The sequence below is a fragment of the Frateuria hangzhouensis genome, from assembly GCF_026410505.1.
Taxonomy (GTDB): Bacteria; Pseudomonadota; Gammaproteobacteria; order Xanthomonadales; family Rhodanobacteraceae; genus Frateuria_A; species Frateuria_A hangzhouensis.
The window spans coordinates 169,395-224,865 of the sequence record NZ_JAPMIU010000004.1; the positions used below are offsets into that span (position 1 = coordinate 169,395).

Annotated in this window: 55 protein-coding genes (2 of these 55 only partly in view); 37 read left to right on the forward strand and 18 right to left on the reverse strand. The window is 68.5% G+C overall.

The window, feature by feature from the left end; translation table 11 throughout:
* Together OSC30_RS06080 and OSC30_RS06085 are read right to left on the reverse strand one after the other, a co-directional pair.
* A protein-coding gene (locus tag OSC30_RS06080; protein ID WP_267170954.1) for a cation:proton antiporter domain-containing protein crosses the window boundary here: on the reverse strand, positions 1–160 show its 5' portion. Its footprint begins 1,199 nt before the window's first position; only the first 160 of its 1,359 coding nucleotides appear in the window; its start codon is at positions 158–160; its stop codon lies beyond the left edge, outside the window.
* Between the two features lie 157 nt (positions 161–317).
* Positions 318–2,375, reverse strand: coding sequence for a M3 family metallopeptidase (locus OSC30_RS06085; protein WP_267170955.1), 2,058 nt, complete (start codon positions 2,373–2,375; stop codon positions 318–320).
* 99 nt (positions 2,376–2,474) lie between these two features.
* Here OSC30_RS06085 and OSC30_RS06090 point away from each other — a divergent pair, with 99 nt between their 5' ends.
* Entirely contained in the window at positions 2,475–3,005 is a 531-nt protein-coding gene (locus OSC30_RS06090) for a gamma carbonic anhydrase family protein (protein WP_267170956.1), read from the forward strand.
* Between the two features lie 148 nt (positions 3,006–3,153).
* Here the strand turns inward: OSC30_RS06090 and aroE are convergent, their stop codons facing one another.
* A complete protein-coding gene (gene aroE, locus OSC30_RS06095; RefSeq protein WP_267170957.1) occupies positions 3,154–3,990 on the reverse strand; it encodes a shikimate dehydrogenase in 837 nt (278 codons plus the stop codon).
* 157 nt (positions 3,991–4,147) lie between these two features.
* Between aroE and OSC30_RS06100 the strand changes: the two genes are divergently transcribed.
* Together OSC30_RS06100 and OSC30_RS06105 are read left to right on the forward strand one after the other, a co-directional pair.
* Positions 4,148–4,363 carry a hypothetical protein gene (locus tag OSC30_RS06100; RefSeq protein WP_267170958.1) on the forward strand — a complete coding sequence of 72 codons (216 nt, stop codon included), beginning with the start codon at positions 4,148–4,150 and terminating at the stop codon, positions 4,361–4,363.
* Between the two features lie 118 nt (positions 4,364–4,481).
* Positions 4,482–6,563 (forward strand): putative bifunctional diguanylate cyclase/phosphodiesterase, encoded by a 2,082-nt coding sequence (locus OSC30_RS06105; protein ID WP_267170959.1) that lies wholly within the window; start codon positions 4,482–4,484, stop codon positions 6,561–6,563.
* 93 nt (positions 6,564–6,656) lie between these two features.
* Here the strand turns inward: OSC30_RS06105 and OSC30_RS06110 are convergent, their stop codons facing one another.
* A complete protein-coding gene (locus OSC30_RS06110; protein ID WP_267170960.1) occupies positions 6,657–8,141 on the reverse strand; it encodes a RimK family protein in 1,485 nt (494 codons plus the stop codon).
* Between the two features lie 212 nt (positions 8,142–8,353).
* Between OSC30_RS06110 and OSC30_RS06115 the strand changes: the two genes are divergently transcribed.
* Positions 8,354–8,827, forward strand: coding sequence for a GNAT family N-acetyltransferase (locus tag OSC30_RS06115; RefSeq protein ID WP_267170961.1), 474 nt, complete (start codon positions 8,354–8,356; stop codon positions 8,825–8,827).
* Between the two features lie 124 nt (positions 8,828–8,951).
* Here OSC30_RS06115 and OSC30_RS06120 read toward each other — a convergent pair whose 3' ends face one another.
* Positions 8,952–9,635 (reverse strand): hypothetical protein, encoded by a 684-nt coding sequence (locus OSC30_RS06120; RefSeq protein WP_267170962.1) that lies wholly within the window; start codon positions 9,633–9,635, stop codon positions 8,952–8,954.
* A gap of 64 nt (positions 9,636–9,699) precedes the next feature.
* On the opposite strand from OSC30_RS06120, the gene lptM reads away from it, so the two are divergent.
* From lptM to rbsK, 8 genes are all read left to right on the forward strand, one after another.
* A complete protein-coding gene (gene lptM, locus OSC30_RS06125) occupies positions 9,700–9,864 on the forward strand; it encodes an LPS translocon maturation chaperone LptM (protein ID WP_267170963.1) in 165 nt (54 codons plus the stop codon).
* Between the two features lie 5 nt (positions 9,865–9,869).
* Entirely contained in the window at positions 9,870–10,706 is an 837-nt protein-coding gene (dapF, locus tag OSC30_RS06130) for a diaminopimelate epimerase (protein WP_267170964.1), read from the forward strand.
* 138 nt (positions 10,707–10,844) lie between these two features.
* On the forward strand, positions 10,845–11,531 hold the full coding sequence (locus OSC30_RS06135; protein WP_267170965.1) for a DUF484 family protein: 687 nt from the start codon (positions 10,845–10,847) through the stop codon (positions 11,529–11,531).
* Positions 11,528–12,427 (forward strand): tyrosine recombinase XerC, encoded by a 900-nt coding sequence (gene xerC / locus OSC30_RS06140; RefSeq protein ID WP_267171059.1) that lies wholly within the window; start codon positions 11,528–11,530, stop codon positions 12,425–12,427. The genes OSC30_RS06135 and xerC overlap by 4 nt, the downstream gene beginning before the upstream one ends.
* A gap of 194 nt (positions 12,428–12,621) precedes the next feature.
* Positions 12,622–13,194 carry an ATP-dependent protease subunit HslV gene (hslV, locus tag OSC30_RS06145; RefSeq protein WP_267170966.1) on the forward strand — a complete coding sequence of 191 codons (573 nt, stop codon included), beginning with the start codon at positions 12,622–12,624 and terminating at the stop codon, positions 13,192–13,194.
* Between the two features lie 80 nt (positions 13,195–13,274).
* Positions 13,275–14,612, forward strand: coding sequence for an ATP-dependent protease ATPase subunit HslU (gene hslU, locus OSC30_RS06150; protein ID WP_267170967.1), 1,338 nt, complete (start codon positions 13,275–13,277; stop codon positions 14,610–14,612).
* Positions 14,613–14,648: 36 nt separating this feature from the next.
* On the forward strand, positions 14,649–15,263 hold the full coding sequence (locus OSC30_RS06155) for a hypothetical protein (protein ID WP_267170968.1): 615 nt from the start codon (positions 14,649–14,651) through the stop codon (positions 15,261–15,263).
* A 185-nt stretch (positions 15,264–15,448) separates the two neighbouring features.
* Complete coding sequence (gene rbsK, locus OSC30_RS06160; RefSeq protein ID WP_267170969.1) at positions 15,449–16,357, forward strand: ribokinase; 909 nt, start codon at positions 15,449–15,451, stop codon at positions 16,355–16,357.
* A 107-nt stretch (positions 16,358–16,464) separates the two neighbouring features.
* On the opposite strand, the gene mnmE is transcribed toward rbsK, so the two are convergent.
* From mnmE to rpmH, 4 genes are all read right to left on the reverse strand, one after another.
* A complete protein-coding gene (gene mnmE / locus OSC30_RS06165) occupies positions 16,465–17,802 on the reverse strand; it encodes a tRNA uridine-5-carboxymethylaminomethyl(34) synthesis GTPase MnmE (RefSeq protein WP_267170970.1) in 1,338 nt (445 codons plus the stop codon).
* A 116-nt stretch (positions 17,803–17,918) separates the two neighbouring features.
* The gene (gene yidC / locus OSC30_RS06170; RefSeq protein ID WP_267170971.1) at positions 17,919–19,613 is read right to left on the reverse strand and encodes a membrane protein insertase YidC; all 1,695 of its coding nucleotides are present in this window, start codon (positions 19,611–19,613) and stop codon (positions 17,919–17,921) included.
* Positions 19,614–19,674: 61 nt separating this feature from the next.
* Positions 19,675–20,055, reverse strand: coding sequence for a ribonuclease P protein component (rnpA, locus tag OSC30_RS06175; protein WP_267170972.1), 381 nt, complete (start codon positions 20,053–20,055; stop codon positions 19,675–19,677).
* Positions 20,056–20,069: 14 nt separating this feature from the next.
* Positions 20,070–20,204 carry a 50S ribosomal protein L34 gene (rpmH, locus tag OSC30_RS06180; RefSeq protein ID WP_007082494.1) on the reverse strand — a complete coding sequence of 45 codons (135 nt, stop codon included), beginning with the start codon at positions 20,202–20,204 and terminating at the stop codon, positions 20,070–20,072.
* A 204-nt stretch (positions 20,205–20,408) separates the two neighbouring features.
* Between rpmH and dnaA the strand changes: the two genes are divergently transcribed.
* From dnaA to OSC30_RS06225, 9 genes are all read left to right on the forward strand, one after another.
* Positions 20,409–21,740, forward strand: coding sequence for a chromosomal replication initiator protein DnaA (gene dnaA / locus OSC30_RS06185; RefSeq protein WP_267170973.1), 1,332 nt, complete (start codon positions 20,409–20,411; stop codon positions 21,738–21,740).
* A 239-nt stretch (positions 21,741–21,979) separates the two neighbouring features.
* Positions 21,980–23,080, forward strand: coding sequence for a DNA polymerase III subunit beta (gene dnaN / locus OSC30_RS06190; RefSeq protein ID WP_267170974.1), 1,101 nt, complete (start codon positions 21,980–21,982; stop codon positions 23,078–23,080).
* Between the two features lie 87 nt (positions 23,081–23,167).
* Positions 23,168–24,244, forward strand: coding sequence for a DNA replication/repair protein RecF (gene recF, locus OSC30_RS06195; RefSeq protein ID WP_267170975.1), 1,077 nt, complete (start codon positions 23,168–23,170; stop codon positions 24,242–24,244).
* 65 nt (positions 24,245–24,309) lie between these two features.
* Positions 24,310–26,724, forward strand: coding sequence for a DNA topoisomerase (ATP-hydrolyzing) subunit B (gene gyrB, locus OSC30_RS06200; RefSeq protein ID WP_267170976.1), 2,415 nt, complete (start codon positions 24,310–24,312; stop codon positions 26,722–26,724).
* A gap of 302 nt (positions 26,725–27,026) precedes the next feature.
* Entirely contained in the window at positions 27,027–28,328 is a 1,302-nt protein-coding gene (locus tag OSC30_RS06205; RefSeq protein WP_267170977.1) for a tetratricopeptide repeat protein, read from the forward strand.
* A 205-nt stretch (positions 28,329–28,533) separates the two neighbouring features.
* Positions 28,534–29,193 (forward strand): energy transducer TonB, encoded by a 660-nt coding sequence (locus tag OSC30_RS06210; RefSeq protein WP_267170978.1) that lies wholly within the window; start codon positions 28,534–28,536, stop codon positions 29,191–29,193.
* Between the two features lie 55 nt (positions 29,194–29,248).
* Positions 29,249–30,013 carry a MotA/TolQ/ExbB proton channel family protein gene (locus OSC30_RS06215; protein WP_267171060.1) on the forward strand — a complete coding sequence of 255 codons (765 nt, stop codon included), beginning with the start codon at positions 29,249–29,251 and terminating at the stop codon, positions 30,011–30,013.
* An 11-nt stretch (positions 30,014–30,024) separates the two neighbouring features.
* On the forward strand, positions 30,025–30,438 hold the full coding sequence (locus OSC30_RS06220; RefSeq protein ID WP_267170979.1) for an ExbD/TolR family protein: 414 nt from the start codon (positions 30,025–30,027) through the stop codon (positions 30,436–30,438).
* Positions 30,439–30,442: 4 nt separating this feature from the next.
* The gene (locus tag OSC30_RS06225) at positions 30,443–30,850 is read left to right on the forward strand and encodes an ExbD/TolR family protein (protein ID WP_267170980.1); all 408 of its coding nucleotides are present in this window, start codon (positions 30,443–30,445) and stop codon (positions 30,848–30,850) included.
* Between the two features lie 179 nt (positions 30,851–31,029).
* On the opposite strand, the gene OSC30_RS06230 is transcribed toward OSC30_RS06225, so the two are convergent.
* The 3 genes from OSC30_RS06230 to acs all read right to left on the reverse strand — a co-directional run bounded on the left by OSC30_RS06230 (position 31,030) and on the right by acs (position 34,534).
* Positions 31,030–31,773: a pyridoxine 5'-phosphate synthase gene (locus OSC30_RS06230; RefSeq protein ID WP_267170981.1), complete on the reverse strand. Its 744-nt coding sequence runs from the start codon at positions 31,771–31,773 to the stop codon at positions 31,030–31,032.
* A 42-nt stretch (positions 31,774–31,815) separates the two neighbouring features.
* Positions 31,816–32,457, reverse strand: coding sequence for a 4'-phosphopantetheinyl transferase family protein (locus OSC30_RS06235; protein WP_267170982.1), 642 nt, complete (start codon positions 32,455–32,457; stop codon positions 31,816–31,818).
* A gap of 136 nt (positions 32,458–32,593) precedes the next feature.
* Positions 32,594–34,534: an acetate--CoA ligase gene (gene acs / locus OSC30_RS06240; protein WP_267170983.1), complete on the reverse strand. Its 1,941-nt coding sequence runs from the start codon at positions 34,532–34,534 to the stop codon at positions 32,594–32,596.
* Between the two features lie 109 nt (positions 34,535–34,643).
* Between acs and OSC30_RS06245 the strand changes: the two genes are divergently transcribed.
* On the forward strand, positions 34,644–35,729 hold the full coding sequence (locus tag OSC30_RS06245; RefSeq protein WP_267170984.1) for a PA0069 family radical SAM protein: 1,086 nt from the start codon (positions 34,644–34,646) through the stop codon (positions 35,727–35,729).
* Between the two features lie 126 nt (positions 35,730–35,855).
* Here OSC30_RS06245 and OSC30_RS06250 read toward each other — a convergent pair whose 3' ends face one another.
* Positions 35,856–37,541 carry an ABC1 kinase family protein gene (locus OSC30_RS06250; protein WP_267170985.1) on the reverse strand — a complete coding sequence of 562 codons (1,686 nt, stop codon included), beginning with the start codon at positions 37,539–37,541 and terminating at the stop codon, positions 35,856–35,858.
* 270 nt (positions 37,542–37,811) lie between these two features.
* Between OSC30_RS06250 and OSC30_RS06255 the strand changes: the two genes are divergently transcribed.
* The gene (locus tag OSC30_RS06255; protein WP_267170986.1) at positions 37,812–37,988 is read left to right on the forward strand and encodes a hypothetical protein; all 177 of its coding nucleotides are present in this window, start codon (positions 37,812–37,814) and stop codon (positions 37,986–37,988) included.
* A 27-nt stretch (positions 37,989–38,015) separates the two neighbouring features.
* Here OSC30_RS06255 and OSC30_RS06260 read toward each other — a convergent pair whose 3' ends face one another.
* Positions 38,016–38,912: a patatin-like phospholipase family protein gene (locus OSC30_RS06260; RefSeq protein WP_267170987.1), complete on the reverse strand. Its 897-nt coding sequence runs from the start codon at positions 38,910–38,912 to the stop codon at positions 38,016–38,018.
* Positions 38,913–39,019: 107 nt separating this feature from the next.
* Positions 39,020–40,036 (reverse strand): class 1 fructose-bisphosphatase, encoded by a 1,017-nt coding sequence (locus OSC30_RS06265; RefSeq protein WP_267170988.1) that lies wholly within the window; start codon positions 40,034–40,036, stop codon positions 39,020–39,022.
* Between the two features lie 221 nt (positions 40,037–40,257).
* Here OSC30_RS06265 and OSC30_RS06270 point away from each other — a divergent pair, with 221 nt between their 5' ends.
* The 9 genes from OSC30_RS06270 (at position 40,258) to OSC30_RS06310 (ending at position 47,718) form a co-directional block, all read left to right on the forward strand.
* Complete coding sequence (locus OSC30_RS06270) at positions 40,258–40,866, forward strand: DJ-1/PfpI family protein (protein ID WP_267170989.1); 609 nt, start codon at positions 40,258–40,260, stop codon at positions 40,864–40,866.
* A gap of 166 nt (positions 40,867–41,032) precedes the next feature.
* Complete coding sequence (locus OSC30_RS06275; protein ID WP_267170990.1) at positions 41,033–41,770, forward strand: NIPSNAP family protein; 738 nt, start codon at positions 41,033–41,035, stop codon at positions 41,768–41,770.
* Positions 41,767–42,171 (forward strand): GFA family protein, encoded by a 405-nt coding sequence (locus OSC30_RS06280; RefSeq protein WP_267170991.1) that lies wholly within the window; start codon positions 41,767–41,769, stop codon positions 42,169–42,171. Before OSC30_RS06275 ends, OSC30_RS06280 begins: the two co-directional genes overlap by 4 nt.
* Before the next feature lie 12 nt (positions 42,172–42,183).
* Positions 42,184–42,810 carry a glutathione S-transferase family protein gene (locus OSC30_RS06285; RefSeq protein ID WP_267170992.1) on the forward strand — a complete coding sequence of 209 codons (627 nt, stop codon included), beginning with the start codon at positions 42,184–42,186 and terminating at the stop codon, positions 42,808–42,810.
* A 126-nt stretch (positions 42,811–42,936) separates the two neighbouring features.
* Entirely contained in the window at positions 42,937–43,638 is a 702-nt protein-coding gene (locus OSC30_RS06290; RefSeq protein ID WP_267170993.1) for a helix-turn-helix transcriptional regulator, read from the forward strand.
* Between the two features lie 113 nt (positions 43,639–43,751).
* The gene (locus tag OSC30_RS06295; RefSeq protein ID WP_267170994.1) at positions 43,752–45,509 is read left to right on the forward strand and encodes a DUF885 domain-containing protein; all 1,758 of its coding nucleotides are present in this window, start codon (positions 43,752–43,754) and stop codon (positions 45,507–45,509) included.
* Between the two features lie 208 nt (positions 45,510–45,717).
* Positions 45,718–46,110, forward strand: a complete 393-nt coding sequence (locus OSC30_RS06300; protein WP_267170995.1) for an MbcA/ParS/Xre antitoxin family protein — start codon at positions 45,718–45,720, stop codon at positions 46,108–46,110.
* Positions 46,111–46,310: 200 nt separating this feature from the next.
* Positions 46,311–46,997 (forward strand): RES family NAD+ phosphorylase, encoded by a 687-nt coding sequence (locus OSC30_RS06305; protein ID WP_267170996.1) that lies wholly within the window; start codon positions 46,311–46,313, stop codon positions 46,995–46,997.
* 76 nt (positions 46,998–47,073) lie between these two features.
* Positions 47,074–47,718: a GDSL-type esterase/lipase family protein gene (locus OSC30_RS06310; protein ID WP_267170997.1), complete on the forward strand. Its 645-nt coding sequence runs from the start codon at positions 47,074–47,076 to the stop codon at positions 47,716–47,718.
* A gap of 228 nt (positions 47,719–47,946) precedes the next feature.
* On the opposite strand, the gene phhA is transcribed toward OSC30_RS06310, so the two are convergent.
* Positions 47,947–48,840 carry a phenylalanine 4-monooxygenase gene (gene phhA, locus OSC30_RS06315; protein WP_267170998.1) on the reverse strand — a complete coding sequence of 298 codons (894 nt, stop codon included), beginning with the start codon at positions 48,838–48,840 and terminating at the stop codon, positions 47,947–47,949.
* A 148-nt stretch (positions 48,841–48,988) separates the two neighbouring features.
* Here phhA and OSC30_RS06320 point away from each other — a divergent pair, with 148 nt between their 5' ends.
* The 4 genes from OSC30_RS06320 to OSC30_RS06335 all read left to right on the forward strand — a co-directional run bounded on the left by OSC30_RS06320 (position 48,989) and on the right by OSC30_RS06335 (position 52,313).
* Positions 48,989–49,465 carry an Lrp/AsnC family transcriptional regulator gene (locus tag OSC30_RS06320; protein ID WP_267170999.1) on the forward strand — a complete coding sequence of 159 codons (477 nt, stop codon included), beginning with the start codon at positions 48,989–48,991 and terminating at the stop codon, positions 49,463–49,465.
* 53 nt (positions 49,466–49,518) lie between these two features.
* The gene (locus OSC30_RS06325) at positions 49,519–50,313 is read left to right on the forward strand and encodes a lysophospholipid acyltransferase family protein (protein ID WP_267171000.1); all 795 of its coding nucleotides are present in this window, start codon (positions 49,519–49,521) and stop codon (positions 50,311–50,313) included.
* Complete coding sequence (locus OSC30_RS06330; protein ID WP_267171001.1) at positions 50,310–51,347, forward strand: YheT family hydrolase; 1,038 nt, start codon at positions 50,310–50,312, stop codon at positions 51,345–51,347. Before OSC30_RS06325 ends, OSC30_RS06330 begins: the two co-directional genes overlap by 4 nt.
* 189 nt (positions 51,348–51,536) lie before the next feature.
* Positions 51,537–52,313 carry a ZIP family metal transporter gene (locus OSC30_RS06335; RefSeq protein WP_267171002.1) on the forward strand — a complete coding sequence of 259 codons (777 nt, stop codon included), beginning with the start codon at positions 51,537–51,539 and terminating at the stop codon, positions 52,311–52,313.
* 77 nt (positions 52,314–52,390) lie between these two features.
* Here the strand turns inward: OSC30_RS06335 and OSC30_RS06340 are convergent, their stop codons facing one another.
* Positions 52,391–53,284 (reverse strand): manganese catalase family protein, encoded by an 894-nt coding sequence (locus OSC30_RS06340; protein WP_267171003.1) that lies wholly within the window; start codon positions 53,282–53,284, stop codon positions 52,391–52,393.
* Between the two features lie 246 nt (positions 53,285–53,530).
* A complete protein-coding gene (locus OSC30_RS06345; protein WP_267171004.1) occupies positions 53,531–55,003 on the reverse strand; it encodes an AAA family ATPase in 1,473 nt (490 codons plus the stop codon).
* Positions 55,004–55,311: 308 nt separating this feature from the next.
* Between OSC30_RS06345 and OSC30_RS06350 the strand changes: the two genes are divergently transcribed.
* Positions 55,312–55,471: the start of a PQQ-dependent sugar dehydrogenase gene (locus tag OSC30_RS06350; protein ID WP_267171005.1), read on the forward strand. The gene runs 929 nt beyond the window's last position; only the first 160 of its 1,089 coding nucleotides appear in the window; the start codon lies at positions 55,312–55,314; its stop codon lies beyond the right edge, outside the window.

Sequence of the window (55,471 nt, forward strand, 5' to 3'; positions counted from 1 at the left end):
AGTCGATATCCAGCAGATGCAGGCCCCACGGCCCCACCGCCACGCCAACCACCAGGTAGAGCGCGAATTGCGTCAGCGGCAGCGGGCGGATCCAGCCGGCCGCCAGCGACATGCCCACCAGCAGCACGCCGATCGCCGCCATCCATCCAAGAAAGCCCATGTCGGTTTCCGTCGACCGAACCGACCCCTAGAGTCACGATCGCGGCATCGACGCCAGATGAACGGCGGTCCGCATCCTTGCAGATGGCGCACGCGCGATGCCTGCGGGCGATCCGCGGGCATCGCCCCCATGTGGAAGCCTCCAGCGGAGGCGTTCCTCAGCTCAGCCCATGGCTGCGCAGCAGCGCCTCCGGCTCGGGCTTGCGGCCGCGGAAGGCGACGAAGCTTTCCAGCGCCGGGCGGCTGGCGCCGACGGCGAGGATCTCGCGGCGGAAGCGTTCGCCGGTGGCCTGGTCGATCGCGCTGCCGCCGTGCTCGGTGAGCTCCTCGAAGGCGCCGAACGCGTCGGCGCTGAGCAGTTCCGCCCACAGGTAGCTGTAGTAGCCGGCCGCGTAGCCGCCGGCGAAGATGTGCGTGAACGCGTGCGGAAAGCGCTGCCACGCCGGCGGGTGCAGCACCGCGACCTGGCTGCGCACGTGCTCGAGCACTTCCATCGTGCGCGCGCCGCGCGCCGGGTCGTACTCCAAGTGCATCAGGAAATCGAACAGCGCGAACTCGAGCTGGCGCACCAGGAACAGGCCGGCGTGGTAGTGCCGCGCGGCCAGCATCCTCTGGTAGAGCTCCTCCGGCAGCGGCTCGCCGGTTTGCCAGTGGCGTGCGAACAGGTCCAGCGCCTCGCGGTTCCAGCCGAAGTTCTCCATGAACTGGCTGGGCAGTTCCACCGCATCCCATTCCACCCCGTCGATGCCGCCGATCGAGGGCAGCGCGATCTCGGTGAGCAGGTGGTGCAGGCCGTGGCCGAACTCGTGGAACAGGGTCAGCACGTCGTCGTGCTTGAGCAGCGCCGGCCTGCCCTCGGTGGGCGGGGCGAAGTTGCAGGTGAGGAAGGCGATCGGCAGCTGGTGTTGCGCGGCATCGTCGAAGCGCGCGCGGCAAACGTCCATCCAGGCGCCGCCACGCTTGCCGTTGCGCGCGTACAGGTCGACGTAGGCACCGGCAAACACGCGGCCGTCGGCGTCGCGGACGTCGTAGTAGCGCACGTCCGGATGCCATACGTCGACGTCGTCGCGCTGGCTGAGCGTGATGCCGTAGAGCCGGCCGGTGAGTCCGAACAGGCCCTCGATCACCGCCGGCAGCGGGAAGTACGGCTTGAGCTGTTCCTCGTCCAGGGCGTAGCGCTGCTGGCGCAGTTTTTCCGCGACGTAGGCGACGTCCCACGGCTCGAGGTTGTCCAGCTCCAGCTCGGCCTGGGCCCAGGCGCGCAATTCGTCCAGTTCGCGCTGGGCGACGGGGCGGGCGCGCTCGGCCAGGTCGTGCAGGAATTCCATCACTTCGGTAGGCGAGGCGGCCATCTTGGTGGCCAGCGATTCCTCCGCCGCGTTGGCGAAGCCCAGCAGCTGCGCCACTTCATGGCGCAGCTTCATGATCTGCTCGATGCGCCCGCTGTTGTCGAACCGGCCCGCGTCGGGACCCTCGTCGGAGGCGCGGGTCTGGTAGGCCCAGTAGACGCGCTCGCGCAGGCTGCGGTTGTCGGCGTAGGTGAGTACCGCCTGCACGCTGGGCTGCTTGAGCGTGACCAGGAAGCCGTCCAGCTCCTGCGCGGCGGCGTACTGGCGCAGCACCGCGCGGCCGGACTCGGGCACGCCGGCCAGGTCGCGCTCGTCGGTGATGTGCTCGTGCCAGGATTCGCTGGCGTCCAGCACCGCGTTGGCGAATTCGGTGGACAGGCGCGACAGCGTCACGCCGATGTCGCGGTAGCGCGAGCGCGCCGGCTCCTCCAGCGCCACGCCGGAGAGCCTGAAGTCGCGCAATGCATGTTCGACGAGCGCGCGCTCGGCGCGCGGCAGGTCGGCGAAATCCAGTGCATCGGCCAGCGCCTGCACGGCCGCGTACAGCGCCCGGTTCTGGCCCAGTTCGATGGCGTGCTCGGTCAGCTTTTCCTCGGCCGGCCCGTACACCGCGCGCAGCGCTTCGCTGTCGGCCACCGCATGCAGGTGCCCGACCGGCGCCCAGGCGTGCGCCAGGCGTTGCTCCAGTCGCTCCTGAGTGAGCATCACCGTGTCGAAGTCCTTTGGCGTATCGGGTGCGGTCAGCAGATCGATGCCGGCACGGTAGTCGGCCAGGATGGTGTCGAGCGCCGGCGTCACGTGTTCGGGCCTGATCTGCGAAAAGGCGGGCAGCGGGCTGTCGGCGAGCAACGGGTTGGTCGGGTCCATGAAACGCTCCTTGGGATCACTCCAGCGTGGCGACCGGCCTGGACGAATTCAAGGCGCGCGCTTATCGCCGCCGGCCTGCACTCACTTACAATCCGGCGGATGAACAATCTGCGTATCTACAGGGGCATCGCCCCCACCCTGGGCCCGCGCGTATACGTCGACCCGGCCGCCAGCGTGATCGGCGATGTGGTGCTGGGCGAGGACGTTTCGGTGTGGCCGGGCGTGGTGTTGCGCGGCGACGTGCATTACATCCGCGTCGGTGCGCGCACCAATATCCAGGACGGCACGATCGTGCACGTCAGCCATGAAGGTCCCTACGGCCCGGGCTTTCCCTGCCTGATCGGCGAGGGCGTGACGATCGGCCATGCCGCGGTCGTGCACGCCTGCACGCTCGAGGATTACTGCCTGATCGGCATGCAAGCGACCGTGCTCGACGGCGCGATGGTGAAGAAACACGGTTTCGTCGGCGCCGGCGCGGTGGTGCCGCCGGGCAAGGTGGTGGGCGAGCGCGAACTGTGGCTGGGCAACCCGGCCAAGTGCGTGCGCCTGCTCAGCGACAAACAGGTCGAACAGCTGCACTACTCGGCCGAACATTACATGCGGCTGAAGGACGCCTACCTGGCACCCTGAGCTCGGCCACCTTGCGCACCCCTGTAGGAGCGCACCCTGTGCGCGACCGCCCGACCTTCCGGTCCCGCGCAGTTGCACCTTTGCACAGATGTTCGCCGCTTCGCCCTGGACGAATGACCCAAACGCGGCCTATCCCGCCGCGTAGCCGTTATTGCTCCGCGCGCAGTCGGGCATACACCGGATCGGTCGCCGGACGGCGACCGTGCCACAGCGCGAATGCGTCGGCGGCCTGCTCCACCAGCATGCCCAGCCCGTCACAGGCGGCCCTGGCGCCGGCTGCGCGCGCCCAGCGCAGGAAACTCTGCGCGCCGTGGCCATAGGAAAGGTCGTAGCCGACCGTCTGCGCATCGGCCAGTCCATGCGGCAGCGGCAGCGGCTGGCCCAGCACCCCGGCGGAGGTGGCGTGCACGATCAGGTCGAAGCTGCCCAGCTCGGCCAGATCCTGCCAGTAGCGTGCACGCGCCCGCGTCACGCCCAGCGCACCGACCAGCGCGGCCGCGGTGTCAGCGGTGCGGTTGACGATGGTCAGTTCCGCCACGCCGGCATCGAGCAGCTCCCAGGCCACGCCGCGGGCGGCACCGCCGGCGCCCAGCAGCAACACGCGGCAACCCTGCAGGGGGCACTGCTGGCGTTCGGTGAGGTCGCGCACCAGTCCGCTGCCGTCGGTATTGTCCGCGGCCAGTCGGCCGTCGGGCCGGCGGGTCAGCACGTTGGCGCTGCCGGCACGGATCGCCGCGGCGCTGCGTTCGTCGGCCAGGGCGAAGGCCGCCGCCTTGTGCGGCAGGCTGACGTTGGCCCCGTGGGCATCGGCCAGGAAGCGTCGCGCGTCGGCCTCGAACGAGACCGGCGGGGCGTCGATCGCCACGTATTCCAGCGCGATGCCGCACTGCGCGCCGAACAGCCGGTGGATCGCCGGCGACAGGGAATGGCTGATCGGGTGGCCGAACACGGCGTAGCGCGCGGGAAGGTCGGTGCCGTGCGGCATGGGCGGTCCTGTGGCGGTTCGTGCGCGCATTCTAGGGGCCGGCGCGGCAGAAGCCAGCCGGCTCGCAGACCGTGCCGCGCCATCGCACGCGGCCGGTCGCAACCGGTGAGATGGTCGCCGCGCAGGCTGCTGTCATCGTCGCCCTGCGGAGTCCGCCATGCCGCTTTCCCGTACCCGTGCTTTCACCTTCCAGCTGGCCGCCGGCGCCGGCCTGTGGCTGCTGTTCGGCGGCTTCCTGCTGGCATTGACGCCGCTGCCGGCGCATACCGAAGCACTGGGCTGGGCGCCGCTGTACTGGCTGTTGCTGGCACCGCTGTGCGTACTGGCCGGGTTGCGTTTGCGGCGGCTGGCGCTGGCGCTGCCGATCGGCTGAGCGTTCGCGCACGGCCATCCGCCCGCCGCAGTGGCCGTGGTTGTGCTACAAGGCGCGATTGTTATTTCGCGACGCGCTGGCGTCCCGGCGGGGGGCCGGCAACCCAAGCATGATGGCGGTGAGTTACAACCCGTGGCTGGTGGCGCTGTCGCTGGCGCTGGCCGCGCTGGATGCGTATGTCGCCTTCAGCGTGGTGGGCCGCATTGCCCGTTCGCGCGGGCCGGCGGCGGTGTTGTGGACCGCCTTCGGCGCGCTGGCGATGGGTTCGGGCGTGTGGGCGATGCATTTCATCGGCATGCTCGCCCTGGAGGTGCCGGTGACGCTCGGCTACGACAGCCGGCAGACCGCGCTGTCGGCGGTGCCGGTGGTGCTGGCGACCGGCGCCACGCTGTGGCTGCTGGGCCGGCGCGGCACCCGTGCCAGCGCCGTCATGGCCGGCTGCATCCTCGGCCTTGGCATGGCGGCGATGCACTACCTGGGCGTGCATGCGCTGCACATGCGTCCGGCGGTCGCCTGGAGCCTGCCGTGGGCCGCCGCCTCGCTGCTGCTGGCGCTGGCCGGTTCGACCGCCGCGATCAGCCTGCACAGCATCATCTGGCGGCGCGAGCGGCGCCATCGCTGGTGGCTGCGGCTGCTGGCCGCGCTGCTGCTCGGCGGCACCGCCACCGGCGTGCACTACCTGGGCATGGTGGCGCTGCGTTTTGCGCCGGACGCGGTCAGCCTGGAGGCGCAGACCGGCCTGCGCGGGCTCGGCCTGGGCCTGGCGATCAGCCTGGTCTCGGGCCTGTTGTTGTTGCTGACGCTGGGCGTGAGCCTGGCGCACCGGCAACTGCAGCGGCACACGGCCGCAATCGCGCGCGAGCTGGGCCAGGCGCGCGACGCGCTGAGCTGGCTGGCCTACCACGATGAGCTGACCGCGCTGCCCAACCGCGCCAACGTGCTCGACCTGCTTGACCGGCTGCTGCCGCTGGCCCGCGACGAGCGCTTCGAGGTGGCGGTGATGTTCGTCGACCTTGACGGCTTCAAGTCGATCAACGACACGCTCGGGCACGAGGTGGGCGACGAGTTCCTGCGCTCGGTGGCCGACGCGCTGTGTGCCAGCGTGCGCAGCCGCGACACGGTGGCGCGCTTCGGCGGCGACGAGTTCGTGGTGGTGCTGGAGCGTTTTCGCAGCGAGGACAACCTCAGCGCCATCTGCCAGAAGATCCTCAGCCTGGTCAGCCGCCCGGTGACGGTCGCCGGGCACGGCGTGAGCGCCACGCCCAGCATCGGCGTGGCGATGTTCCCGCGCGACGGCGAGGATTCGGCCAGCCTGCTGCGCCACGCCGACCTGGCGATGTACAGCGCCAAGGAACACGGCAAGGCCGGCTACTGCTTCTACCAGCCGCGCATGCGCGAGCAGGCGCGCGACCGGCTGCTGCTGTCGGCCGAACTGCGCGAGGCGCTGCAACGCGACGAGATCACCGTCCATTACCAGCCGAAGGTCGAGCTCGACGGCCGGCGCGTGGTCGGGCTGGAGGCGCTGGCACGCTGGCAGCATCCCGAACGCGGCCTGTTGCTGCCGAACAGCTTCGTGCCGCTGGCCGAGGCCAGTGGGCTGATCGCCCAGCTGGGCCAGGTGGTGCTGCGCCAGGTGGCGCGCCAGCTGGCGCAATGGCGCGCGCGCGGGTTGCCGCTGGTACCGGTGGCGATCAACGTGTCGCTGCAGGAAATCCAGAACGACCAGTTCGTCGCCGGGTTGGTGGCCGCGCTGCGCGAGTTCGGCCTGCATCCGAACCTGTTCGAGCTGGAGATCACCGAATCGGCGGCGATGAAGAACGCCGAGCACACCTTGCGCCAGCTGCGCCAGCTCGAAGTGCTGGGCTTCCAGATGGCGATCGACGACTTCGGCACCGGCTTTTCCAGCCTGAGCCACCTGCGCCAGTTGCCCACCCAGACGATCAAGATCGACCAGAGCTTCGTGCAGGGCGCCGGTCGCAACCCGGCCGACCGTGACATTACCGAGGCGATCATCGCGCTGGCGCACAAGCTGCGGCTGACGACCGTCGCCGAGGGCATCGAAACCGAGGCACAGGCGGCGTGGCTGCTTGAGGCCGGCTGCGGGATCGGCCAGGGTTTCCTGTTCGTGCCGCCGTTGCCGGCCGAGCAGGTGCCGGCACTGCTGCTGGCCGAACGCACGCCGCTCGCCAACGCCTTGTAGGAGCGCCCTTGGGCGCGACCGTCATGCCGGCGGTACGGCAAGTGTGGAACCCGCGGTCGCGCCCAAGGGCGCTCCTGCAGGGGACAGCGCCGGTTAGCGGCCGATGCCCAGGCGCTTGTGTTCCATCCGCCGGAGGAACTCCTGCATGATCCGACGGTACAGGTCCACGCCCAGGTAGGCGTCTTCCACGCCGGCGTCGATCGACGGGTTGTCGTTGACCTCGATCACCACCGGCCTGCTGCCGACCTGCTTGAGGTCGACGCCATACAAGCCGTCGCCGACCGCCTGGGTGGCCTTCAGCGCCAGTTTGACGATCTCGGCCGGCGCATCGCGCACGGGCACCGTCTCGAAGCCGCCGGACTTGGCCGTGCCCTTGGCGCCGTGGTTGTAGATCTGCCAGTGCCCGCGCGACATGTAGTACTTGCAGGCGTACAGCGGCGTGCGGTTGAGCACGCCGATGCGCCAGTCGAACTCGGTGTAGACGAATTCCTGCGCCAGCAGCAGCGCGCTGTGCGAGAACAGTTCGCCGGCGGCCTTCTCTAGTGCCTCGGCGCTCTCGACCTTGACCACCCCGCGCGAGAACGAGCCGTCGGGGATCTTCAACACCAGCGGAAAGCCGAGCTTGGCCGCGGTGTCCTTCCAGGTCTTCGCGCTGTCGCGGTAGAGGATCTCGGTATGCGGGACGGCCAGCTTGCGCGACACCATCAGGTCGTTGAGGAAGATCTTGTTGGTGCAGCGCAGGATCGAGGTGGGGTCGTCCATCACCACCATGCCTTCCTTCTCGGCGCGGTGGGCGAAGCGGTAGGTGTGGTTGTCCGAGGCGGTGGTCTCGCGGATGAACAGGCCGTCGTACTCGGCCAGCCGCGGGTAGTCGTTCTTGCCGATCGGATCGACCTCGATGCCCAGCTCCTTGCCGGCGGCGATGAAGCTCTTGAGCGCCTTCCTGTTCGACGGCGGCATCGCCTCGTTCGGGTCCACCAGCATGGCGATGTCGTAGCGGTACAGCTTGCGCGTGCGCGGCTTGCGCCAGAGCTTGCGCGAGAAGCGGTCCAGTTCCGCGGCGAAGGCATCCTCCTGCGCGTCGTCCAGCGTGTGCAGGCCGACCGGCTTGATCGAGGCGACCTGCCACACGCGCTCGCGCTCGAACTCGATGCGCAGCAGCGGGCAGGGAAACATCTCGAACACCTGTCGCGCCAGGTCCTGCAGGGCGGGATAGGCGGTCTCGCCGAAGTAGACCAGGATGCCGAAGTCGGTGGTGTCGCGCCCGCCGGCGGGCAGGAAGTGGGTCAGCTTGCTGTTGAGGTCCTCGATGTCCAGGCCGTACAGCGAGCGCCGGCGCAGGTCGTTGATCGTGCGCACCGAAGGCATCACCTTGTGCCCGCGCGCCTCGCCCAACAGCGACACGTAGTAGCCGGTGCCCAGGTACTTGTAGCTGCGGCACAGGTTGATCACGTGGGTGCGCTCGTCGTCGCCGCCGACCGGCTTGCGCAGGTATTCCATCGCGCTCATCACGTCCACGGACGGGTAATAGGCACCCCAGTCGGAGGCCTTCTCGACGACGATCACCAGGCGGGTCATGGCACCTCGCTACACGCAAAAGGGATGCCCTCGCGCGGCGGAACGAGGCGGCAGGGGCGCAAGGCGGAAAGTGTGGCATAGGCGCGGCGGCTCGCAATGGTGCCGCGCGAGGGCATTCAGCGTGGCGTACGCGTGGACGGGCCTGGGCCCGGCCATTGCCAGCCGCAGGGTTCAAGCCCAACCTACGGGATGCACGCCCATTGGAGCATCGCTTGGCCTCGAATCCGCCCTGCACGTTCGTGCGCGCCGCCACGTCGGCCGACCTCGATGCCCTGGTGGCACTGGAGCTGCAGGCCTTCAGCGGCGACCGCATGAGCCGCGCGCAATACCGCCGGCATCTGGCCAGCCTGGGCGCCGCCGTGCTCATCGCCGAGGCCCCCGACGATGGCTTGCTCGGCAGCGCGCTGGTGTTTTTCCGGCGCGGCAGCTCGCTGGCGCGGCTGTACTCGATCGCCACCGCGCCGGCAGGCCGTGGTCGCGGCATCGGCGCGAGTCTGCTGGCCGCCGCCGAAGCTGCCGCCCGCGCGCGGGGTTGCCGTGCGCTGCGGCTGGAAGTGCGCGTGGACAACGTGGCCGCGATGGGGCTGTACGAGCGCGCCGGCTATCGACGCATTGGTGGCTACCCGGGCTACTACGAGGACGGCGCCGACGCCTGGCGCTACGAGAAGGGCCTGGCCGCTTCCTGAAGGCTGCCGCGTCCGTGCGGGACCCTTCGACTTCGACGCTTCGCGCCTACGCTCGGGGCGAACGAGTCCAGGGAAAACTCCGTTCGTGCGAGCGCAGGCCGCAGGCCGCCGCCGCGGCACCGCCTCAAAGGGGATGCGCGATCTCTTCGGCCGTCTGTTCGTCCGGGCGCGCCACCAGCGCGCCGGTGCGCATCAGGTTCACCGTGTAGTGACCGCCATCGACCAGCGGCAGGAATGTGCCGCTGCCATAGACGGTGTCGACCATCGGCAGCCAGCCGGGATGCTCGCGCGCCAGCGTCACCAGGTCGAACCCGCCGCCGGGGCGCAGGTCGATCACCGTGCGCAGGGCATGCATTTCATCGGCTGGATCGTCGTAGCGGCCGGACAGGCGGTCGAGGCGATACAGCGGCGGCAGTCCGGCGAGCAGGGCAGGCAGTTTCCATTTCAGCACCACCGCCTCGATCCGCCAGGCATCGCCGGCCAGGCCCACGTCGCGGCGCTGGCCATCGGGCCAGGTCAGCGTGAGCGCCCAGCGCTGCGGAGACAGGATCCGCACATCGAGCGTGGCCACCGGCGCCTCCTCGCCAAGCAAACGGTAGCCGCGCAGGCTCCAGCCGGCGCCGGCCAGCAGCAGCGTGAGGCCCAGCCCGACCAGCAGGAACAGCGTGCGCAGGATCGCCGCGAACGGCCGGCGCGTGCGCAGCCGGCGGCCCAGCGCCACCAGTTGCACCAGCGCGAACAGCAAGGCCAGCGCGGCGAGGATCCACAACAGGGTGCTCGGCAATTGCAGCAACGTGGCCCAATCCATCGAAGGGAAGTCCGCGACGTTATGATGCGTTCCATCATAGCCGCCGCCCTGTCGAGGAAACCCGATGCGCCGATCCATCCTGTGCACCGCCCTGCTGCTGGCCACCGGCCTGCTCGCCGGTTGCGGCAACAAGGGCCCGCTGGTGCTGCCGCCGGCACACCCGGGCGATACGGTGGCGCCGGCCGCCTCCGCTCCGGCGCCGGCCACGAGCGTCGACCTGCCCGGCTGAGCGCCATGCGTTTTTCCAAGATGCACGGCATCGGCAACGACTTCGTGCTGATCGATGCGCGACAGGCACCGCTGGCGCTGGCGCCGGACCGGATCCGCGCGCTGGCCGACCGCCACACCGGCATCGGCTGCGACCAGCTGCTGAGCGTGGAGGCGCCGCGCGATCCTTCCTGCGCGTTCTACTACGGCATCTGGAACGCCGACGGCAGCCCTTCGGGCCAGTGCGGCAACGGCGTGCGCTGCGTGGCGGCCTGGCTGCATCGCGCCGGCGCTCTGGCACGGGATGCACCCGTGCGCATCGAAAGCCCCTCCGGCCCGGTTGGCGTGCGCGTGCTTGATCCGCAGCGGGTGACCGTGGACATGGGCGAGCCGGTTTTCGAACCCGCGCGCATTCCCTTCGTTGTCGCGACCGCGGTCGAGGCCCACCCGCTCGTACTTGGCGATGACGCCGTGCAGATCGGCGCGGTGTCGATGGGCAACCCGCACGCGGTCATGGTGGTGGAGGACCTGTCCGCTCCCGCGCTGGAGCGATGGGGCCCCGCGCTGACCGCCCACCCGCACTTCCCCGAAGGCGCCAATGCCGGCTTCGTGCAGATCCTGGGCCGTGGCCATCTGCGCCTGCGCGTGCACGAGCGCGGCAGCGGCTGGACGCAGGCATGCGGTACCGGCGCCTGCGCCGCGATGGCGGTACTGCGCCGCCGCGGCCAGGTGGACGAAAGCGTCCAGGTCGACCTGCCCGGTGGATGCCTCCAGATCGAATGGGCCGGTCCCGGCCACACGCTGTGGATGACCGGCCCGGCCGCGTTCGCCTTCGAAGGCGAGTGGCCCTCGGAGGTTGCGTAGGGTGCGGCAAGGGTGGGCTGAAGCCCACCCTACGCGCAGGCGTTCGGCCGAAGACTGCAATGGCGATTGATGCGCGGGCGCGCGCGTCGCACACTCGGGCCAGGCCGATCCGCTGCCTGACGTTCATCTAGGTCGCCCATGTCCGACACCCTGCTCGACGAGATCCCCGGCGCCACCGCGGTGGCCGCTTACCTCAAGCGCCATCCGCACTTCCTGGCCGATTACCCGGACCTCGCCGCCCAGCTCACGCTGCCGCGCAGCGAAGGCCCGGTCGCCTCGCTGGCGATGTACCAGTTGCAGCAACTGCGCGAGAAGAATGCCGACCTGGAAGGGCGGCTGGCCGAGCTGGTCACGATTGCCGCCGAGAACGAGCGGCTGATGCAGCGCGTGCACGAACTCAACGTGACCATGCTGCGTGCGGCCACGCCCGCGCTGGCGGCGCGCAGCGTGATCAGCCGGCTGGCCAGCGACTTCCGCATCGAGCAAGTGCGGCTGCTGTTGTTCGGCCACGCCCATGGCCTGCCGCAGGCCGAGTGGCTGGTAATCGAGCCGGGCGGCCGCGCCGCGCTGACCGAGTTTGCCGGCTTCCTCGGCAATCACGAACCGCTGGTCGGCCGGCTCTCGGCCGAGCGGTTGTACCGCCTGTTCGGCGACCAGGCGCCGGAGGTGCAATCGGCCGCGGTGATGCCGCTGGGCGAGCTGGGCCTGCTCGCGCTGGGTAGCGCCGACGTCAACCATTTCCAGCCGGGCATGGGCACGTTGTTCCTGAAGATGCTCGCGGCCACGGTGAACGCGGCACTGACCCGCTCGCAGGAGCTGGCCTGAACGCCACCGCGACCGCCGCTACGCAGGTCGAGGCCTGGCTCGGCCGCCTGGCCCATGAACGCCAGGCCTCCGCGCACACGGTGGCTGCCTACCGCCGTGACCTGGCCAAGCTGCTCGGCTGGATGGTGGCCCAGGGCGTGGACGACTTGGCCGCGCTGACACCGCACCGGCTGCGCGCCTTCGTGGCTGCCGAACACCGCGCCGGGTTGTCGCCGAAGAGCCTGCAGCGGCTGCTGTCCTCCTGCCGCAGCCTGTTCGGCCAGCTCGTCCGCGAGGGCGTGCTGGCGCACGATCCGGCCGCCGGCGTGCGCGGCCCCAAGGTGCACCGCAAGCTGCCGCAGGTGCTGGACGTCGACGAGGCTGGCGCGCTGGTGGAAAACCCTGGCGACGGTGCGCTCGCGCTGCGTGACCGGGCCATGCTCGAGCTGTTCTATTCCTCCGGCCTGCGCCTGTCCGAACTGTGCGGCCTGCGCTGGGGCGATCTCGCGCTCGAGGAAGGCGAGGTGCGCGTGCTGGGCAAGGGTGCCAAGACGCGCATCGTGCCGGTCGGCAGCCATGCCGTGGCGGCGCTGCGCGCGCTGGGCCAGAGCCAGGGCACGCTGCCAGCCTCGCCGGTCTTCCGCGGCCGTGGCGGCGCGCCGATCAGCCCGCGCACGGTGCAGGCGCGGCTCAAGCGGCTGGCGCTGGCGCAGGGCTTCGCCAGGCGCGTGCACCCGCACCTGCTGCGGCACACCTTCGCCAGCCACATGCTCGAATCCTCCGGCGACCTGCGCGCGGTGCAGGAACTGCTCGGCCACGCCGACATCGCCACCACGCAGATCTACACCCATCTGGATTTCCAGCACCTGGCCAAGGTCTACGACGCCGCGCATCCGCGCGCGCGACGCAAGGGGTGAAGTCTCCGGCTCCTCCTGTCCTCGGGAAGAGCACTGCCACTGAGCTGGTCCAAGGGAACGGGGTCGCGACACTCTCTCCATCTGCACGCGCGTGACGCTGGTGGTCGAAGCCCACCTACGGGTGCCATCGGCGATATTGAAGGCCACCCCAGCGACCCCATGTATGCACGCTCGAGCCTTTCGCGGAGCCATGCATGGAATCCTTCCACGCCACCACCATTCTTTCGGTCCGCCGCGGCGGGCGCGTCGTGCTGGGCGGCGACGGCCAGGTCACCCTGGGCAACACGGTGATGAAGTCCAACGCGCGCAAGATCCGCCGGCTCGGCAACGGCGACGTGCTGGCCGGTTTCGCCGGCGCCACCGCTGATGCCTTCACGCTGTTCGAGCTGTTCGAGCAGAAGCTGGACAAGCACGGCAACAACCTCACCCGCGCCGCGGTGGAGATGGCCAAGGAATGGCGCACCGACCGCCGCTTCGGCAAGCTCGAGGCGATGCTGGCGGTGGCCGACAAGGACGCCTCGCTGCTGATCTCCGGCAACGGCGACGTGCTGGAGCCCGAGCACGGTCTGATCGCGATCGGCTCGGGCGGTCCCTACGCCCAGGCGGCGGCGTTGTCGTTGCTGGAAAACACCGACATGGACGCGCGCCAGGTCGTCGAGAAGGCACTCAAGATCGCCGGCGACATCTGCATCTATACCAATCACAGCACGACCATCGAGGAGCTGGCCGGTAGCGGGGATTCGTCAGACGGGATTCGGGATTCGTAAGAGCCCAGTCCCGCAACCCCGCGACAGCCCGCCTGCTTTTCCGAATCACCAATCCCCGAATCACGAATCCCGGCCCCCTCATGTCCGAACTCACTCCCCGCGAGATCGTCAACGAACTCGACCGTTTCATCATCGGCCAGAACGACGCCAAGCGCGCCGTCGCCATCGCGTTGCGCAACCGCTGGCGGCGCATGCAGCTGGAGCCGGAGATGCGCAACGAGGTAACGCCGAAAAACATCCTGATGATCGGCCCCACCGGCGTGGGCAAGACCGAGATCGCGCGCCGGCTGGCGACGCTCGCGAACGCGCCGTTCGTGAAGGTGGAGGCGACCAAGTTCACCGAGGTCGGTTACGTCGGCAAGGATGTCGAGTCGATCATCCGCGACCTGGCCGACGTGGCCTACAAGCTGACCCGCGAGCAGGCGGTCAAGCGCGTGCGCTCGCAGGCCGAGGACCGCGCCGAAGACCGCATCCTCGACGCCCTGCTGCCGCGCCGTCAGACCGCCAGCGACTGGTCGCACGACCTGACCGTGTCCAGCACCGACAGCGACACCCGCCAGAAGCTGCGCAAGCAATTGCGCGAAGGCGTCCTGGACGAGCGCGAGATCGAGCTGGACTTCGCCATGAACGTCGGCGTGGAGATCATGTCGCCGCCGGGCATGGAGGAGATGGGCCAGCAGTTGCGCCAGATGTTCCAGAACATCGGTGGCGCCAAGACCCAGAACCGCAAGCTGCCGATCAAGGCCGCCCGCCCGCTGCTGATCGACGAGGAAGCCGGCAAGCTGCTCAACGAGGAGGAGATCCGCGCCCTCGCCGTGGAGGCGGCCGAACAGAACGGCATCGTCTTCATCGACGAGATCGACAAGGTCGCCCAGCGGTCCGAGTGGGGCGGTGCCGGGGTCAGTCGCGAGGGCGTGCAGCGCGACCTGCTGCCGCTGGTGGAAGGTTCCACCGTGTCGACCAAGTACGGCCCGATCAAGACCGACCACATGCTGTTCATCGCCTCGGGGGCGTTCTCGCTGTCCAAGCCGTCGGACCTGATTCCCGAACTGCAGGGCCGGCTGCCGATCCGCGTGGAGCTTTCAGCGCTGTCGGTGGACGACTTCAAGCGCATCCTGCGTGAGCCCAACAACGCACTGACCAAACAGTACGTGGCGCTGCTGGCCACCGAGGGCGTGGCGATCGAGTTCGCCGACTCGGGCGTCGACCGCCTGGCCGAGGTCGCCTGCCAGGTCAACGAGCGTACCGAGAACATCGGCGCCCGCCGCCTGCACACGGTGATGGAGCGGCTGCTGGAGAAGATCTCGTTCGAGGCAGCGGACAAGTCCGGCGAAAAATACCTTATCGACGCCGAACAGGTTGACAAAAACCTGGGATCGTTGGTGAAAGACCAGGATCTCAGCCGTTACATCCTCTAAACAAGCCGCATCCACCGGTCTGGTAAAATTCCTGTCATGGGCAAGATCATCGAACTCAAGACCACCGGCCAGCGGGCACAGCTGCGCGAGGCGCAGCAGAGCCAGCAGCTGATCCGGCTGTGGCGCGCCGAGCTCGAGCACGGCAGCTTCTGCGGCTACGTCGGCGGCGTCGGCCGCGAGTTCTTCCTGTTGTGGGTGGTCGGCGACGGCATCACCTATGACGGCATGTACGTGATGCGCCACCGCGATGTGTCCGAGCTGGAAACGCCGGACAAGCACCACGAGTTCATGGAAAAGGCGCTCAAGCACAAGCAGCTGCTGCCGCGCACGCCGCGCGGCTTTCCGCTGGACGCGATCCGCGAAGTGGTGCAGGCCGCCGGCAAGCTGGCGCCGGTAATCGGCGTGCATGTGGACAGCGAGGAAGAGGCCGAGGTCTGCTACATCGGCCGGCTGGTCGGCGTGGAGGAAGACGGCTTCACCCTGCAGGAAATCAGTCCCGACGCCGAATGGATGCGCGAGGCCTCGTTCTTCAGCTGGGACGAGGTCTCCACGATCAGCATGGAAGACGGCTACGCGCAGGCACTGCTCGCCGTGGCCGGCGCCCCGCCGCCGCTGGAACAGGGCGATTCCGGCATCGGCCGCGCGCACTGACTTGGTCCCGTAAGGGATTCGGTCCGCCGAACGTTCCGCGTTTCCCACGAGGGTCCCCATCCGACGCAGCCCGCTGCGTCGGGTCGTTGTGCCGACTTCGCATCGGACGCGGTCGCTTCCTTGCGGGCCGGGCTTTCGGGCGCCCGACCGCTATGCTTGGGTGATCTCTTCGCCAAGGAACACGCATGGCCCGCCGCATCGCCGTCGTCGGCAGCATCAACATGGATCTGGTCACCCAGGCTACGCGCTTCCCGCAACCGGGTGAGACGCTGCTGGGGGAGGACTTCGTCACCGTGCCCGGCGGCAAGGGCGCCAACCAGGCGGTGGCCGCCGCCCGGCTCGGTGCCACGGTGACCCTGATCGGTGCACTGGGACGTGACGGTTTCGGCGACCAGTTGCACGCGGGACTGCGGCACGAGGGCGTGGACCTGGCGCACCTGCGGCGGCTGGACGACCAGGCCAGCGGTACCGCGTCGATCACCGTGGCCGGCGGCGAGAACCAGATCGTGGTGGTGCCCGCCGCCAACGCCGGCCTCATGCCCGCGCACGTGGAAGCCGCACGCGACGCGATCGCCCGCGCTGACGTCGTGCTGGTGCAGATGGAGATCCCCCTGGAGACGGTCGACGCCACCCTGCGGCTGGGCCAGCAACTCGGCGTGCCGGTGATCTTCAACCCGGCGCCGGCCAGGCCGCTGCCCGCCGAGTGGCTGGCGCGCGCGCGCTACGTGACGCCCAACCAGCACGAGCTTGCGGTCCTGCTCGGCGCCGACCCGGCCGAGGATTTCCGCACGCTGATGCGCCGCGCGCCCGGCCCGGTCGTGCTCACCCGCGGCGGCGAGGGCGCCTGGTACCGCGAGCAGGGCGAACCACGGCACCAGCGCGGCTTCGCCGTCGAGGCGATCGACAGCACCGGCGCCGGCGACACCTTCAATGCGGCGTTGGCGGTGTTCCTGCACGAGGGCCTGGCTGCGGCCGTTCGCAAGGCCTGCGCCGCCGCCGCGTTGTCGGTGACGCGGCTGGGCGCACAGCGGGGGATGCCCCGCGCAGGAGAGCTGGACGCATTCCTGGCCGCAGCCCCCTCGCCCCGCCCGTAACTGAACTCATCTGCGAAGAGCATGCCGGAGCCTGCGGCGCGCCCCCGGCCATGTCGCCTAGGCGGCCTCGCGGGCTGCCTTCGGCCAAACCGCGCTGCAGGCATCATTTATTTGCCGATACAGAAGCTGCCGAAGATGGCGCCCAGCAGGTCGTCGCTGGTGTAGCTGCCGGTGATTTCGCCCAGTGCGTGCTGCGCCTGGCGCAGATCTTCGGCCGCCAGTTCGCCGGCGCTGGCGGCGAGCGCGCCGGCAGCGTGTTCGAAGTGCGCCTGCACGTGTTCGAGGGCAAGCACGTGGCGGCGGCGGGCGCTGAAGGCACCTTCGCCGCTGCCGGCGCCGGCGCGCGCCCTGAGTTCGGTGCGCAGCCCGTCGAGGCCGGCGCCGGTACGCGCGGAAATCCGGAGGTGGTCCACGCCGGCATGCGACAGCTCGGTCGGCGCAGCGGCGTCCAGGTCGATCTTGTTGACCAGCACCAGGCACGCGACGTTTGCCGGCAGTTCCGCCAGCAGATGGAGATCGGCGACCCGGTGCGCGGCCTCGGTGACCAGCAGGACCAGGTCGGCGCGCGCCAGTTCGCCGCGCGCTCGGCGCACGCCTTCGCGTTCGACCTCGTCCTGTGTGTCGCGCAGGCCGGCAGTGTCGGCCAGCTCCAGCACCACGCCGTCCAGGCTGACCGTCTCGCGCAGCACGTCGCGGGTGGTGCCGGCGATGGGCGTGACGATGGCGCGCTCGCTCTGTGCAAGCGCGTTGAGCAAGCTGGACTTGCCGGCGTTGGGCCGCCCCACGATGGCGACCTTCAGGCCGTCGGTGAGGCGCACGCCGCGGCGCGTTTCCACCAGCAGGTCGGCCAGTTGCGTGCGCAGCGCCTGCAGCTGGCGAGCGATGGCCGGGTCGGCGAGGAAGTCGATTTCCTCCTCGGGAAAGTCGATCGCCGCCTCCACGTGCACGCGCAGCGCGACCAGCGCATCGAGCAGCGCCTGCACGCGTTGCGAGAAGGCGCCGTCGAGCGAGCGCAGCGCGGCGCGCGCGCCGGCTTCGGAGCGCGCGGCGATGAGGTCGGCCACCGCCTCGGCCTGGGCCAGGTCCAGCTTGCCATTGAGGAAGGCGCGTTCGGTGAACTCGCCCGGCCGCGCCAGCCGCGCGCCGAGAACGCAGACGCGCCTGAGCAACAGGTCCAGCAACACGGCGCTGCCGTGGCCCTGCAGTTCGAGCACGTGCTCGCCGGTGTAGGAGTGCGGAGCGGGGAAGTGCAGCAGCAGGCCGTGGTCGATCAGGCTGCCGTCGTCATCGTGGAACACCGCCAGGTGCGCATGGCGCGGTTGCGGCGCGCGGCCGAGCAGGGCCTGCGCGATGGCCGGTACGTGCGGTCCGGACACGCGGACCACCCCGATGCCCGCAGCGCCGGGGGCGCTGGCGATCGCGGCGATGGTGTCGGTATCGGCCATGCGGAAAACCTCGGAAGACCGCCGAAAACCGTAGGGTGGGCTTCAGCCCACCGCAAGCCCGCATGGAAGTTGAAAGCGGAAGGTGGGCTGAAGCCCACCCTACGCCCACCCCACGCTCAGGCCTTGGCCTTGACCTCGGCGTTGTCCACCTTGTGCGTGATGTACCACTGCTGGCCCAGGCTGACGAGGCCGTTGACCACGTAGTACAGGCACAGGCCGGCGGGGAAGAAGGCGAACAGCACCGCGAAGATCAGCGGCATGAACTTCATCATCTTCGCCTGGGTCGGGTCCATGCCGGTGGCCGGCATCAGGTACTGCTGGCCCAGCATCACCAGGGTGTACACCGCCGGCAGCACGAAGAACGGATCGGGCGCGGACAGGTCGTGGATCCAGCCGAAGAACGGCGCCTGGCGCAGTTCCACGCTCTCGCGCAACACCTCGTACAGGCCGTAGAAGATCGGGATGGTGATCAGCACGGGAAGGCAGCCGGTCATCGGGTTGACCTTCTCCTTCTTGTACAGCTCCATCATCGCCATCTGCATCTTCTGCTTGTCGTCACCGTAGCGCTCCTTGAGCGCGGCCACGCGCGGCTGCAGCTTGCGCATCTTGGCGCTGGATCCGTACTGCGCGGCGGTCAGCTTCCAGGTCAGCGCCTTGATGATCAGCACCAGCAGAATGATCGCCACGCCCCAGTTGCCGCTGACCTTTTCCAGCCAGGACAGCAGCGCGTGCATCGGCTGGGCGATGATGGTGAACATGCCGTAGTTGGTGGCCAGCGCCAGCCCCGGCGCCACCGAGTCCAGCGTGCCGGCCAGTTTGGGACCGACGTACAGGCGCGCACCGGTGGTCTGGCTCTGGCCCGGCGCCACGGTCAGCGCGGGGCTGACGGCGCGGATCAGGTAGGTCGGATGCGCGCCGCCGGCGTTGACCACGTCGGTGCTGTAGCTGGCCTTCTGCTGCGCTGGCGGAATCCACGCGGCGAAGAAGTAGTGCTGCAGCATCGCCGCCCAGCCGCCGGCGAAGGAACCGCGCAGCGGTTCATCGCCGAAGTCGTCGAACTTCAGCGACTGGAAGTGATCCTCCGGGCTGTACCAGCCGGCGCCGAAGAAGCTGGCGGCCGCCGGATCGGTCATGTTCTGCAGCCAGCCGGTTTCCTTCGTGCGCGGCGCGCGCTGCAGCTGCTCGTAGGCGTTGCCCTGCCAGACGGTGGCGCCGGCGTTGTCGATGCGCTGGTCCAGCTCGACCACGTACTGGGCGCGCTTGAGGGTGTAGCTCTTGGTGACGGTGATGCCGCCCTGCTGCCAGGTCAGGTCGACTTTCAGCTCGGTCTGCCCGTCGGCCAGTTCGTAGCGGCTCTGCGCCGACTGGAACAGCGCGCGGTGATCCGGCGCCGGGCTGCCGGCGCTGACCAGGCCGCTCTGCGCCACGAAGTAGTCGCCCTGGGTGTCGTCCAGCAGGCGCACCGGCGGCGGGCCGGGATGCTTGTCGGTGACCGGCTCGGATGGATAGGCCAGCAGATCGGCGCGTACCACGCTGCCGCCGCGGGTATCGACGGTCAGGCGCAGCACGTCATTGCTGATGGTGATCAGCTGGCCGGCGGCGGCGACCGAGGCCGGCGCGCTGCTGGCGATCGCCGGCGCGGCCGCGTTGTCCACTCCGGGGACGGCCCGGTCGGCCGGCGCGTTCGCGCTGGCGGCGGCCACCGGGGCGGTGGGCGCCGGGGCCGGCGCGTAGTCCTTCTCCCAGGCCATCCACAACAGGTAGGCCACGGCCAGCAAGGCAAACAGGAGAAACGTACGCGTCTGGTTCATCGCGGGGCAATTCCGGTGGCACCGCGAGCCGTAGCCGCGGAAGGACAGGAGGGAAGGCAGGTCAACACGCGATTGTGCCGGCGCCTTCGGTGGGCTTCAACGGCGGCAACTTGCGCCAGAGCGCGTCGATCTCGGCCAGCAGTTCGTTGCCGGGCACGCCGGCAGCCGCTTCGCGCGCCATCACTACCAAGTCGATCGGCGGCAATTGTGTGCGGGCGCGGCGGAACGATTCGCGCAGCAGCCGCTTGATCCGGTTGCGCTCGACCGCGCGCTTGGACACGCGCTTGGAGATGGCCAGCCCGAGCCGGGCATGGTCCAGCCCGTTGGGACGCCAACGCACAGAAAAACAGCGGCCGCCAAGGCGGCCGCTGGCTTGACGCAAGGCGGCGAAGTCGCCAGCGCGGCGGAGCCGCGCGTCGCGCGGCAGGCCGGCGGCGGGCATGTCGCGCAGGCCGCTTACGGGATCAGGCGCTTGCGACCCTTGGCGCGACGGGCGTTGATGATCTTGCGGCCGTCGGCGGTCGCCATGCGGGCACGGAAGCCGTGGGTGCGGGCGCGCTTGAGCTTGCTCGGCTGGAAAGTCCGCTTCATGGCTTGAGCTCCAGAAGAAAGTCGGTAAAAAGGTTGGAAATTATGGGGCTTGCGTGCACAAGCTGTCAAACGGCCCACAACGCCGCGCGCGGACCAGGTCGCTGCGCCCTGTGGACATCGCTGGGGATATGTTGGGGGTGGGCTGCTAGACTCGCCGGTCCATCCTGCGCGTCAAGCGCCCCTGCGTTGGTCAAGAATTATCCCATGAGTGAACTGTGGCGGCGCTGCCTCGAGCGTCTGGAAAGCGAGCTGAGCGCCGAGGAGCTGCATACCTGGCTGATGCCGCTGCAGGCGCGCGAGGAGGGCGCGGGCGTGCAGTTGTTCGCGCCCAACCCGTACACGCTCGATACGGTGCGCGAGCGTTTCCTGGCACGGATCGAAGTGGTGCTCGGCCAGCTGGCCGGGCGCGATTGCCCGGTGCGGTTGGAGGTCGGCTCCAGTGCGCCACGCGTCGCGCGCCCGGTGCCTGGCGCGAAGGCCGTTGCGGTGGAAGCGGCGGCGCCCGCCCCTATGTTCCCGCACAACCTGGATCCGCACTACACGTTCGAGACCTTCGTCGAGGGCAAGTCCAACCAGCTGGGCAAGGCCGCCGCCATGCAGGTGGCGATGAATCCGGGCCGCGCCTACAACCCGCTGCTGCTCTACGGCGGCACCGGCCTGGGCAAGACCCACCTGATGCACGCCGCCGGCAACCTGATGCGCGAGCGCAACGCCAGTTGCAAAGTGATGTACCTGCGCTCGGAACAGTTCGTCGGCGCCATGATCGAGGCGCTGCGCACCAAGAACATGGACCAGTTCAAGCAGCGCTTCCGTTCGGTCGACGCGCTCTTGATCGACGACATCCAGTTCTTCGCCGGCAAGGACACCACGCAGGAGGAGTTTTTCCACACCTTCAACGCGCTGTTCGAGTCCAAGCAGCAGATCATCCTGACCTGCGACCGCTACCCGAAGGAAGTGGACAAGCTCGAGCCGCGCCTGAAGTCGCGCCTGGGCTGGGGCCTGTCGGTGGCGATCGAGCCGCCGGACTTCGAGACGCGCGCGGCGATCCTGCTGTCCAAGGCGCAGGACAAGGGCGTGGCGGTGAGCGAGAACGTGGCGATGCTGCTGGCCAAGCGCATCCGCTCCAACGTGCGCGATCTGGAAGGGGCGCTCAACACGCTCGCGGCGCGGGCCAATTTCTACGGCAAGCCGATCACCACCGATTTCGCCGAGGAGACCCTGCGCGACCTGCTGGCCACCCACGCGCAGGCGGTGACGGTACCGAACATCCAGAAGATCACTGCCGAATACTTCAACGTGCGCCTGCAGGACCTGCTATCCAAGCGGCGCGTGCGCTCGCTGGCGCGGCCGCGGCAGATCGCCATGGCATTGTCCAAGGAGCTGACCGAACACAGCCTGCCCGAGATCGGCGAGGCCTTCGGCGGGCGCGACCACACCACCGTGCTGCACGCCTGCCGCACGATCCGGAAGCTGTGCGAGACCGACGCTCGCATGCGCCAGGACTGGGAACAGCTGATCCGCGTGCTGACCGGCTGACTTCGGTGGAAACCGCTTGAAAAGCGGGCTGCGAAGCTGTGGATAATAGGTGGATGACTCGGCACCGAACTTTATCCACAATCGACCCACAGCCGGCCAGCCCAGTTGAACACAATGGAGTTCTTTCGCAACTTTTTGAATATAAAAGGAAAGTTGGCGAAATCGAGATATCCACCGCACCTACTACTACTACCGTACTTCTTTTAAAAAAACAGAACAGCAGTTAGGGGAAGCCGACAATGCAATTCAGCATCCAACGAGAAGCCTTGCTCAAGCCGCTGCAGCAGGTCGTGGGCGTGGTCGAACGGCGGCAGACCCTGCCGGTTCTGGCCAACCTGCTGGTGAAGGTGGCCGATGGCCGTCTCGCGCTGACCGGCACCGATCTGGAAGTCGAGATGGTCGCGGGCACCGCGGTCGAGCAGTCGGGCGACGGCGAGATCACGATCCCGGCGCGCAAGCTGTTCGACATCGTGCGCGCCCTGCCCGACGGTGTGCGGATCGACTTGAAGCTCAACGGTGACCGGGTGGCGATGACCGCGGGCCGCAGTCGCTTCACCCTGGCCACGCTGCCTGCCAGCGAGTTTCCGACCATCGACGAGATCGAGCTGGTCGAGCGCGTGAGCCTGCCCGAGGAAGTGTTGCGCGACCTGATGGAGCGCACCGCTTTCGCCATGGCCAACCAGGACGTGCGCTACTACTTGAACGGCATGCTGCTGGACCTGCAGGAGCACACGCTGCGCTGCGTGGCGACCGATGGCCATCGCCTGGCGCTCAAGGAGACCCAGCTGGAAAGCAAGGTGGCCGCGCGCCGCCAGATCATCATTCCGCGCAAGGGCGTGAACGAGCTGGTTGGCTTGTTCGAGACCGGCGATGGCCAGGTGGAGCTGGAGTTCGGCCGCAATCACCTGCGCGTGCGCCGGGGTGATGTGGTGTTCACGTCCAAGTTGATCGACGGACGTTTCCCCGATTACGAAGCGGTGATCCCGCTGGGTGCCGACAAGCGCGCTACGCTGGATCGCGAAGTGCTGCGGGGTGCATTGCAGCGCGCGGCGATCCTTTCCAACGAGAAGTACCGCGGTGTGAAACTGGAACTGTCGCCCGGCAAGCTGCGCATCGTGGCGCACAACCCCGAGCAGGAAGAAGCGGTTGAGGAAGTCGAGGCCGATACCGTCGTGTCGGACCTGGCCGTGGGCTTCAACGTGGGCTACCTGCTCGATGCCCTGGCGGCGCTGAAGGGCGAGCGCGCACGGTTGAATCTGCGCGACGCGCAATCGAGCTGCCTGGTGCAGGAAGACGACAACGACCAATCGCGTCACGTGATCATGCCGTTGCGGCTCTGATCGCATGGGGTTCGGTCGACGTCGAGTCGCCACGAAACGCCGGAGCCGTCGCGAGACGCTCCGGCGTTGTTCGTTGAGGGCAGGGTCGTGAAATTCGAGCGCCTGCGCATCCACGGCCTGCGCTGCCTTACTGATGTGGCGGTGGATTTGGCCGAGGGCATCCATGTCTTCGTCGGCCCCAACGGCGCGGGCAAGACCAGCGTGCTGGAAGCGGCCTATCTGCTGTCGCATGGGCGATCGTTCCGCAGTGGCGCCCGCGAGGCGCTGTTGCAGCGAGGCCTTTCATCACTGGCGGTGTTCGCGGAGACGAGCGGTGAGGGCGGAGTTCGCCACCGGCTGGGGCTTGGCCGCGAGGGGGCGCGCTGGGAGGCGCGACTTGATGGCCTGGAGGTGCCATTGGGCCAACTGGTGCAGGCGTGTGCCGTGGTCTGTTTCGAACCTGGCTCGCACGCACTGATCGCGGGGGCGGCTGAAGAGCGTCGGCGCTTTCTCGATTGGGGCGTGTTCCACGTGGAACACGATTTCCTGGCGGTATGGAGGCGGTACCAGCGCGCCCTGAAACAGCGCAATGCCTTGTTGCGCAGCGGCGGCGCGCCCGACGAGCTCTTCTTGCCGTGGGAGCGGGAGCTGGACGAGGCCGGCGGGGCCATCGATCGCTTCCGACAGCACTATCTGGATCGGCTGCTTCCTGCGGTGGCGGATAGCGCCGCCGACCTGCTGCCGGAGCTTGGGTCGGTTGCCCTGCGCTATCGACGCGGCTGGGCCGAGGACACACCCTTGCGCGAGGTGCTGGCCGCGCAACGGGGCAGGGACCTGGCCCGGGGACACACCACGGTGGGCGCCCACCGCGCGGACTGGTCGCTGGCCTTCGAACACGCCCCGCTACGGGAGCACCTGTCGCGCGGCCAGGAGAAACTCACGGCACTCATCTGCCTGTTGGCGCAGGCGACGTTGCATGCCGAATGCCGCGGCGAGTGGCCCATTGTCTGCCTGGACGACCTGGCCTCGGAGCTCGATCAGGAGCACCAGGCGGCGGTGGTGGAGCGGCTGGGTACGGTCGGCGCGCAAGTGCTGATCACGGGTACCGAGTGCCCGGAATCCCTGCGGACAAGCCCCCACCGCATGTTCCACGTGGAACAGGGACAAATTCGCCCTCTGCTATAATGGCCTGATGGCTTTTCCCGCCCCGACGCCGTCGGCAGGTGGGGCGGCGCCGCAACGGGCAGGGCATGAACGCAACCTACGATTCGAGCAACATCAAGGTTCTGAAGGGCCTGGAAGCGGTGCGCAAGCGCCCGGGCATGTACATCGGCGACACGGATGACGGCACCGGCCTGCACCACATGGTGTTCGAGGTCGTCGACAACGCCATCGACGAAGCGCTGGCCGGCTATTGCGACCACGTTACGGTCACCATCCTCGAGGATGGTTCGGTCAGCGTCAGCGACAACGGCCGTGGCATCCCGGTCGGCATCCATCCGGAAGAAGGCCGTTCCACCGCCGAGGTGGTGATGACCGTGCTGCACGCGGGCGGCAAGTTCGACGCCAACTCCTACAAGGTCTCCGGCGGTCTGCACGGCGTGGGCGTCTCGGTGGTCAACGCGCTGTCCTCGCACCTGTGGCTGACCATCCAGCGCGATGGCCGGGAGTACCAGCAGGAATACTCGCTGGGCGAACCGTTGTACCCGCTCAAGGACGTGGGCGAGTCGACCCGGCGCGGCACCACCGTGCGCTTCCTGCCCAGCCCGGGAACCTTTTCCAATATCGAGTTCCACTACGACATATTGGCCAAGCGCCTGCGCGAGCTCGCGTTCCTCAATTCCGGCGTCACCATCGAACTGCGCGACGAGCGGGGCGAGGGCCGGCACGACACCTACGCCTACGAAGGCGGCATCCGTTCGTTCGTGCAGCATCTGGCGCAGCTGAAGACCGCGCTGCACCCGAACGTGATCAGCCTGTCCGCCGAGCAGGACGGGATCACGGTGGAACTGGCGATGCAGTGGACCGACTCCTACCAGGAGACGATGTTCTGCTTCACCAACAACATCCCGCAGCGCGACGGCGGTACTCATCTGACCGGCTTCCGCGCCGCGCTGACCCGCTCGCTGCAGAACTACATCGAGAAGGAAGGCCTGGCAAGGAACGCCAAGGTGGCGCTCTCCGGCGACGACATGCGCGAAGGCCTGATCGCGGTGCTGTCGGTGAAGGTGCCCGATCCGAAGTTCTCCTCGCAGACCAAGGACAAGCTGGTCTCCTCCGAGGTCAAGACGGCGGTCGAGCAGGCGGTCAACGAGAAGCTGGGCGAGTTCCTGCTGGAGCACCCGAACGAGTCCAAGGCGATCGCCTCCAAGGTGGTCGACGCCGCGCGTGCCCGCGAGGCGGCACGCAAGGCCCGCGAGATGACCCGCCGCAAGGGTGCGCTGGACATCGCCGGCCTGCCCGGCAAGCTCGCCGATTGCCAGGAGAAGGACCCGGCGCTGTGCGAGCTGTTCCTGGTCGAGGGTGATTCGGCCGGCGGCTCGGCCAAGCAGGGCCGCAATCGCAAGACCCAGGCCGTGCTGCCGCTGAAGGGCAAGATCCTCAACGTCGAGAAGGCGCGCTTCGACAAGATGCTGTCCTCGGCCGAGGTGGGCACCCTGATCACCGCACTGGGCACCGGCATCGGCAAGGAGGAGTACAACCCGGACAAGCTGCGCTACCACCACATCATCATCATGACCGATGCCGACGTGGACGGTTCGCACATCCGTACCCTGCTGCTGACTTTCTTCTATCGGCAGATGCCCGAGCTGATCGAGCGCGGCCACGTCTACATTGGCCTGCCGCCGCTGTACAAGCTCAAGCAGGGCAAGCAGGAGCTGTATCTGAAGGACGACGCGGCGCTCAACGCCTACCTGACCTCCAGCGCGGTCGACGGTGCGGCGCTCGAATACAGCCCGCACGCCCCGGCGATCACCGGCGAGGCGCTGGAAAAGCTGTTGCGCGAGTACCAGAGCGCGCTCGACCAGATCCATCGGCTCGGCCACCGTTTCGACGCCAACGTGCTCTCGGCCATGCTCGAACATCCGGCGCTGGACGCCGCGTTGTGGGCGGACCCGGAGGCGATGCACGGCTGGCTCGAGACTCTGTCCGGCCGTCTGGCCGCCAGCGGCCTGGGCAAGCCGCGCTACCGGCTCGCCTTGCGCCCGGCGAACGAGCAGCAGCAGGCCGCGGTGGAGGTGGTGCGCGAGCAGCATGGGCTGTCGCACACCTGGCTGCTGCCGCAGCCGTTCTTCGCCAGCGCCGAGTTCCGCCCGATCCTGACCGTCGCCCAGCAGGTGGCGGGCCTGGTCCAGGCCGACGCGGTCGTGCGCCGGGGCAACGCCTCGCGCGGCGTCACCAGTTTCGCCGAGGCGCGCACCTGGTTGCTGGACGAGGCGAAGAAGGGCCGCAGCATCCAGCGCTTCAAGGGCCTGGGCGAAATGAACCCCGAGCAGCTGTGGGAGACCACGGTCAACCCGGAAACCCGGCGCATGCTGCAGGTCGGCGTGGAAGACGCCATCGCTGCCGACCAGATGTTCTCGATGCTGATGGGCGAGGCGGTCGAGCCGCGTCGCGACTTCATCGAAGCCAACGCGCTGAAGGTAGCTAACCTCGATATCTGAGGCTCGCGCCGCCGCCCCTTCGCGGGCGGCGGCGGCATCGGCGCGACCGATGTGTTAATACGCTAGTGTGCTGCCACTCGCCCTTGGCGAGCCGCCAAAACCCGCGCGGCCGGCGATGTGCGTTTGCCCGCCATGACATGGATTTGCCGGGAAATTTGCGCCCCTCGTGGCAACATGTTCGCAACCCATTGATTTGCATAAGGCTTCCATGCGGCAGTGCGACTTGTTATCGCCTGCCTGCTCGCGGTACGCTCAGCGATCCCCCGCACTGCATGTGCGAAAAACCTTACACGAGGACTGCCATGAAGCATGCTCCCTTCCTCAAGCTGTTGAGCGGCGCCGCACTCGCGCTCGCCCTGGTGAGCAGCCCGGCGATCGCCCGTGACCGTCATGGCGACCAGGCTTCCAAGGACAGCAAGCAGGCGCTCTATCCGAACGCCACCCGCAAGGAGCCGAAGCTGGACCTGACCAGCCAGAGCGAGCAGAAGAAGCTCAACGCAGGCCTCGAAGCGGTCAACGCGGGCGACAACGCCAAGGCCATGGAGCTGCTGCAGCCGATCGTGCAGGACGAGGACAGCAGCAAATACGCCCAGTCGCTGGCCCTGCAAGGCATCGCCAACATCAAATACCAGGGTGGCGATACCAAGGGCGCGATCGATGCGTTGAAGCGCTCGCTCGACATTGGCGTGATGCCGAACGACACCTACTTCCAGCTCGAGTACGAACTGGCCCAGTTCTACCTGGCTGACGAGCAGTACCAGCCGGCCCTCGATACCCTGTCGAAGTGGCGCAGCGAAGGCAAGCGCGAGACCGCCGAGTCCTACGCGCTGGAGGGCAACGCCTACTACCGCCTGGAGAAGTACCCCGAGGCGATCGCCGCGATCAAGAAGGCTATGTCGCTCACCGACAAGCCCCAGGCCTCGTGGAACCAGATCCTGATGGCGTCCTATGCCGAATCCGGCCAAGCCGACCAGGCGGCCGACGTCGCCCAGCAACAGTTGCAGGCCAACCCGAACGATGCGACGGCCATGAATAACGCCGTCGCCGTCCTGATGCAGGCGCAGAAGTATCCGCAGGCCATCGAGCTGATGGAAAAAGCGCGCGCCAACGGCACCCTGAAGGACGAAAAGCAGTACGTGAACCTGGCCAAGCTCTACCTGATCACCGGCCAGAACAGCGACGATCCCAAGCCCGGCGCCAAGAAGGCCGAGGCGGTGCTCGAGGACGGCATGGCCAAGGGCGTGATCACCTCCAGCTATGAGAACTACAAGCTGCTCGGCGATGCCGCCTACATCGCTGGCGACGACAGCAAGGCGATCGCCGGCTACAAGAAGGCCATGCCCTTGGCGCAGGATGGCGAGGCCGCACTGCGGGCCGGCCAGCTGCTGCTCAACCAGCAGAAGTACAGCGACGCCCGCACGCTGATCAAGCAGGGCATCGCCAAGGGCGTCAAGCACCAGGGTACCGCCTACATGATGCTGGCCGAAGCCGAGCGGGCGTTGAAGAACAAGCCGGCCGCCATCGCGGCCATGAAGAAGGCCGCGCAGGACCCCGATACCGCGGCCAAGGCCAAGGCCTGGCTCAAGCAGGCGGGGGCCAAATAGGCGGTTTTGGCGCAGGCTCCCGTGAGGCCGGATGGACGTCCATTTGGCGGTCTCACGGGTGCTATACAAACGCCATGGCCTGTTGTACCGTTGAGAACCCTTTCCCGCGCGTTGTCCAGTGGCAGATGTCACCCTCAAGGGTCGAGATTTGCCGTTTGATGCTGCGACTCCGTCTTTCCGATTGACTAGCTCCAGAAAGTGACAGATGGCCTCGAGTAACGAAGAAACCGGCCGCGCGCCGTTCAGTTGGAGGCGCACCTGGGCGTTGGCTGTAGCCATCGCGCTGCACTCGTTTGCCTTCCTTTTGCTGATCGCCCCCCCGGCGCCGCCCCATCAGGCGGAAAAGCAGAAAGAACGCATCGTCCAGGTGAACTTCATCGAACCGCCGCCGCCGCCGCCGCCCCCGCCGCCGCCGCCGCCGGAACCGCCGAAGCAGCCGCCGCCGAAGATCATCCAGCAGGTGACGCCGCCGCCGACCCCGCCGCCGCCGGCTCCGCCGCCGGCCGTGGAGGAAGCGACGACCAATCCGATCCCGGCGCCGCCGCCGGCGCCGCCGGCTCCCCCGGCTCCGCCGCAGGACATCACGGCCAGCCAGGACATCAGCTACAACAATCGCATCCAGCCCCGTTACCCGCCGCAGGCGATCCGCCAGCGTCACGAGGGCACGACGACCCTGTTGATCCTGGTGGGCACCGATGGCGCGCCCAAGGACATCAAGGTCGAGACTTCCAGTGGCTATCGCGAACTGGATCGCGCGGCGATTGAAGCGGCCAGAAAATGGCGGTTCAATCCTGCCATCAAGAACGGCCGGCCGGCCGAGGGTTACGTCCGCGTGCCCGTCGCCTGGAACCTCAACCAGCTGTAATTCCGGTTACAGTCCTTCAGTTAACGCCTGACATCTCTCTAAAGGTAGCGTCATGATGTTCCTACAATCTGCACCGCCCCAGGGCAGCACCTCCAACGCCGAAGCCATGAAGCAGATGGGCTTCGGGGACCTGATCCACAACTTCGACGCGCTCGGCTGGATCGTGTTCATCACGCTCGTGGTGATGTCCTTCGCCTCCTGGTACTTCATCATCGCCAACGCGATCCGCAACGCGATGGTCCGCTCGCGCGCCGAGAAGGTCATCGCGAACTTCTGGAGCACCACCTCGACCCAGGAAGCGATCCGCGAGCTGGAAGCCCAGCCCAAGGGCGAACCGTTCTCGAAGATCGCGCTGGACGCCGCCTCGGCGGTCGCCCATCACCAGCAGGCCGCAGCTGCCGCTACCAGCGGTCGCCTGGCCGAGTCGCTGAGCCGCTCGGAGTTCATCGATCGCGCCCTGCGCCAGGCGGTGGCCCGCGAGAGCCTGCGCCTCGAGGGTGGCATGACCCTGCTGGCCACGGTCGGTTCGTCCGCACCATTCATCGGTCTGCTCGGTACGGTGTGGGGCATCTACCACGCGCTGATCAAGATCTCCGCCTCCGGCAATGCCTCGATGGAAGCGGTCGCCGGCCCGGTGGGCGAGGCGCTGATCATGACCGCGTTCGGTCTGTTCGTCGCAATCCCGGCCGTGCTCGCGTACAACTTCTTCAACCGCTCGAACCGCATGACCTACGCGCAGTTCGACGAGTTTGCGCATGACCTGCACGACTTCTTCGCCACCGGTTCGCGTGTCGAAGGCGTGGCGCCGACCCAGAAGTGAGGGCTTGAGCCATGGCGATGAGTACCGGAGGCAATTCCGGCGGTCCGATGTCGGAGATCAACGTCACGCCGCTGGTCGACGTGATGCTGGTGCTGCTGATCATCTTCATGATCACCGCACCCCTGATGTCGCACCGGATCACGGTGCCCTTGCCGAACGCGAATCCGAAGACCCCTGATACCGGGCACATGGAGCCGATGGATCTGGCGGTGAAGCAGGACGGGACGATGTACCTGGACGACGCCGAGGTGACCGAGGCGGAGTTGAAGGCACGTTTCGCGGTGGCGGCGTCCAAGACGCCGCAGCCGGAAATCCAGCTTCGTGCCGACAAGGACACCGAGTATCGGTACGTCCGCAAGATCCTCGCCGACGCAAAGGCAGCAGGCATGGTCCATGTCGGTTTCATGACGACCGGCAAGGAGTAAGACGATGGCTTTCAGTTCCGGAAACACCAGCGGCCCGATGGCCGACATCAACGTCACGCCGCTGGTCGACGTGATGCTGGTGCTCCTGATCATCTTCATGATCACGGCACCGATGCTCACCCACAAGGTGAAGATCGACCTGCCGCAGCCGTCCCACAACACGCCGCCGCCCGACAAGCTGCTGGAACCGATCCGGTTGAAGATCGACCGTTCCGGCGCGTTGTACTGGAACGACACGCCGGTCGACGAGCTGGGCCTGAAGGCGCAGATCGCGGTAATCGCCCAGCAGACCAACCAGCCCGAACTGCAGATCAACGCGGATGACGGCGTGGCCTACGAGGTGGTGGCGCGCGTGCTGTCCGACGCCAAGAGCTACGGTTTGACCAAGATCGGCTTCACCGAAGCGCAATGATCTCAGGCGGATCAACGCTACCGGCAAACCCCCGCGCGAGCGGGGGTTTTGCTTTATGGGGGATGGGATCCGGTGGTCGGCGCTAGGGGGCCCGTTCAGGCAGAGCGGGCTTCAGCCCACCATGGCGGCGCCGGTGAAAGGCGGCGGGCTGAAGCCCACCCTACGAGTCCACGGCGTAGTCAGCGCAGGATCTGCAGGTAACGGCGCACGGTCGGTGCCAGGCCGTCGTACAGAGCCTCGCCGATCAGCGCGTGCCCGATCGACACCTCGGCAAGCCCCGGGATCGCCGCCTTGAAGCCGCCCAGGTTGGCCTGGTTGAGATCGTGCCCGGCATTGACTGCCAGTCCCGCCCGCTGCGCGTTACGCGCGGTGTCCGCGCAGGCGGCCAGTGCGATGCGGGCATCGCCTTCGGCGAACGCCTCGGCATACGGGCCGGTATAGATCTCGATGCGCTCCACCCCGATCGCCACGGCCCGCTCGAACCCCTGCGCGCCGGCATCGACGAACAGGCTCACGCGGCAGCCCAGATCGCGCAGTTCGCTGACCAGCGGCCGCAGCCGGTCGCCCTCGGCGGTGAGGTCGAAGCCGTGGTCGGAGGTGATCTGACCATCGCTGTCCGGCACCAGCGTGACCTGCGCCGGCCGTGCCTCGCGCGCCAGCGCGACCAGGCCCGGATACGCACCACGCGGCGGCGCGAACGGGTTGCCCTCGATGTTGAACTCGACCTTGCCGCGCAGCATCGCGGCCAGCGCACGCACGTCGTCCGGCCGGACATGGCGAAGGTCCGGCCGCGGATGCACGGTGATGCCGCCACATCCCGCCTCGATGCAGGTATGCGCTGCCTGCAGGATGTCCGGTTCGGTGCCGCCGCGGGAGTTGCGCAGTACGGCGATCTTGTTGAGGTTGACGCTGAGCAGGGTCATGGGCACCGCTTCGCGGGAACGGGACCGGCAACACTGCGCCGATCAACCGGCGTCGGCAAGTACCCATCGATGCACGTGGCGCCCGGCGCCGCGCCAGGCAAGCGAGGCCACGTATCCTTGTTCGATCGCCAACTCCCGCAATTGCCAGGCGCCGGCATCGTCGTGCTCCAACCGCTGCAACCGCGGCGCTCCCGATCCGAAGTCGATCGCGAGCCGATGCAGGCCGAACGCCAGTCCGCGGCCGAGCGCCTTCAACACAGCCTCCTTGGCGGTCCACAGCGCCAGGAACGCTTCGTCACGCCGCTCGGCCGGCTGCTCGGCCAGCCACGCGCTCTCGGCCGGATCGAAATAGCGTTGCGCAAGTTCCAGCACGCGCGGCCGCGCGCGGCGGCGTTCCACATCGATCCCCGGCGCTATCCGGTGGCCCAGGGCCACCAGCGCGCAATCGCCGCTGTGCGACCAATTGAAGTCCAGCGTCTGTCCCGGCGCAGGCGCAAGTTGCGGCCGCCCGTGCGGGCCCGCGACCAGCCGCACTGCATCGGCCGGCACACCCAGATAGCCGCCCAACAGGCCGAGCAACGGCGCGCGGCCCCGGCTCCGGTCGTAGGGCAGTCTCCACACGTGGAGCGCGTCGTCATCCAGCTCGGTGGCGATGGCAGGGATGTCGGACGGCGGGATCGGCATGCACGGACGGTAGCACCTGCCGGCGCACAACGAACCGGCGGCTTTGTAGGAGCGCCCTTGGGCGCGACCGCAATGCCGCACATCCTTCGCGCATCGTGGAGAGCGGTCGCGCGCTAGGGCGCGCCTGCAAGGAGCCCTATTTGACCAGCCGTTCGTCGACCAGCTTCTGCACCACGCCCGGATCGGCCAACGTGGAGATGTCGCCCAGCTGGTCGGGCCGGTTCTCGCCGATCTTGCGCAGGATCCGCCGCATGATCTTGCCCGAACGGGTCTTGGGCAACGATGGCGCCCACTGCAGGTAGTCCGGCGTGGCGATCGGACCGATCTCCTTGCGCACCCAGGCCACCAGCTCCTTGCGCAGTTCGTCGGTGCCCTCCTCGCCGGCGACCAGGGTCACGTAGGCGTAGATGCCCTGGCCCTTGATCTCGTGCGGACAGCCGACCACGGCCGCCTCGGCCACCTTGGGATGGGCCACCAGCGCGCTTTCCACCTCGGCCGTGCCGATGCGGTGGCCCGAGACGTTGATCACGTCGTCCACGCGACCGGTGATCCAGTAGTAACCGTCTTCATCGCGGCGCGCGCCGTCGCCGGTGAAGTAGTTGCCCGGGTAGGCGCTGAAGTAGGTGTCGATGAAGCGCTGGTGATCGCCGTACACCGTGCGCATCTGGCCCGGCCAGGAATCGGTGATCAGCAGGTTGCCCTCGGCCGCGCCCTGCAGCATCTGGCCGGCGGCATCGACGATCGCCGGCTGCACGCCGAAGAACGGCAGCGTGGCCGAACCCGGCTTGGCGTCGATCGCGCCAGGCAGCGGGCTGATCAGGATGCCGCCGGTCTCGGTCTGCCACCAAGTGTCGACCACCGGGCAGCGCTCGTCGCCGACCACCCGCCAGTACCATTCCCACGCCTCGGGGTTGATCGGCTCGCCGACCGTGCCGAGCAGGCGCAACGACGCGCGCGAGGTCCTCTTCACCGGCGCCTCGCCTTCGCGCATCAACGCGCGGATCGCGGTGGGCGCGGTGTAGAAAAGCGTCACCTTGTGCTTGTCGATCACCTGCCAGAAGCGGCTGCAGTCGGGGTAGCTCGGCACGCCGTCGAACATCACCGTGGTTGCGCCGTTGGCCAGCGGCCCGTACACCACGTAGCTGTGGCCGGTGACCCAGCCGACGTCGGCGGTGCACCAGTAGACGTCGTCCTCGCGCAGGTCGAACACGCACTCGTGGGTGTAGCTGACGAACACCAGATAGCCGGCCGAGGTATGCAGCACGCCTTTGGGCTTGCCGGTGGAGCCGGAGGTGTAGAGGATGAACAGCGGGTGCTCCGCCTCCATCGGCTCGGCCGGGCAGTCGGCGCTCTGGCCTTCCATCAGCACATGCCAGTAGCGGTCGCGTGGCGACTGCATTGGCACCGACGCGCCGGTGCGGCGGACCACGATGACGGTCTCCACGCTGGTGGTGCCGGGCCGTTCCAGCGCGGCGTCCACGTTCGCCTTGAGCGCGATGTGCTTGCCGCCGCGCATGCCTTCGTCGGCGGTGACCACCAGCTTGCACTGCGAGTCCGCGATGCGTCCGGCCAGCGAGTCGGGCGAAAAGCCGCCGAACACCACCGAATGGATCGCGCCGATGCGCGCGCAGGCCAGCATCGCCACCGCCGCCTCCGGGATCATCGGCAGGTAGATCGCCACGCGGTCGCCCTTGGACACGCCCAGATGCTTCAGCGTGTTGGCGAACTTGCACACTTCGGCATGCAGCTCGCGGTAGCTGATGCGACGCGATTCATCCGGGTCGTCGCCCTCGAAGATGATCGCGGTCTTGTCGCCGCGCTCGGCCAGGTGCCGATCAAGGCAGTTGGCCGCCACGTTGAGCGCGCCATCGTCGTACCAGCGGATGTGCAGGTCGGCCGGATCGAACGACACGTCCTTGATCCGCGTCGGCGCCTTCGCCCAGTCCAGGCGCTTGCCGACGCCGGCCCAGAAAGCCGCCGGATCACGCACCGACTCGGCGTACAGCCGCTCGTAGTCGGCCTTGCCGATGCGCGCCTTCTCGGCAAAGGCAGCCTGGACCGGATGGAGCGTGGACATGGGGGCATCTCCTCGGTGAATGCGGTTTTGGACGTCCGAGTGTAGCCTCGCCGCGGCAAGGCTGCGTCAGGTCGCGCCGGCTGAGACGGAGGCGCGCTAGATTGCCGGGATGTCCGAGCCACCCCCGCATGCCATCAAGGGTCGCGGCGCCGCCTCCAATCCGGAGGGGCGTTTCGAGAGCGTGCGCCACCACGCCGAAGACGACGGCTGGCAGAGCGCGCTGCTGGACGAGGCGGCCCCGCGGCCCCGCACCGAGGTCACCGAGGAACGCGCGCGCAGCGTGATCAGCCGCAACGACTCGCCCGACATCGGCTTCGAGCAGGCGATCAACCCCTACCGCGGCTGCGAACACGGCTGCATTTACTGCTACGCGCGCCCTTCGCACGGCTACCTCAATCTTTCGCCGGGTCTGGATTTCGAAACCCGGCTGCGTGCCAAGGGCAACCTTGCCGAGGTGCTGCGCGCGGAACTGGGCAAGCGCGGCTACCTGCCCAAGCCGATCAACATCGGCAGCAACACCGACCCGTATCAGCCGGTGGAGAAGCGCTGGCGGCTGACCCGCGCCGCGCTGGAGTTGCTGGCCGAGTGCCACCATCCGTGCACCATCGTCACCAAGAACGCGCTCGTCGAGCGTGACCTGGATCTGCTCGCCGCGATGGCGCGCGAGCGGCTGGTGCAGGTGTTCGTCTCGGTCAACTCACTGGACAACCGCCTGGCGGCCAAGCTCGAACCGCGCGCAAGCGCGCCCCATCGGCGCATCCAGGCGATCGCGGCGCTGGCGGGTGCCGGCGTGCCGGTGGGCGTGCTGGTGGCGCCGATCATCCCCGCGCTTAACGATGGCGACCTGGAGGCGGTGCTGCAGCAGGCCCACGCCGCCGGCGCACGTTGCGCCGGCTATACCGTGGTGCGGCTGCCCTACGAATTGAAGGCGCTGTTCCGCGAATGGCTGGCGCTGCACGCGCCACAGCGCGCCGCCCACGTGATGAGCCTGATCCAGCAGATGAACGGCGGGCGCGACTACGACAGCGACTTCCGTACCCGCATGCGCGGGCAGGGCGTGTTCGCGCAGCTGCTCAAGCGCCGCTTCGAGGTGGCCTGCCATCGGCATGGTTACGGGCGCGCGCGCGAGCTCGAGCTCGACACTTCGCTTTTCATGCCGCCGCGGGAAGCCTCGCCCCAGGGTGATCTGTTCTGACGCATCGCCGCGCGCCTGCCATATCCCCTGTAGGATCCCGTTTGCGGGCGATGCTCTGCGGCTCCGGCGTCGTAAGGGCATCGCCCGCAAGCGGGCTCCTACAAGGCAGCAAAGAAGGGCGGCGCGTCAATCCGGCGGCCGGTTTGCCGCTCTTTCGACCTTGCCGTCACGCCGCAGCGCACTGACGATCAGGCTCAGCCCCAGCGCCCCCGCCGCGATGATGAAAAGCGTGGAGAGAATCGGCAGCCCGAACAGCATTGGCCCGGTCTGCATGCGCGCGGTCAGCGCGCCGCCGACGACCAGCGCCGCGATGATCAGGCCGGTGCTGATGCGGTTGGCGATCTTTTGCAGGCTTTCCATCATGTGCGACTCCTCCAGCCCGTCCACGCGCACGCGCAGGCGGTTCTGCGCCAGCGTGCGCAGGATCGCCGCGACGTGCTGCGGGGTGTGCCGCGCCAGCTCCTGCATGTCCAGCCATTCGCTGGCCAGGCTGGCCGGGGAGAGCGTGCCCAGCGCCTGCCGCCGCATCACCTTCTGCAGGTGGTCCTCGACCACGCGGCGGGTATCGAGGGTCGGGTCGAGCGCGGCGGTGACCGCCTCGAGGTTGAGCAGGGTCTTGCCCAGGATGCTGAGCTCCGCCGGCGGCCGCAGCCCGCAGGATGCGCCCACGCGGGCCAGTTCCAGCACCAGCCGGCCCTCGGAGAATTGCCGGCTGGAGTTGTGCAGGCCGACGTAGCTGGCCACCAGTTGCTCGACCTGGCGCTTGTACAGGTTGTGGCGGAAGTCCTCCAGCGCGGTGCCCATGGTCTCGTTGATCTCGGCGACCTGGTCGCCGTTGCCCGAGATCGCGCCCAACATCAGCTTGAGCAGCCGGTGCCGCGTGCGGGGCACCAACCGCACCACCATCCCCAGGTCGAACAGCGCCAGCCGGTGGTCCTCCATCAGCAGCACGTTGCCCGGGTGCGGGTCGGCGTGGACCAGGCCGTGCACGAACACCTGGTCGAGATAGGCGCGCAGCAGCTCCCTGGCCTGCTCCTGCAGCGGGTGGTCGACGCGCCGCAGCGCGGGGATGTGGGTGACCTTGATACCGCGCACGCGCTGCATGGTGAGCACGCGGGTGGTGGTGAAGTCGGCCAGCGGCAGCGGCACGTAGAGCAGATCGTAGCCGCGCAGGTTCTCGGCGAAGCGGCGCAGGTTCTCCGCCTCCAGCTCGAAGTTGATCTCGTTGGCCAGGCTGTGGCGCAGCTCGTTGACCAGCGCGGCGAAGCCGTAGCGGCGGCCGACGTCGGTCATGCGGTCGGCGGCGCCGGCCAGCTTCTCCAGGATCGCCAGATCCTCGCGCAGGGTCTGGGCGATGTTTGGCCGCTGCACCTTGAGCACCACCTCGCGCCCGTCGTGCAGGACGGCCGCGTGCACCTGCGCCATCGAACCGGCGGCCAGCGGTTCGTCGTCGAAGTCGGCGAACAGCGTGCCGATGCGCGCGCCCAGTTCCGCCTCGACGATCACGCGCACCTCGGCCACCGGCACCGGTGCGACATCGTCCTGCATCCGCTCCAGTTCCGCGATGTAGGGCGCCGGCACCATGTCCGGGCGCGTCGACAGCGCCTGGCCGACCTTGATGAAGGTCGGCCCCAGTGCTTCGAGGTCATCGACGAACTGCTTTGGTTGACCCGGCTTGACCGCGTCTTCCTCGTCGGCCAGCGCGGCCTCCTGGATGTCCAGTTCGAGCCCGCTGAACAACCCGGCCTTGCGGTAGCGCAGGAGGAACGCACCGATCCGGGCATAGCGGGACAGACGGCTGGTTTCGTTCACGCCTTCGGGCTCCACGCTGTGGTCTGGCGATCGACGCAGCGTGGAGTGGAGGGCGGCAACAGGGCGTCAAGGCAGCGCGGCCGGATCAATGCGAGGCAGCGGGAGGACCGCGCACCATCCGCACATGGTGAGCCCGCATGCAGGGCCCCCTTCGTCGTTCTCCCTGGGCACGGGCCGCAGCCCGACGTCGAAGGGTGCACCCGTCGGTTTCACGCGCCGGTGATCGCCGAGCCGTTCTGCTTGCCGGGAACCCGTTCCGGAGCCCAAGCGATGTCCTCGTTCTCGCTCTACCTGCTCGGCATCCTCGTGCTGATCGCCGGCCTGGCCTACGTTGCCTGGCTGATGCACGTGCCGCTGCCATGGATCGGCGCCGGGGTGATCGTGGTGTTCGGGCTGGGTATCCTGGGCGCGGTCAAGCACACCCAGCGGCGCGATCCGCCGAATTAGACCGGCCCTCTTCGGCGCGGCCTGCGGTCAGTGCACGGCGACCGGCGTCGGCGCCTGTCGCGCGCCAGCCAGTCGCGCCCGCAGCAGCGGCATCGCCGCCAGCGCAGCCTTCTCGCCTTCCATGATCGCGCGGTCCTTCTGTGCGAAATCGGTGGCGCCGATGCCGGCCACGTCGGGTCGGATCACGATGTCGGCGCGCGCCAGCTCCTGCGCGCCCAGGTGCTGGCCCATGATCGTCACCGAGCGGCCGACGATGCCCAGCATGTCGTCGGGCAGGCTACCGTCGCTGCGCGCAGAGATGTCCACCGCGATGACGAAATCCGCGCCCAGCTCGCGCGCGGCGTCCACCGGCACCGGGCTGACCACGCCGCCGTCGACGTAGTGCCGGGCGCCGATCGCCACCGGCTCGAACACGCCGGGAACGCTGCAGGAGGCGCGCACGGCGCGGCCGGTGCCACCTTGCCGGAACACGGTGCGGCGGCCGCTCTCCAGCTCGGTGGCGACCGCTGCGAAGGGTCGCTGCAGCCGCTCGATCGGGCGCTGGTGCACCAGGTCGTCGACGTAGTCCTGCAGTTTGCGGCCCTGCACCAGGCCGCCACCGAACAGCCGTACGTCGCGGATCGAGGCCTCGTCCAGTGCAATGGCCGCCTGCTGCATGGCGAAGGCATCCATGCCGCTGGCGTAAAGCGCGCCGACCACGCTGCCGGCGCTGGTGCCCGCGACCACGTCCGCTTCGATGCCGTTGGCCTGCAGCATCTTGATCACGCCGATGTGCGCGAAGCCCTTGGCCGCACCGCCGCCGAGCGCCAGGCCGATCACCAGCTTGCGCGGCGCCGCGGGTGCTACCGGTGGCGGCGTGCGCACGGGCGCGCAGCCGGCCAGGGCGACGGCGAGAAGCAGCAGGAAGCGGAAGCGTTGGGCCATCGGAGGCATCGGCAGGGAATGGAGCGGAGAGCTTGCGGCAGCGCGGTGGCGGAACCGGGGCGGGCCGCGGCAAGCGCACGGGCGCCTGCCGCCTGCCGCCTGCCGGCTCAGGCGTAGGCGACGTCGGCCTCGCGGTGGTAGCGCGTGGCCACCTCCACCTCGCCCCGGGAGCCGAGGAACACCGGTACGCGCTGGTGCAGGCCGGTCGGCTGCAACTCCAGGATACGCTCGCGGCCGGTGGTAGCCGCGCCGCCGGCCTGCTCGACGATGAAGGCCATCGGATTGGCCTCGTACATCAGTCGCAGCTTGCCGCCCTGGGCCCTGATCTTGGCGTCCAGCGGATAGAAGAACACGCCGCCGCGGGTCACGATGCGGTGCACGTCGGCCACCATCGAGGCCACCCAGCGCATGTTGAAATCCTTGCCGCGCGGGCCTTCCTTGCCGGCCAGCAGTTCGCTCACGTAGCGCTGCATCGGCGCTTCCCAGTGGCGCTGGTTGGACATGTTGATGGCGAACTCGCCGGTCTGCTCGGGGATGCGGATGTCGCGCCGGCTCAGCATGAAACTGCCCACCTCGCGGTCCAGCGTGAACTCATGGGTGCCGTGGCCGAAGGTGAGTACCAGCAGCGTGGCCGGGCCATAGACCACGTAGCCGGCGGCCAGCTGCCGCGTGCCCGGTTGCAGGAAGTCCTCGACCTTCGGCTGCACCACGTCCTCCGGACAGCGCAGCACCGAGAAGATGGTGCCGACGGAGATGTTCACGTCGATGTTGGACGAGCCGTCCAGCGGATCGAACAGCAGCAGGTGGTTGCCCTTCGGATACATGTCGGGGATCGGCTGCGGGTCTTCCATTTCCTCCGACGCGCACGCGGCCAGGTGGCCGCCCCAGGCGTTGGCTTCCAGCAGGATCTCGTTGGAGATCACGTCCAGCTTCTTCTGCGCCTCGCCTTGCACGTTGTCACTGCCGGCATTGCCCAGCACGCCGCCCAGCGCGCCCTTGCTGGTGGCCACCGCGATGCGCTTGCAGGCGCGCGCGACCACCTCGATCAACAGCGACAGCTCGGCGTTGATGTGGCCGGCGCGGCGTTCCTCGATCAGGAACTGGATCAGCGAGACAGGCTTCATGTCGGGTCCGTGGCAGGAAGGAACGCGCATTCTAGAGCGTTGCGGCAAGCGCAGGCCGTGAATCGCGAGCGCGCGTTGCGAGCGCGTACAGCTCCTGGCTCCTTGTCCTGCAGGCAGGGGAGCGGCCGTCCGCGATGGCGCACGCGATTTGCCCCACTACTGACATCACGCTGGCAGCAGCCCCGGCGCATCCTGCCCACCTTGCAACGGAGGCGATGGCGATGCGCGACACGATCTATTTCCTGGTGTTCGACGGTTTTGCCGATTGGCAGGCAGCGCTGGCCCTGTGCGAAGTGCGCCGCCCGGGCGACTGGCAGGTGGCGACAGTGGGGTTCACCCGCGCGCCGGTGTTGTCGATGGGCGGGCTGACGGTGCAACCGGAGCTGAGCCTGGCCGAGCTGGACTTTGCGCGTGCGGCGCTCGCCCTGGTGCCCGGCGGCCACCTGTGGCAGCGCGGCGAAGGGGCCTCGGCCGTGGCCGCGCTGCGCCATCTGCACGGTGCCGGCTCGGTGGTGGCCGGGATCGACAGCGGCGTGCTGGCGTTGGCCCGCGCCGGCCTGCTCGACGGCTGCCGACACACCGGCAACTGGGCCGGGCATATCGACGCGCAGGTACCCGGCTACGCCGGCAGCGGGCAGTACGACGCCTCGGTGCTGGCAGTCAGCGACGGCGGCACCATCACCGCCAGCCACCTGGGCAGCGTGGAGTTCGCGCACGAGGTGATCCGCACGCTGGACCTCTATGCCCCGGCCGACCGCGAGCACTGGTACCGCCTGTTCAAACACGCCCAGTTGCCACCGTGGTGCGTAGGCACGGCGGCGGCCGCATGAGGAGCCACACCATGCATCCGATCCTGCAACGCGTCGCCGGCGCCTATGGTCCGCTGGGCGCACGCAATCGTCTGGTGGAGGGGGCACCACCGCCTCCCGCGCTGGCGCCGCCGCACCGTCGACTCACGCTCGTTGCGTTGCTGGGTGCGCTATGCGGGAAGCGCCCGTGAGCGGCCACGAGGTGTTCGAGCTGCGCCAGTACACGCTGCGCCCGGGCCAGCGCGACCGGCTGGTCGAGCTGTTCGAGCGCGAGTTCGTCGAGTCGCAGGAGGCGCTCGGCATGCGCCTGCCCGGGCAGTTCCGCGACCTCGACGATCCGGACCGCTTCGTCTGGTTGCGCAGCTTCGAGAACATGGAGGCGCGCGCCGCGGCGCTGGCGTCGTTCTACGACGGCCCGGTCTGGCGCGCGCACCGCGAGGCGGCCAACGCCACCATGCTCGATTCGGACGACGTGTTGCTGTTGCGACCGGTCCAGGCCTTCGCGCTGCATGCGCTGGCCCGGCCCGCGCCTGGCGAACACGCGAGCGCGGGCCTGCTCACGGCCACCATCTGCCCGCTGCCGCCGGGCAACGCCGCCGCGCTGGCGCGCCACTTCGATGCGCAGGTGCGGCCGGTGCTGGAACGGCTCGGTGCGTCGATGCTGGCGCAGTTCCTCACCGAGCCGGCACGCAATACCTTCCCGCGGCTGCCGGTGCGCGAGGGCGAAAGCGTGTTCGTCTGGTTCGCCGCCTTTGTCGACGCGCCGGCACAGGCGCGCCACCAGGCCATGGCGGCGCTCGACCCGGTCGTCGATGCGTGGATCCATCGCCTTGACGCCATGCCGCAGATCCTGCGCCTGGCACCCGCGCCGCGTTCGCTGCTGCGCGGCATCCCAACGACCTGCGCACCCCGGGAGCACGCATGACCAAGACCTATCACGGCAGCTGCCACTGCGGCGCGGTGCGCTTCGCCGCCGACATCGACCTGGCCGCCGGCACCGGCCGCTGCAACTGCTCGATGTGCAGCAAGACACGCCGCTGGGCCGCGATCGTCAAGCCGGCGGCCTTCCGCCTGCTGGACGGCGAAGCGTCACTGGCCGATTACCAGTTCGGCAGCCTCAGCCTGCATTACCGCTTCTGCCGGCACTGCGGCATCCAGCCGTTCGCCAGCGGTCACCTGGAGCAACTGGGTGGCGACTTCGTCAGCGTCAACCTGGCCTGCCTGGACGACGCCACCTCGCAGGAACTGGCCGAAGCGCCGGTACGCTATTTCGACGGGCGCCACGACAACTGGGCGAATTCGCCGTCGGAAACCAGCTATCTCTAAGGAGCCGCACGCATGAGCCCATCGAAAGTCACCTTTTTCCACGCGCCGCAATCGCGCTCGGGCGGCACCCTGGCGCTGCTCGAAGAGCTGGGCGTGGATTACGACCTGCACCTGCTCGACCTCAAGGCCGGCACGCAGCGCGATCCGGCCTATCTGGCGCTCAATCCGCTGGGCAAGGTACCGGCGATCCGCCACGACGGGGTGATGGTCACCGAACAGCCGGCGGTCATGATGTACCTGGCCGACCTGTACCCGCAGGCGGGCCTGGCACCGGCCATCGGCGATCCACTGCGCGGCACGTATCTGCGCTGGATGGTGTTCTACGGCTCCTGCTTCGAGCCGGCGCTGGTCGACCATTCCATGCAGCGCGACCCGGCGCCGCACGCGACCTCGCCCTACGGCACCTGGCAGGAAGTACTCGACACCCTCGTCGCCCAGCTCACGCCCGGGCCCTGGCTGCTCGGCGAGCGCTTCACGGCCGCCGACGTGCTGTGGGGTAACGCGTTGCACTGGACCACGATGTTCAAGCTGGTTCCCGATACGCCGCCGGTGCGCGCGTACATCGACCGGGTGCGCGCGCGCCCGGCGATGCAGCGGGCCGAGGCGAAGGATGCCGGGTTCCTCGCCAGCCAGGGTTGACCTCGCACGGCGCCGCGCCTGCTCCTTCTCCTCCGGCCCCGCCGGAGAAGAGGACCGGGGAGCGGCGAGCGCCCGATGCATCGCGGCGGGGTGGCCCGCGCGCCGCGCCTCGGCGATCATGCCCGCATGCGCCGCGCCGATCGCCTGTTCCTCATCATCCATGCCCTGCGCGGTCGCCGCACCGCGCTGCAGGCGCGCTCGCTCGCCGAGACGCTGGGCGTGTCGCTGCGCACGGTCTATCGCGACGTCGCCGACCTGCAGCTCTCCGGCGTGCCGATCGAGGGCGAGGTCGGCGTCGGTTACGTGCTGCGCAAGGGCGCGGACATCCCGCCGCTGATGTTCACCGCCGAAGAGCTCGAATCGCTGGTGGTCGGCACGCGTTTCGTGCGTGCCTTCGCCGGTGAACGCCTGGCCCAGGGCGCGCAGGCCGCGCTGATGAAGATCGAGGCGGTGCTGCCGCCGGAGCTGCGCGAACGCGCCGGACGCACGCGCATCTACGCGCCGGTCTACCGCGACGAGATGAAGCTGGCCTTCGCCGCACGGATCGACCGCCTGCACGCGGCGATCGAGGGCCAGCTCGTGCTGCGGCTGGTCTACCGCGACGAAGCGGGCCAGACCAGCACGCGCGACGTCGAGCCGCTGTGCCTGGCGTTCTGGGGCGGCAAGTGGACGCTGGGCAGCTGGTGCCGCCTGCGCGGCGCGTTCCGCAACTTCCGGCCGGACCGCATCGACCAGTTCGACGAGACCGGCGAGCGCTTCGCGATGAGCGAGGGGCGCAACCTGGACGCCTATCTGGATGCCATGCGCGGCTATTACGCCGGGGTCTGAGGCTTGCAGGCGGAGTCGAAGGGCCCACACCGGAGATCCCGATTCGGCGGCAGTGCATTCACCCGCACGTCTTCTTTGCGATGATCACCGCATTCCCTCGCAAGGAGCTCCCCATGAACCACCTGCTGGGCGGCCTGTTGGCCGCGGGCCTGTTGCTCGCCCCGGTCGTGCACGCCAACGATGCCGACGACCGCTTCAAGACGATCTACACCCACGAGTGGGCCTGGCGTACGGGGCAGGGCGACATCAGCGCGTCGGGCGAGCCGCAGCCGAACAACGGCCGGCTGGACAACGTCGATGCGCACAGCCAGCAGCAGCGGCTGGAGAAGTGGCAGGGCGTACTGGCCAGCCTGGAGGCGATCGACGCCGGGCAGCTGTCGCCGGCGAACCAGGTCAACTACGCCATCTACCACGCGCAGATCGCCAACCTGCTGGCCGGCCAGCGCTTCAAGGCCTGGCAGATGCCCTTCAACAGCGATTCGGCGTTCTGGAGCGACATCGGCTATGAGCTGGGCGGCGACCACCTGCGCACGGCCGCCGACTACCGTCGCTACCTCGACCGGTTGGCGCAGATCCCCGCCTACTTCGAGCAACAGGTCGCCAACATGCGGCTGGGCCTGAAGCGCGGCTTCAGCGTACCGCGCGCGGTGCTGGACGGGCGCGATGCCTCGATCGCCGCCGTGGCGGAACTGAAGGATCCCACCGCCAGCAGCTTCTACAAGCCGTTCAAGCAGATGCCCGGGGCGATCCCCGTCGACCAGGCGCAGGCGATGCGCGGCGAGGCCTTGCGGCGCATCCGCGACGAGGTGATTCCCGCGTACGCGAGGCTGCTGACCTTTTTCCGCCAGACCTACGTGCCGCACGCGCGCACCACGCTGGCGGCCGAGGCGATGCCCGACGGCAAGGCCTACTACCGCCAGCAGATCCGCGAATACACCACGCTGGACCTGGACCCCGACGCGATCCACAAGATCGGCCTGGAGCAGGTGGCGATGATCCACGCGCAGATGCTGCAGACCATGAAGGAGAGCGGCTTCAAGGGCGACTTTCCCGCGTTCCTCCAGTACCTGCGCACCGACCCGCGGTTCTACGCCAAGACCCCGGAAGAACTGCTGCGGCGCACCGCCTGGGTCGCCAAGGAAGTGGACGGCCAGATGAGCCGCTTCTTCGGTCATCTGCCGCGCGCGCGCTTCGCCATCGTGCCGGTACCGGCCGACATCGCGCCGTATTACACCTCCGGCCGCGGCGGTGCGGATGCGTACCTGGTCAACACCTACGACCTGCCGTCGCGCCCGCTGTTCAACATGCCGGCGCTGACCTTGCACGAGTCCTACCCCGGCCATGCGCTGCAGCTGGAGCTGGCCGCCGAGCAGCAGGGGCAGCCGGCGTTCCGCCGCGAAAGCTACATCTCCGCCTTTGGCGAGGGCTGGGGCCTGTATTCGGAATACCTGGGCCGGGAGATGGGCATCTACAAGACGCCCTACCAGCGCTTCGGCTACCTCACCTACCAGATGTGGCGCGCCTGCCGGCTGGTGGTCGACACCGGCATCCACCACCTGGGCTGGACGCGCCAGCAGGCGATCGACTACCTGACACAGAACACCGCGCTCTCCGCGCGCGAGATCGCCAATGAGGTGGACCGTTACATCAGCTGGCCGGGGCAGGCGCTGTCCTACGAGCTGGGGTACCTGAAGATCCGCGAGCTGCGCGGCAAGGCCGAGCACGCACTGGGCGCGAAGTTCGACCTGCGCCACTTCCACGACACCGTGCTGCAGCTGGGCTCGGTGCCGCTGCCGGTGCTGGAAAAGCGCATCGAGCGTTTTATCGCCGAAGGTGGCCCGGAGCCCGACTACGGTTGCGATTGCAAGTAACTGTAGGGTGGGCTTCAGCCCACCGCGGCAGTGCGAAATGGTGGGCTGAAAGCCCACCCTACGCGATGCAGTTCCCCTGTAGGGGCGCGCCTGTGCGCGACCGCCACGGCATCCCGGTCGTGCACGGGCGCTCCTGCAGAATCGGGGCGGTTGGCGGGTACTGCATATTTGCAGTAAAATGTTTGCGAACTCCAACAGGAGAGTCCGCATGCTGGCCCATCCCCGTCCCGAACAGGCTCCTGCCGACGACCTCGGCGGCCCGGCGCTACGCTCCTTTTTCCGCCTGGCCGGGCACTGGAAACTGCGCATCTCCGAACAGCGCCGCCTGCTCGGCGAACCGGCCGAATCGACCTTCTTCAAATGGAAGCGCGACCAGGACGGCAACCCCGGCCGCGATGTGATCGAGCGGATCAGCTACCTGCTCGGCATCTGGAAGTCGCTGCAGATCCTGTTCCCCGACCCGGCCCTGGCCGACGCCTGGCTGCGCAAGCCCAACCAGGCGCCGCTGTTCGGTGGCCACTCGGCGCTCGAGCGCATGCTCTCGGGCAACGTGGGCGACCTTTACGTGGTGCGCCAGTATCTGGATGCGCAGCGCGGCTGAACCGAGGGCACCCTCCCCTGCAAGCAGAGGGAGCTGGTCCGGAGACCCAGGTCGCGTGCGGCGAGACCTCCCGCTGCCATGCTTGGCTCCTGCAAAGCAGCGGGAGGCCGGGAGGAGGTCACCCGGGCTGGCGATACAGTTCAAGCGCACCCTCCCGACCTCTCCCGTGCAGGCAGGGGAGGAAGCGATCCGGAGCCGAGATGTCCATTGACTTGCCGCCCATCAAGCGCGTCCGCTGGAGCCATGCGTACCGCATCGTGCCCAGCCGCTTTCCGCCGGTGGGCGTGTTCGACCGCATCGCCGATCCGGCGGACCTGGATGCGCTGTTCGCCATCGAGGCGATGACCAATCCGCGCCTGCGCGAGGAAGCCGGTGCGCTGAAGCTGGTGCCACCGCAGCGGCGTATCGGCGGCCCGGGCAGCACGCCGGTGATGGCCGCCTTCACCCACCTCAACCCGCAGGGCAGCCGATTCTCCGATGGCAGCTGGGGCGTGTTCTACGCCGCGCACAGCGTGGCCACCGCGGTGGAGGAAACCGTCTACCACCGCGAGCTGTTCCTCGCCGCCACCGCCGAGCCGGCCTGCGAGATCGAGATGCGCTGCTACCGCACCAGCCTCGACTGCAAGCTGCACGATTTGCGCGGCGGCTGGCCGGCGGCGCACGACCCGCGCGATTACGCCGCCAGCGTGGCGCTGGCCCGCACGCTGCGTACGACCGGTTCCAGCGGCATCGTCTACGACAGCGCGCGCCACGCCGGCGGCGAGTGCGTGGCCGCGTTCTATCCGGACGTGGTGGCGCCGTGCGTGCAGGCACAACATTTCATCTACCGCTGGGACGGTGCGCGCATCGCGCAGGTGCTCGAAGTAAGCGAGCTCAAGCGACCGTAGCCCGCACTCCAGTCCGCCAACGCCACATTGACCGCCACCCGCCTAGGGTCGGATATCACCCTTGCGCGGAGGTGGCATGCTCGATTCCCCCACATCCCCGTCCGGCGGCGAGGCCGCCGAATTCATCGAATGGCAAAGCGAGATCGCGGCCTTCGCGGCGATCGACCGGCTCGAGCAGCCTCCCGCCCACGCGGTGCTGTTCGTCGGCAGCTCCTCGATCCGCCTGTGGCACACGCTGGCGGCCGACTTCCCGGAGCTGTCGACGATCAACCGTGGCTTCGGCGGTTCGGAAATCGCCGACAGCGTCTACTTCGCCGAACAACTGGTCGGACCCTACCGGCCCGGCGCCATCGTGATGTACGCCGGCGGCAACGACCTGGCCGATGGCAAGTCGCCCGAACAGGTACGTGATGCCTTCGGCGCGTTCGTCACCCAGGCGCGGCGCTGGGCGGGGGAGGTACCGTTCGCCTATCTCTCGATCAAGCCCAATCTTTCGCGCCGCAGGCAGCTGCCGCGGATCCGCGCGGCCAACGCGCTGATCCGTGCCTGCGCGCAGGCTCGTGGCGTGGATTACCTGGACATCCATGCGCCGATGCTCGGCGCCGACGGCGAGGCCGAGCCCCGCTGGTTCGACGACGACGGGCTGCATCTCAACGCCGAGGGCTACGCACTATGGACCGGCGTGGCGCGCGACTGGCTGGCCAGAAGGGGCTTTCTGTAGGAGCGCACCTGTGCACTCCTACAGGAACGCCCACTGCAGGAGCCCACTTGTGGGCGATGCTTTTGGCGGTGCAATCAGGCGCAGGGGCATCGCCCACAAGTGGGCTCCTGCAAAAGCATCGCCCGAAGGGAGTTGTTCGAGGTTCCCTGCAGGGGCAGGTAGACGCTGTGCGCCGGCGTGCGCGCGCCGTATCTGCTCAGGGCAGGTGGTCGAAGCCCACCCTGCATCTCAGGTATCGGCGTTGGTGGCGAAGCCTTCGTGGCTGCCGCGGTGGTGCACGCGATCGCCCTCCAGCACGTCGGCGGCCGCGTGCGGCGTCTGTTCGCGCAGGCGCGCGTAGATCGGGGCGAAGTCCGGCGTGGTGGCCTCGAACAACTGCTCGAAGCTGTCGATCACGAAATAGGTCTGCTGGTAGGTGTCGATGCGGTAGCGCGTGCTCATCACGCGCGCAAGCTCGAAGCCGATCCGGTTGGGCGCGTCCGAATCCAGGCTGTAGATGGACTCGCCCTTGGAGCTGACGATGCCGGCGCCGTAGATGCGCATGCCCTGCGGCGTGGCGATCAGCCCGAACTCGACCGTGTACCAGTACAGGCGGGTGAGGTTCATCAGCGCCTCGGGCCCGATCGCGAAGGCCTTCATGCCTCCTCGCCCGTAGGCCTGCATGTAATCGGCGAAGACCGGATTGAGCAGCAGCGGCACGTGGCCGAACAGGTCGTGGAACAGGTCCGGCTCGGACAGGTAGTCGAGCTGGTCGGGCTTGCGGATCCACCAGCTCACCGGGAAACGGCGGTTGGCCAGGTGGTCGAAGAACACCTCGTCCGGCAACAGGCCCTCGACCGCCACCAGCTCCCAGCCGGTGGCCTTGGCCAGCACCTGGTTGATGTCGGCGAACTTCGGGATGCCGCCATCGCCCAGGCCGAATTTGGCCACGCCGTCGAGGAACTCCTGGCAGGCGCGGCCCGGCAGCATCTCGCACTGGCGCGCGAACAGCGTGTCCCACACCTCGTGATCGGTGCGGGTGTAGCCCGACCACGGCTGCTCGACCACGCCGGTGGCATAGACCGGCACGTAGCCGCGGTCGGTCTGCTGGTGTTCGACTTTGCGGGGGCTGGCAGTGGACATGGCGGCTCCGGGAAGTGCGTGGCGCGATGCGCTCTCGAGCCTCAAGAATACGCCGCTCAGGCCGCACGAAGGTTGCATTTGTTGTGAAACCATCGTGATACCGCGCATGATTCGTGCGCAAGAGAAATAAAATACGGAGCAAGCTGCCATGCCCAAGCTCGATCGCACCGACCTGCGCCTGCTCGCTGTGTTGCAGGGGGAAGGGCGCATCACCAACGCCGAGCTGGCCGAGCGGGTCAGCCTGTCGGCCTCGGCCTGCCTGCGCCGGCTGCAGCGGCTGGAGGCTGAGGGCGTGCTTACCGGTTACGCGGCGCAGATCGACCCGCAAGCGGTGGGGCTAGGCCTGCAGGCGTTCGTGCGGGTGCAGTTGGCGCGGCACGAGGCCGGCGCGATCGAGCGCTTCGTGGAAAAGGTCGAAGGCTGGGAGGAGGTGGTCGCCTGCCACGCGCTGACCGGCGACATGGATTACCTGCTGCACGTGTACGTGGCCGATCTGCCGCACTTTTCGCGCTTCCTGCTGGATCGGCTGCTCAACGACGCCGGGGTGGCCGACGCCAACTCGAGTTTCGTGCTGCGCACGGTGAAGCGTTCGCCCTCGCTGCCGTTGGGCCAGCTGGAAGCCTGAGGGGCGGATCGGGCGCGCGCCTGCACGGATGAAAACGCTAAACTAACCCGCTCATGGATACCGCCACGACCCCCACCCGCGACCCTTTGAGCGCCTTGCGCTATCTGTGGCGGGTACCGCTGCTGCTGCTGCACATCCTGCTCGGCATACTCCTGTGCGCGGGCATCCTCAGCTGGAACCGGCACCGGGTGATGGTCGACGGTCGCGAGCCGTTCGCCCACCGCATGACGCGCTGGTGGTCGTCCATGCTGATGCGCATCTTCGGCCTGCGCTCGGTGCGGGTAGGCAAGCCGTTGCCCGATCCGGTGCTGTTCGTCGCCAACCACACCTCGTGGATCGACATCGAGCTGCTGCACTCGCAGCGGATGGCCTGCTTCGTGGCCAAGGCCGAGATCGCGCGCTGGCCGCTGGTCGGCTGGATGGCGGCCACCGGCGGCACCATCTTCCACCGCCGCGGCAGTAACCATTCGCTGGCGGTGGTGATGCAGACGATGGTCGAGCGGCTGCGCAGCGGCCGTTCGGTGGCGGCGTTTCCCGAAGGCGGCACCGGTTACAACGGCGTGCTCAAGGTGTTCCACGCACGCATCTTCCAGGCCGCGCTGGATGCGCCGGTGCCGGTTCAGCCGGTGGCGCTGCGCTTTGCACGCCACGGCAGGCGCGTGGTCGACGCCGGTTTCCGCGAGGGCGAAAGCTTCCTGGCCAACGTCGTGCGCCTGCTCGGCCAGGCGCCGCTGGACGCCGAGGTGCATTTCCTCGCGCCGGTACCGGCGATGCCCGACGCGCGCCGGCGCATGGCGGAGCTGTCGCGCGAGCGCATCGGCGTGGCCCTGGAAGACCGGCACGCATGAGCGCGTTGCCGAGCGGAAAGGATTTCCGTCCCCCCTGGCCGCTGACCAGCGGCCACGTACAGACCATGCTCTCCTCCAGCGGCGTGCGCCGGCTGCTGTTGCCGCGCAGCGCACGCGCGGTGCTCGAGGGCGCCGAGCAGGTGGTGGTCGACGGTGGCGGCGGCGTGCGCCTGACCGGCGCGTTCACGGCGCAGCGCACGGGACGCGAAGGGCGCGGCCTGGCGGTGCTGTTCCACGGCTGGGAAGGCAGTGTCGATTCGACCTACGTGCTGCAGACCGGCAGCCGCCTGTTGCGCGATGGCTGGGACGTGTTCCGGCTCAACTTCCGCGACCACGGCGCCAGCCATCACCTCAACGAGGCGCTGTTCCACTCCTGCCGCATCGACGAGGTCGTGCACGCGCTGGGTGACATCGCCCGCCGCTGGCCGCGGCCGATCACCGCGCTGGCCGGCTTCTCGCTCGGCGGCAACTTCGCGCTGCGCGCTGCGCTGCGCTCGCCGGCGGCCGGCGTCCCGCTGGACTACGCGCTGGCGGTGTGCCCGATCATCGACGCCAGCGAAGGGCTGTTTTCGCTGGAGGAGACCGCGCCCTGGATCTACCAGGCGTACTTCATGCACAAGTGGCGGCACTCGCTGAAGACCAAGCAGAAGGCGTTTCCGCAACAGCAATACTTCGAGTTGAAGGAACTGAAGCAGAGCCTGCGCGGCCTGACCGAATCGCTGGTGCTGCGGCATACCGACTTCGGCTCGCTGCAGGCCTATCTGGACGGCTATTCGGTGGGACACGATGCGCTGTCGTCGCTGACCATCCCCGCGACCATCCTCACCGCGCGCGACGATCCGGTGATCCCGGTGAGCTCGTTCGAGCAAATGGAGTTGCCGCCCAACGTGGAGCTGGACATCGCCGAGCATGGCGGCCATTGCGGTTTCATCGGCGGCCGCAACATGATCAGTTTCACCGACGACTACATCGCCGCGCGCTTCAACGCCATCGCCGCGGGCAAGCCGGACTTCGAACGCGCCCTGTCTTCGTAGGCCCTTGCAGGCGCGTCCGCCTGGGGTGCGCGCGGCGCCCATGCGCACCACGCTCCGGGGCACGGCCGATCGTCGGCGCCGTCGTTCACGCCGCCCGCGCCGACGCGGCGCCATGCTGGTCCACCTGACCCCGTGCAGGTACCGCATGCCCGCCACGCACCCACCCCCACCGCTGCGCAGGACCCCCGGATGGCGCTGACCCCGGTTGTCGCCGCGTGCCTGGGCGGCTGCGCGGGCGCCGCCGCCACCGCGCTGGGCACCGTGCCGGCGGTGTTCGCGCGGCACATCGACCAGCGCACGCAGGACACCATGTTCGGCTTCGGCGCCGGTGTGATGCTGGCAGCCAGCGCGTTCTCGCTGGCGCTGCCGGGCATCCACGAAGCACAGCGGCAGGGCCAGGGACCCTTGGCCGCCGGCGCGCTGGTCGGCATGGCAATCCTCGTCGGCGCCGCGGCACTGGTACTGCTCGAGCGCGTGCTGCCGCACGAACACTTCATCAAGGGGCCCGAAGGCCATCCCTCGCTGCGGCTCAAGCGCGCATGGCTGTTCGTGTTCGCCATCTGCCTGCACAACCTGCCCGAGGGGCTGGCGATCGGCGTCGGGTTCGGGCCGGGCCTGGCGCACGGCGTGGCGCTGGCCACCGGCATCGCCATCCAGGACCTGCCCGAAGGCCTGGTGGTGGCGATCGCGCTGATGGCCGCCGGTTACGGTCGCCGCTGGGCGGTGTCGGTGGGAATGGCGTCCGGGCTGATCGAGCCGGTCGGCGCGCTGATCGGCGCCGGCGTGGTGATCGATTACCCGATGCTGCTGCCAGTGGGCCTGGGCTTCGCCGCCGGGGCGATGCTGTTCGTGGTCAGCCACGAGATCATCCCCGAATCGCATCGGCAGGGGCACGAGCACTTCGCCACCGGCGGGCTGATGGTGGGGTTCGTCTTGATGATGCTGCTGGACACCGCCTTCGGCTGAGCAAAGCCAACGTAGGGTGGGCTTCAGCCCACCACCCCTCGCGGGAAAGGTGAGCTGAAGGCCACCTTACGGTCGAGTTAGTGGCGGGTGCCTTGCGGGCCCGTGCCGCTGCCCAGGTCGGCGCCGGTTTCCGGGTTGCTCGACGGATCCGAGCGCGTGCGCTTGGCCATCTGCATCAGCGTGGCCTGCTGTTGCTTGTCCAGCGACACCTCCGGCATGCCGCTGCCGCCATCCATCGCCAGGAATTTCTCGCGATCGCTGAGGAACTGGAAGTTCTCGTCGCTGTTCCAAGGCCCGCGCATGTCGCCTTCGCCCTGCGACGTGTTGACGTAGACGTTGGCGAATTCCGGCTTGCCGGGCAACTTGCCCGGCGGGAAGTTCGGCTGGATCGCGTACAGCGCCTTCTCGAACGATTGCTGGTGCGAGATCTCGCGCGTCATCAGGAAGCCCAGCGCATCGCGTACGCCGGGGTCGGCGGTGAGGTTGATCAGCCGCTCGTAGATGATCTTCGCGCGCGCCTCGGCGGCGATGTTGGAGCGCAAGTCCGCGGTCGGCTCACCGATCGAATCGATGTAGCCGGCGGTCCACAACTGGCCGCCGGAATTGGTCAGTGCCGGGCCACCGCCATAGAGCACCTGGGTCACGTGCGAGTCGTTGCCGGCGCCCTGCAGCTCGCGGAACGCCTGCGCCTGTTCCTCGGCGCCCTCGGCCAGCTTGCCCTTGGCACCCTTGTTGAGCATGCCCACGATGGTGCCGATCACCTCCAGATGGCTGAGCTCCTCGGTGGCGATGTCCAGCAGCATGTCCTTGCGACCGGGGTCGTCCTCGGCCAGCGCCTGGGTGAAGTAGCGCATCGCCGCGGCGAGTTCGCCCTGCGGGCCGCCGAACTGTTCGAGCATGAGATTGGCCAGCGCCGGGTTGCATTCGGCAACCCGCACTGTGTATTGCAGGCGTTTGTTGTGAGCGAACATGGGAGATCCTTGTCGTCTGCGGGGAAGACGACCGGCACGGGGCACCGGCCGCGAGGACGTCCGGGAGCCGCAAGAAGCGTGCCCCGGCCACGGGCGGAGTTTTGCTGGGCGATCGCGGCTGGGAAGGGAGCAAGATTTGCGCTTTGCTGCAACATTTGCAGGCCGCGCGGGCCCATAGGGTGGGCTTCAGCCCACCAGCGACAGGCCGGCAGGGTGGTCTGGTGGGCTGAAGCCCACCCTACGTCGCTAGTCGGCGGGGACGCAGCGTTCGCGCGCCCACGCGCGCAGGGCCTGGACCTGCTCGCGCATCAGCACCGACAACGGCCGGGTCTGCGCCATCGCCTGGCACAACGCGTCCTGGTCGGGTGGCGCACCGCTGCCGGCGGTGTCGTAGAGGGCGCTGACGATGGCCTGTTCGATCTCGGCGCCGGAGAAACCTTCGCTGGCGGCGGCCAGCGCCGGCAGGTCAAAGCTCGCTGGATCGAGCGTACGGCGTTTCAGGTGCAGCTCGAAGATCGCCGCGCGCGCTTCGGCCGTAGGCAGGTCGACGAAGAAGATCTCGTCGAAGCGGCCCTTGCGCAGCAGTTCGGCCGGCAACTGGTCGACCGCGTTGGCCGTGGCGACCACGAATACCTTGGCCTTGCGTTCGGCCATCCAGGTCAACAGATACCCCAGCACCCGGCGCGAGACGCCGCCGTCCTCGCCGCCGCCACTGGCCAGGCCCTTCTCGATCTCGTCGATCCACAGCACGCAGGGCGAGAGCAACTCGACGCTGGCCAGCGCCTCGCGCAGGTTCTTTTCGGTTTCGCCCTGGTACTTGTCGTAGAGCGTGCCGAAATCCAGCCGTACCAGCGGCACGCCGAAGCCGCCGGCGGTGGCCTTGGCCGCGAGGCTCTTGCCGCAGCCCTGCACGCCCAGCAACAGCACGCCACGGGGTGGATCGAGCGCCGGCTCCGGATCCAGGAACACCGCGCGCCGGCGCTGTATCCAGGCGTTGAGCCGGGACACGCCGGCGACGTCGGCGAAGCTGGCGGTGGCGTATTCGTAATGCAGCAGGCCGGAGCGGTTGAGCAGGTCGAACTTCGCGCGCATCAGCTCGGGCAGGTCAGCCGCGCCCAGCGCGCCATCGTTGTAGATCAGCTTGCGCACGATGCGCCGCGCGTCCGGTCCCGACAGCCCGACCAGGTTGCGCACCAGCGTGCGCGCCGCGTCGCCGTCGACCTCCAGCCGGCGGCCCTGTTCGCGCTGCCAGGCGGCCGCCTCGCCACGCAGGATCCCGGCCAGTTCCTTCAGTCCCGGCAACGCCAGCGGCACGCGCATGGCCAGCGCTTCCAGCGCCGGCGGCAGTTCGATCATGGCGCCAACCAGCACGATCGTGTGCGCGGCACTGCGATGCCGCTGCACGATCTCGCGCAGCTGGCGCAGGCTCATCGCGTAGCGCAGGAACGGATGGAAATCGAACAGCAGGTAGATGCCGCGCTCGTCGGCAGCGCGGATCGCCTCCAGCGTGGCGCTGGCATCCGGTGCGACCTCGGCGCCGGGCTGGGCGAAATCCAGGCGGCCCAGACCGTCGGTGAGCGTCCAGCGCCACAGCGGCCGTAGCGCCTGGCCGATCACGTGGCGGAAGCATTCGATCACCCGCTGCTCGTCCACCGTCTCGATCACCAGCAGCGGCGTGGCCGCGCGGACCAGCGTGGTGAGGTCGTCCAGTTCGCTCATCGTTCCCCCTTGCGAGCCCGGTACGGTAGCAGGAGCCGCGATCCTGCACCGCCTGCCGGCTCGATGCGCTGCGAGGTCGCGGTCATCACGGCATGGCCAGGCCGACCGGGGTCGTTCATGCAGAAGCCCACTTGTGGGCGATCGGACCGGCCCCAGAGCATCGCCCACACGTGGGCTCCTACGGGTTGCTCGCACGATGGCCTGCAGGCGCGGGCTTCTCTCAAGGGATGTTGCAGGAGCCAGGCCCATCCTTTCCCGCTTCATGGTGGCGGCGTTACGCTGCCGGTTCCGTCGCAAGGAGAGCCGTCATGCGTCTGCTGCTTCCGCTGCTGCTGGCCCTGGTCGGCGCGCCCACCTGGGCGGCACCGGCGCTGGACCGGTTGACCCTGCCCAAGGGCTTCCATATCGCCGTCTATTCGGATCAGGTGCCGCAGGCGCGCGAACTGGCGCTGGGCGACAAGGGCACGG

Coding starts and splice junctions, on each gene's coding strand:
- OSC30_RS06085 (WP_267170955.1), bottom strand. CDS start 2,375: ATGGACCCGACCAACCCGTTGCTCGCCGACAGCCCGCTGCCCGCCTTT.
- OSC30_RS06090 (WP_267170956.1), top strand. CDS start 2,475: ATGAACAATCTGCGTATCTACAGGGGCATCGCCCCCACCCTGGGCCCG.
- aroE (WP_267170957.1), bottom strand. CDS start 3,990: ATGCCGCACGGCACCGACCTTCCCGCGCGCTACGCCGTGTTCGGCCAC.
- OSC30_RS06100 (WP_267170958.1), top strand. CDS start 4,148: ATGCCGCTTTCCCGTACCCGTGCTTTCACCTTCCAGCTGGCCGCCGGC.
- OSC30_RS06110 (WP_267170960.1), bottom strand. CDS start 8,141: ATGACCCGCCTGGTGATCGTCGTCGAGAAGGCCTCCGACTGGGGTGCC.
- OSC30_RS06120 (WP_267170962.1), bottom strand. CDS start 9,635: ATGGATTGGGCCACGTTGCTGCAATTGCCGAGCACCCTGTTGTGGATC.
- lptM (WP_267170963.1), top strand. CDS start 9,700: ATGCGCCGATCCATCCTGTGCACCGCCCTGCTGCTGGCCACCGGCCTG.
- dapF (WP_267170964.1), top strand. CDS start 9,870: ATGCGTTTTTCCAAGATGCACGGCATCGGCAACGACTTCGTGCTGATC.
- OSC30_RS06135 (WP_267170965.1), top strand. CDS start 10,845: ATGTCCGACACCCTGCTCGACGAGATCCCCGGCGCCACCGCGGTGGCC.
- hslV (WP_267170966.1), top strand. CDS start 12,622: ATGGAATCCTTCCACGCCACCACCATTCTTTCGGTCCGCCGCGGCGGG.
- hslU (WP_267170967.1), top strand. CDS start 13,275: ATGTCCGAACTCACTCCCCGCGAGATCGTCAACGAACTCGACCGTTTC.
- OSC30_RS06155 (WP_267170968.1), top strand. CDS start 14,649: ATGGGCAAGATCATCGAACTCAAGACCACCGGCCAGCGGGCACAGCTG.
- rbsK (WP_267170969.1), top strand. CDS start 15,449: ATGGCCCGCCGCATCGCCGTCGTCGGCAGCATCAACATGGATCTGGTC.
- mnmE (WP_267170970.1), bottom strand. CDS start 17,802: ATGGCCGATACCGACACCATCGCCGCGATCGCCAGCGCCCCCGGCGCT.
- yidC (WP_267170971.1), bottom strand. CDS start 19,613: ATGAACCAGACGCGTACGTTTCTCCTGTTTGCCTTGCTGGCCGTGGCC.
- rnpA (WP_267170972.1), bottom strand. CDS start 20,055: ATGCCCGCCGCCGGCCTGCCGCGCGACGCGCGGCTCCGCCGCGCTGGC.
- rpmH (WP_007082494.1), bottom strand. CDS start 20,204: ATGAAGCGGACTTTCCAGCCGAGCAAGCTCAAGCGCGCCCGCACCCAC.
- dnaA (WP_267170973.1), top strand. CDS start 20,409: ATGAGTGAACTGTGGCGGCGCTGCCTCGAGCGTCTGGAAAGCGAGCTG.
- dnaN (WP_267170974.1), top strand. CDS start 21,980: ATGCAATTCAGCATCCAACGAGAAGCCTTGCTCAAGCCGCTGCAGCAG.
- gyrB (WP_267170976.1), top strand. CDS start 24,310: ATGAACGCAACCTACGATTCGAGCAACATCAAGGTTCTGAAGGGCCTG.
- OSC30_RS06205 (WP_267170977.1), top strand. CDS start 27,027: ATGAAGCATGCTCCCTTCCTCAAGCTGTTGAGCGGCGCCGCACTCGCG.
- OSC30_RS06210 (WP_267170978.1), top strand. CDS start 28,534: ATGGCCTCGAGTAACGAAGAAACCGGCCGCGCGCCGTTCAGTTGGAGG.
- OSC30_RS06215 (WP_267171060.1), top strand. CDS start 29,249: ATGTTCCTACAATCTGCACCGCCCCAGGGCAGCACCTCCAACGCCGAA.
- OSC30_RS06220 (WP_267170979.1), top strand. CDS start 30,025: ATGGCGATGAGTACCGGAGGCAATTCCGGCGGTCCGATGTCGGAGATC.
- OSC30_RS06225 (WP_267170980.1), top strand. CDS start 30,443: ATGGCTTTCAGTTCCGGAAACACCAGCGGCCCGATGGCCGACATCAAC.
- OSC30_RS06230 (WP_267170981.1), bottom strand. CDS start 31,773: ATGACCCTGCTCAGCGTCAACCTCAACAAGATCGCCGTACTGCGCAAC.
- OSC30_RS06235 (WP_267170982.1), bottom strand. CDS start 32,457: ATGCCGATCCCGCCGTCCGACATCCCTGCCATCGCCACCGAGCTGGAT.
- acs (WP_267170983.1), bottom strand. CDS start 34,534: ATGTCCACGCTCCATCCGGTCCAGGCTGCCTTTGCCGAGAAGGCGCGC.
- OSC30_RS06245 (WP_267170984.1), top strand. CDS start 34,644: ATGTCCGAGCCACCCCCGCATGCCATCAAGGGTCGCGGCGCCGCCTCC.
- OSC30_RS06255 (WP_267170986.1), top strand. CDS start 37,812: ATGTCCTCGTTCTCGCTCTACCTGCTCGGCATCCTCGTGCTGATCGCC.
- OSC30_RS06260 (WP_267170987.1), bottom strand. CDS start 38,912: ATGGCCCAACGCTTCCGCTTCCTGCTGCTTCTCGCCGTCGCCCTGGCC.
- OSC30_RS06265 (WP_267170988.1), bottom strand. CDS start 40,036: ATGAAGCCTGTCTCGCTGATCCAGTTCCTGATCGAGGAACGCCGCGCC.
- OSC30_RS06270 (WP_267170989.1), top strand. CDS start 40,258: ATGCGCGACACGATCTATTTCCTGGTGTTCGACGGTTTTGCCGATTGG.
- OSC30_RS06280 (WP_267170991.1), top strand. CDS start 41,767: ATGACCAAGACCTATCACGGCAGCTGCCACTGCGGCGCGGTGCGCTTC.
- OSC30_RS06285 (WP_267170992.1), top strand. CDS start 42,184: ATGAGCCCATCGAAAGTCACCTTTTTCCACGCGCCGCAATCGCGCTCG.
- OSC30_RS06290 (WP_267170993.1), top strand. CDS start 42,937: ATGCGCCGCGCCGATCGCCTGTTCCTCATCATCCATGCCCTGCGCGGT.
- OSC30_RS06295 (WP_267170994.1), top strand. CDS start 43,752: ATGAACCACCTGCTGGGCGGCCTGTTGGCCGCGGGCCTGTTGCTCGCC.
- OSC30_RS06300 (WP_267170995.1), top strand. CDS start 45,718: ATGCTGGCCCATCCCCGTCCCGAACAGGCTCCTGCCGACGACCTCGGC.
- OSC30_RS06305 (WP_267170996.1), top strand. CDS start 46,311: ATGTCCATTGACTTGCCGCCCATCAAGCGCGTCCGCTGGAGCCATGCG.
- OSC30_RS06310 (WP_267170997.1), top strand. CDS start 47,074: ATGCTCGATTCCCCCACATCCCCGTCCGGCGGCGAGGCCGCCGAATTC.
- phhA (WP_267170998.1), bottom strand. CDS start 48,840: ATGTCCACTGCCAGCCCCCGCAAAGTCGAACACCAGCAGACCGACCGC.
- OSC30_RS06320 (WP_267170999.1), top strand. CDS start 48,989: ATGCCCAAGCTCGATCGCACCGACCTGCGCCTGCTCGCTGTGTTGCAG.
- OSC30_RS06325 (WP_267171000.1), top strand. CDS start 49,519: ATGGATACCGCCACGACCCCCACCCGCGACCCTTTGAGCGCCTTGCGC.
- OSC30_RS06330 (WP_267171001.1), top strand. CDS start 50,310: ATGAGCGCGTTGCCGAGCGGAAAGGATTTCCGTCCCCCCTGGCCGCTG.
- OSC30_RS06335 (WP_267171002.1), top strand. CDS start 51,537: ATGGCGCTGACCCCGGTTGTCGCCGCGTGCCTGGGCGGCTGCGCGGGC.
- OSC30_RS06340 (WP_267171003.1), bottom strand. CDS start 53,284: ATGTTCGCTCACAACAAACGCCTGCAATACACAGTGCGGGTTGCCGAA.
- OSC30_RS06345 (WP_267171004.1), bottom strand. CDS start 55,003: ATGAGCGAACTGGACGACCTCACCACGCTGGTCCGCGCGGCCACGCCG.